General features: G+C 35.8%; 43 protein-coding genes and 1 pseudogene (2 of these 44 cut by a window edge). 32 read left to right on the top strand and 12 right to left on the bottom strand.

The genetic code is table 11. The features are described 5' to 3' along the window. The 3 genes from IEV41_RS06765 to IEV41_RS06755 all read right to left on the bottom strand — a co-directional run. Positions 1–331, bottom strand: the 5' portion of a protein-coding gene (locus tag IEV41_RS06765; RefSeq protein ID WP_188387642.1) for a hypothetical protein. The gene continues 191 nt to the left of window position 1, outside the view; only the first 331 of its 522 coding nucleotides appear in the window; the start codon lies at positions 329–331; its stop codon lies beyond the left edge, outside the window. 456 nt (positions 332–787) lie between these two features. Continuing rightward, on the bottom strand, positions 788–1,417 hold the full coding sequence (locus tag IEV41_RS06760; RefSeq protein ID WP_188387641.1) for a LysE family translocator: 630 nt from the start codon (positions 1,415–1,417) through the stop codon (positions 788–790). 285 nt (positions 1,418–1,702) lie between these two features. Then, positions 1,703–1,864, bottom strand: a complete 162-nt coding sequence (locus tag IEV41_RS06755) for a hypothetical protein (protein WP_188387640.1) — start codon at positions 1,862–1,864, stop codon at positions 1,703–1,705. Between the two features lie 456 nt (positions 1,865–2,320). Here IEV41_RS06755 and IEV41_RS06750 point away from each other — a divergent pair, with 456 nt between their 5' ends. Further along, positions 2,321–2,497, top strand: a complete 177-nt coding sequence (locus tag IEV41_RS06750; protein ID WP_229722164.1) for a hypothetical protein — start codon at positions 2,321–2,323, stop codon at positions 2,495–2,497. 136 nt (positions 2,498–2,633) lie between these two features. On the opposite strand, the gene IEV41_RS06745 is transcribed toward IEV41_RS06750, so the two are convergent. Together IEV41_RS06745 and IEV41_RS06740 are read right to left on the bottom strand one after the other, a co-directional pair. Then, on the bottom strand, positions 2,634–3,086 hold the full coding sequence (locus IEV41_RS06745) for a VOC family protein (RefSeq protein WP_188387639.1): 453 nt from the start codon (positions 3,084–3,086) through the stop codon (positions 2,634–2,636). A 212-nt stretch (positions 3,087–3,298) separates the two neighbouring features. After that, positions 3,299–4,648, bottom strand: coding sequence for an FAD-binding oxidoreductase (locus IEV41_RS06740; protein WP_188387638.1), 1,350 nt, complete (start codon positions 4,646–4,648; stop codon positions 3,299–3,301). Between the two features lie 570 nt (positions 4,649–5,218). Between IEV41_RS06740 and IEV41_RS06735 the strand changes: the two genes are divergently transcribed. From IEV41_RS06735 to IEV41_RS06725, 3 genes are all read left to right on the top strand, one after another. Continuing rightward, positions 5,219–5,536 (top strand): ArsR/SmtB family transcription factor, encoded by a 318-nt coding sequence (locus IEV41_RS06735; protein WP_188387637.1) that lies wholly within the window; start codon positions 5,219–5,221, stop codon positions 5,534–5,536. 188 nt (positions 5,537–5,724) lie between these two features. Continuing rightward, entirely contained in the window at positions 5,725–6,624 is a 900-nt protein-coding gene (locus tag IEV41_RS06730) for a 3-hydroxyacyl-CoA dehydrogenase (protein WP_188387636.1), read from the top strand. 14 nt (positions 6,625–6,638) lie between these two features. Then, positions 6,639–7,154: a hypothetical protein gene (locus tag IEV41_RS06725; RefSeq protein ID WP_188387635.1), complete on the top strand. Its 516-nt coding sequence runs from the start codon at positions 6,639–6,641 to the stop codon at positions 7,152–7,154. 106 nt (positions 7,155–7,260) lie between these two features. Here the strand turns inward: IEV41_RS06725 and IEV41_RS06720 are convergent, their stop codons facing one another. Beyond that, complete coding sequence (locus tag IEV41_RS06720) at positions 7,261–8,247, bottom strand: alpha/beta fold hydrolase (RefSeq protein ID WP_188387634.1); 987 nt, start codon at positions 8,245–8,247, stop codon at positions 7,261–7,263. Between the two features lie 619 nt (positions 8,248–8,866). Between IEV41_RS06720 and IEV41_RS06715 the strand changes: the two genes are divergently transcribed. The 5 genes from IEV41_RS06715 (at position 8,867) to IEV41_RS06695 (ending at position 15,445) form a co-directional block, all read left to right on the top strand. Beyond that, a complete protein-coding gene (locus IEV41_RS06715; RefSeq protein WP_188387633.1) occupies positions 8,867–11,002 on the top strand; it encodes a peptidoglycan D,D-transpeptidase FtsI family protein in 2,136 nt (711 codons plus the stop codon). A 214-nt stretch (positions 11,003–11,216) separates the two neighbouring features. Next, a complete protein-coding gene (locus IEV41_RS06710) occupies positions 11,217–11,552 on the top strand; it encodes an ArsR/SmtB family transcription factor (RefSeq protein WP_188387632.1) in 336 nt (111 codons plus the stop codon). Between the two features lie 17 nt (positions 11,553–11,569). Beyond that, a complete protein-coding gene (locus IEV41_RS06705; RefSeq protein WP_188387631.1) occupies positions 11,570–12,511 on the top strand; it encodes a cation diffusion facilitator family transporter in 942 nt (313 codons plus the stop codon). Positions 12,512–12,903: 392 nt separating this feature from the next. Further along, a complete protein-coding gene (locus IEV41_RS06700; RefSeq protein ID WP_229722163.1) occupies positions 12,904–14,055 on the top strand; it encodes a M4 family metallopeptidase in 1,152 nt (383 codons plus the stop codon). Positions 14,056–14,998: 943 nt separating this feature from the next. Further along, positions 14,999–15,445, top strand: coding sequence for an NUDIX hydrolase (locus IEV41_RS06695; protein WP_188387630.1), 447 nt, complete (start codon positions 14,999–15,001; stop codon positions 15,443–15,445). Between the two features lie 216 nt (positions 15,446–15,661). Here the strand turns inward: IEV41_RS06695 and IEV41_RS06690 are convergent, their stop codons facing one another. Next, on the bottom strand, positions 15,662–16,915 hold the full coding sequence (locus tag IEV41_RS06690; protein WP_188387629.1) for an aminopeptidase: 1,254 nt from the start codon (positions 16,913–16,915) through the stop codon (positions 15,662–15,664). Between the two features lie 386 nt (positions 16,916–17,301). Here IEV41_RS06690 and IEV41_RS06685 point away from each other — a divergent pair, with 386 nt between their 5' ends. The 3 genes from IEV41_RS06685 (at position 17,302) to IEV41_RS06675 (ending at position 18,486) form a co-directional block, all read left to right on the top strand. Next, positions 17,302–17,667, top strand: coding sequence for an acetate and sugar kinases/Hsc70/actin family protein (locus tag IEV41_RS06685; protein WP_229722162.1), 366 nt, complete (start codon positions 17,302–17,304; stop codon positions 17,665–17,667). Positions 17,668–17,748: 81 nt separating this feature from the next. Continuing rightward, on the top strand, positions 17,749–18,105 hold the full coding sequence (locus IEV41_RS06680; RefSeq protein WP_188387628.1) for a hypothetical protein: 357 nt from the start codon (positions 17,749–17,751) through the stop codon (positions 18,103–18,105). Positions 18,106–18,219: 114 nt separating this feature from the next. After that, positions 18,220–18,486, top strand: a complete 267-nt coding sequence (locus IEV41_RS06675; protein WP_188387627.1) for a hypothetical protein — start codon at positions 18,220–18,222, stop codon at positions 18,484–18,486. Positions 18,487–18,542: 56 nt separating this feature from the next. On the opposite strand, the gene IEV41_RS06670 is transcribed toward IEV41_RS06675, so the two are convergent. Then, the gene (locus IEV41_RS06670) at positions 18,543–18,827 is read right to left on the bottom strand and encodes a hypothetical protein (protein WP_188387626.1); all 285 of its coding nucleotides are present in this window, start codon (positions 18,825–18,827) and stop codon (positions 18,543–18,545) included. 525 nt (positions 18,828–19,352) lie between these two features. Between IEV41_RS06670 and IEV41_RS06665 the strand changes: the two genes are divergently transcribed. The 5 genes from IEV41_RS06665 (at position 19,353) to IEV41_RS06645 (ending at position 24,922) form a co-directional block, all read left to right on the top strand. Then, positions 19,353–20,015 carry a GAP family protein gene (locus IEV41_RS06665; protein WP_188387625.1) on the top strand — a complete coding sequence of 221 codons (663 nt, stop codon included), beginning with the start codon at positions 19,353–19,355 and terminating at the stop codon, positions 20,013–20,015. A gap of 314 nt (positions 20,016–20,329) precedes the next feature. Next, positions 20,330–21,763, top strand: coding sequence for an IS4 family transposase (locus tag IEV41_RS06660; RefSeq protein ID WP_188387624.1), 1,434 nt, complete (start codon positions 20,330–20,332; stop codon positions 21,761–21,763). A 421-nt stretch (positions 21,764–22,184) separates the two neighbouring features. After that, positions 22,185–22,853, top strand: coding sequence for a DNA alkylation repair protein (locus IEV41_RS06655; RefSeq protein WP_188387623.1), 669 nt, complete (start codon positions 22,185–22,187; stop codon positions 22,851–22,853). A 243-nt stretch (positions 22,854–23,096) separates the two neighbouring features. Next, the gene (locus IEV41_RS20345) at positions 23,097–23,306 is read left to right on the top strand and encodes an RHS repeat-associated core domain-containing protein (RefSeq protein ID WP_188387622.1); all 210 of its coding nucleotides are present in this window, start codon (positions 23,097–23,099) and stop codon (positions 23,304–23,306) included. A 269-nt stretch (positions 23,307–23,575) separates the two neighbouring features. Then, on the top strand, positions 23,576–24,922 hold the full coding sequence (locus tag IEV41_RS06645) for an outer membrane protein assembly factor BamB (protein ID WP_188387621.1): 1,347 nt from the start codon (positions 23,576–23,578) through the stop codon (positions 24,920–24,922). Positions 24,923–25,406: 484 nt separating this feature from the next. Here the strand turns inward: IEV41_RS06645 and IEV41_RS06640 are convergent, their stop codons facing one another. Next, complete coding sequence (locus IEV41_RS06640; RefSeq protein WP_188387620.1) at positions 25,407–25,673, bottom strand: hypothetical protein; 267 nt, start codon at positions 25,671–25,673, stop codon at positions 25,407–25,409. 201 nt (positions 25,674–25,874) lie between these two features. Between IEV41_RS06640 and IEV41_RS06635 the strand changes: the two genes are divergently transcribed. The 10 genes and pseudogenes from IEV41_RS06635 to IEV41_RS06590 all read left to right on the top strand — a co-directional run bounded on the left by IEV41_RS06635 (position 25,875) and on the right by IEV41_RS06590 (position 35,396). Further along, the gene (locus IEV41_RS06635) at positions 25,875–26,081 is read left to right on the top strand and encodes a hypothetical protein (RefSeq protein WP_188387619.1); all 207 of its coding nucleotides are present in this window, start codon (positions 25,875–25,877) and stop codon (positions 26,079–26,081) included. Positions 26,082–26,416: 335 nt separating this feature from the next. Then, positions 26,417–26,563, top strand: a complete 147-nt coding sequence (locus IEV41_RS06630; RefSeq protein WP_188387618.1) for a hypothetical protein — start codon at positions 26,417–26,419, stop codon at positions 26,561–26,563. Between the two features lie 228 nt (positions 26,564–26,791). Continuing rightward, positions 26,792–26,968 (top strand): hypothetical protein, encoded by a 177-nt coding sequence (locus tag IEV41_RS19985; RefSeq protein WP_229722161.1) that lies wholly within the window; start codon positions 26,792–26,794, stop codon positions 26,966–26,968. A gap of 124 nt (positions 26,969–27,092) precedes the next feature. Next, a complete protein-coding gene (locus IEV41_RS06620; protein ID WP_188387617.1) occupies positions 27,093–27,317 on the top strand; it encodes a hemolysin XhlA family protein in 225 nt (74 codons plus the stop codon). Positions 27,318–27,612: 295 nt separating this feature from the next. After that, positions 27,613–28,701 (top strand): phosphotransferase enzyme family protein, encoded by a 1,089-nt coding sequence (locus tag IEV41_RS06615; RefSeq protein ID WP_188387616.1) that lies wholly within the window; start codon positions 27,613–27,615, stop codon positions 28,699–28,701. A 955-nt stretch (positions 28,702–29,656) separates the two neighbouring features. Further along, complete coding sequence (locus IEV41_RS06610; protein WP_188387615.1) at positions 29,657–30,526, top strand: metal-dependent hydrolase; 870 nt, start codon at positions 29,657–29,659, stop codon at positions 30,524–30,526. Positions 30,527–31,010: 484 nt separating this feature from the next. Then, positions 31,011–31,715: an alpha/beta hydrolase gene (locus IEV41_RS06605; protein ID WP_188387614.1), complete on the top strand. Its 705-nt coding sequence runs from the start codon at positions 31,011–31,013 to the stop codon at positions 31,713–31,715. A 652-nt stretch (positions 31,716–32,367) separates the two neighbouring features. Continuing rightward, positions 32,368–32,651 (top strand): annotated as a pseudogene (locus tag IEV41_RS06600) (L-serine ammonia-lyase, iron-sulfur-dependent, subunit alpha); the annotation flags it as partial. 313 nt (positions 32,652–32,964) lie between these two features. Continuing rightward, the gene (locus IEV41_RS06595) at positions 32,965–34,284 is read left to right on the top strand and encodes an aromatic amino acid transport family protein (protein ID WP_188387613.1); all 1,320 of its coding nucleotides are present in this window, start codon (positions 32,965–32,967) and stop codon (positions 34,282–34,284) included. 764 nt (positions 34,285–35,048) lie between these two features. Further along, positions 35,049–35,396, top strand: a complete 348-nt coding sequence (locus IEV41_RS06590) for a hypothetical protein (RefSeq protein ID WP_188387612.1) — start codon at positions 35,049–35,051, stop codon at positions 35,394–35,396. A gap of 74 nt (positions 35,397–35,470) precedes the next feature. On the opposite strand, the gene IEV41_RS06585 is transcribed toward IEV41_RS06590, so the two are convergent. From IEV41_RS06585 to IEV41_RS06575, 3 genes are all read right to left on the bottom strand, one after another. Continuing rightward, entirely contained in the window at positions 35,471–53,983 is an 18,513-nt protein-coding gene (locus tag IEV41_RS06585) for a DUF11 domain-containing protein (RefSeq protein WP_188387611.1), read from the bottom strand. A 205-nt stretch (positions 53,984–54,188) separates the two neighbouring features. Further along, complete coding sequence (locus IEV41_RS06580) at positions 54,189–54,710, bottom strand: ImmA/IrrE family metallo-endopeptidase (protein ID WP_188387610.1); 522 nt, start codon at positions 54,708–54,710, stop codon at positions 54,189–54,191. Between the two features lie 228 nt (positions 54,711–54,938). Continuing rightward, complete coding sequence (locus IEV41_RS06575) at positions 54,939–55,316, bottom strand: helix-turn-helix domain-containing protein (RefSeq protein WP_188387609.1); 378 nt, start codon at positions 55,314–55,316, stop codon at positions 54,939–54,941. Positions 55,317–55,472: 156 nt separating this feature from the next. On the opposite strand from IEV41_RS06575, the gene IEV41_RS06570 reads away from it, so the two are divergent. The 5 genes in view from IEV41_RS06570 to dnaB are tightly spaced (at most 59 nt apart) and all read left to right on the top strand, a layout consistent with a single transcriptional unit that may run on beyond the window. Beyond that, positions 55,473–55,760, top strand: coding sequence for a helix-turn-helix domain-containing protein (locus IEV41_RS06570; protein ID WP_188387608.1), 288 nt, complete (start codon positions 55,473–55,475; stop codon positions 55,758–55,760). A 53-nt stretch (positions 55,761–55,813) separates the two neighbouring features. Then, positions 55,814–55,993: a hypothetical protein gene (locus tag IEV41_RS06565; protein ID WP_188387607.1), complete on the top strand. Its 180-nt coding sequence runs from the start codon at positions 55,814–55,816 to the stop codon at positions 55,991–55,993. A 59-nt stretch (positions 55,994–56,052) separates the two neighbouring features. After that, complete coding sequence (locus IEV41_RS06560; RefSeq protein ID WP_188387606.1) at positions 56,053–56,838, top strand: hypothetical protein; 786 nt, start codon at positions 56,053–56,055, stop codon at positions 56,836–56,838. Next, positions 56,831–57,157 carry a replicative helicase loader/inhibitor gene (locus tag IEV41_RS06555; RefSeq protein ID WP_188387605.1) on the top strand — a complete coding sequence of 109 codons (327 nt, stop codon included), beginning with the start codon at positions 56,831–56,833 and terminating at the stop codon, positions 57,155–57,157. The genes IEV41_RS06560 and IEV41_RS06555 overlap by 8 nt, the downstream gene beginning before the upstream one ends. A gap of 7 nt (positions 57,158–57,164) precedes the next feature. After that, on the top strand, positions 57,165–57,671 hold the 5' portion of the coding sequence (gene dnaB / locus IEV41_RS06550) for a replicative DNA helicase (RefSeq protein WP_188387604.1). It continues 804 nt past the right edge of the window; 507 of the gene's 1,311 nt are visible here — the first part of the coding sequence; it begins with the start codon at positions 57,165–57,167; its stop codon lies beyond the right edge, outside the window.

The raw sequence follows: 57,671 nt of genomic DNA, 5'->3' as shown, positions 1-57,671 counted from the left end.
TTGCTATGTTTTTTAATTCAAGTACGAAATGTAAGGGTTTATCATTTGCGACAACAAATTCTAAACTGGATAACCCTTCTTTTACACTTATTATTTGCGGTAATTGGAAGCTTCCAGAAAATTCATAAGGAGATAAAGCATCCCACGGATATTCTTCCCATGAATATTTATTATTTGTTGCAGATTTACTATCAATGGGGCTATGAATCTTAGATAAATTAAATGTGTTTGGTAATTGGTTTACATCATTGTTTGCAGCATTAACTTGAGTAGTTGATATCCCTAAGGCACTGGTTAATAACACACTAGATAAAAGAATCTTTTTAAACATTAAACTCCATCACCTTTCAAAAAGCTAGATTTAGAATACTTTCTCAATGTATGGAAAACTGGTCTGTACATTTCCTGTTCCGCACACATTGTAATTATTTGTAACTGATGTGCAGAAATAGATGGTTAATCTTTATGAAATCTTTATTTGAGTGGAGGAATAAACGTGAAAAAAGAGCGCTTGGAAAGGCGCTCTGCGATCAAAACGTATATTAAAAAGTGATGTATCCATAGTGTATGTAGGCTTCTTAAATTGGTGTATCTGCCAGAAGAGTATTATTTTGATGAGAATTAAAAATTAAAACAGGAATAATATTCCATACAAGAGTTACAGAATACTAACAGAAGTTTTATAACAAAAAAGATATTTGGGTGATTCATCATGAACCTAACCTTGTAACTAACTGGGAAGAAACTAGGCTAGTCAAAAGTAAAGCCCTCCCTAAGGACGGCTTTACTATCGGCGTTCATAAGCAAGACGCACAGCAAGACCTGCCAAGATGCTCGCCATGAGCCAACGTTGCACTCGCAGCCACGTCGGACGTGTGCCAAACCACTTGGCAATGCTACTCGCTGTAAATACAATTAGGAGGTTGACTATAAAGCTAATAGTTATTTGTGTAAGTCCCAAAACTGCACCTTGCATAAGCATCGATCCCTTCTCAGGATCTTCAAATTGAGGTAGAAGCGACACATACAAAATAGCAATCTTAGGATTCAATAGATTAGTCATGAGTCCCATTAGAAATAACTTTCGTGGTGGTTCAATAGAAACTGTATGAGGTTCGAGAATAGATGTGGCACCAGGTTTAATCGAATTCCAGGCGAGCCAGAGTAAATAAACGACACCTGCCCACTTGATTGCTTCGTAGAGAACAGGAACAGTCATGAAAAGAACTGTAAGTCCCAACATGGTTGCAATTATATAGATAATGAAGCCAAGCATGATACCTAACAGAGAAATGAACCCTGCCATACGTCCCTGTGTAATAGAACGGGAAATGAGATAAATCATGTTAGGACCGGGTGAACAAACTATACTAAGTGAAACAAGCGCAAAAGCTAGCAAAGTATCAAAACTGACCATAAATCTTCCTCCCTTTATCTTACATGAATTTTCTTATTGTTCATTTTATCATGATTAACGAGAGAAGAGGTTAATGTATGCTTACCCATATGAGGTTAACATAACGGACTATTTTCGGTGAGAATCGATGAACTAATAAAGAAGGTCGAGGGCATGAAAGGTGTCGATAGACCGCAAATGAAGTTTATAAAAAGAGAAAGATGAATTTAAACAAAATAATTCTTTGATGGAGGCACGAGGGATATGGAAATCAGCTCTTTTTTTGTTGATTAAAAAAGAATAATATTAACCGACCTTCTTCCGCTTTCTTTTATTAGGTTTCTTTTTTCTTCTTTTTGGCTTATACAATTTCTTGATGTGTTCCCAGATTCTCTTTCCTAAGTCTCCAATGGCTGCACTTCCGATAGCTCCAGCTAATGTTATTAAAATGTAAGATACTTCGTTCATGGATATCCTCCTTTTGTTTTTCTATGTAGTATTATCTGCATCTAGGGAGGTTAATATTCCAATAGACAAGCTTAATAGCTTTTAAATAAAAATTTATGTATAAAGTATGCTTGTTAGGAAAATGATAATAATAGGGATTTATATTGTAGATTTAAATTTTGATTCATATCGTGGTTCTTTTGTATATATTAATAGCTATTTATAGAAAATAATAAAATAGGAATAGGGACTATATAATAAATAATTAGTGATTTATTGTATTCTTCTAGAATAATATGATGTGTCTTTTTGTATAAGCAATCGAGCAAGATAGTTAAATAACAATCATTAATGTTCTATGATATGATAAACCAGGAATGTACGTTTGGTTATTGTTGGAATTTAAGGGGGAGAAATAATTGAGTAAAACAAAATATCGGCAAGTTTGGAACTTAGATAGCCTATTCCTAGGTGGAAGTGAATCATCTCAATTACATCAACATATCAGAAAGTAAGTGGATTAAGATAAATGAGTTAGTGGAATTTGATAATGAAGAATTAAGGGAGCCAAAGGTATTAAAGCAAATAGCAGATAATTTATTAGCAGAGAATATACATTCAATCGATCTTTATAATAAACAATTAGGTGAATAATTCTTATTTTATATCGTATAGCCACTCAAAGCGGTGGGAATGTGTATTATCAATGATTTCCATGATGAGTACCCTAGTCACCGCTATAAAGAAAAGCCCCATCAGTAATTAGATGGGGCTTTTTATAAAATGTCACTTATTTATTACCCAGTTGTTCCGCCAAACCAATTAGGAGTCCTTCGGTTCCACGAATGTAGCAGAGTCGATACGAGTCCTCGTACTGAACCACTTCGCCAACGAGCTGAGCGCCATACTTAGTAAGTCTGGATACCATCTCGTCAAGGTCTTCAACGGTGAACATGACGCGTAGATAACCGAGGGCATTTACAGGAGCAGTCCGGTGATCTGATATAGTAGGTGGGGTGAGAAATTGCGAAAGTTCAAGTCGGCTGTGGCCATCTGGAGTGACCATCATAGCAATCTCTACGCATTGAGAACCCAATCCGGTTACGCGACCAGCCCATTCACCTTCGACAGTAGCTCTCCCTTCGAGTTTCAAGCCAATCTCCTCGAAGAAAGAGATTGCGTCATCAAGAGATTCTACAACGATACCGACATTATCCATTCTTAGTAATTTATTTTTTTTCATAGTTTTATCTCCTTATGTGTAAAAAAATATTATCTGATCACCTTCATAGCTTGGACGTGCTGCACTATAAAAAGAGAGGATATTCGCCTCTATATCGAACGAACAATCCTCGATTCATGATACTCTAATTAATGTATGAAATTCGAACTTTTTTGGTAGGACCCTTTATTATTCTTCATTAAGTTGCAAAATTCAAGGCCAGAAAGGTAATCCTATTTCTCATGAACAGGGGGAATGCTTTGTGGGAAATTGAAAATATCTTTTGGATCGTATTTAGCTTTTATATGAGTTAATCGCTTGAAGTTTTCACCATAATATAAATTTGACCAATCTTTCATTGAAAGATCTGGTGTGTTAACGTAGACACCTTTTGTAAAAGGAATTAATGCATGACGGAAATTTTCTACCCAGCGAATCCCTTGTGCAGCTCCCACAGATTTATCCCATGTAGAAAATAACACCATATTTGCTAGAGCTTTTCTATAAAAATAAGCAGTATCTTGCTCAGATACTTCAGAAACAGTCCCGCCTAAGCCTTGAAAAAATATTGAAACCGTACAGTTGGGTGGGGCTTGACTCACAAAGCGTTGAATTGTAGCAATACCTTCTTCAGGTAATAAAGAATCAATAAAAGGTGCCACGCTTTTAAATGGAAAAGGAGTTGCAGGCTGGTGATTGGATATTAACGTTATAGCTTCTAAGAAAGACAATTCTTTTATGTCTATCTTTATAGGTGATCCAGTTTTAAGCAGTGGTTGTATCAATTCCTTTAGGCCTGCAACTGATCCATGAAAAATTCCATGCATCAACAATGGTGATGTCTTTTCTGAAGATAATAATAATGTAGGAGTAAAACGTTTATCAGAAGTAGGAAGAGTATACTTTTGCCATTCTTGTATAACGGCTTTTAAATCTTGATGATTCCAACTAATTTCCACAAAACCAACAGTTTCAATTTTATGAGTACGAAAGCGGAAAGATGTACAAATACCAAGACTGCCACCACCACCACCACGTAAAGCCCAAAATAAATCAGGATGCTCCTCATTATTAATCTGCAAGACAAAACCGTTAGCATCTACCATTTCTATTTCGACTACATGATCAAGTAGTAGCCCTAATGGTCGACAAAGGATACCTTGCCCACCACCTAGAGCTATTCCTGCGATAGCAGGCTTAGGACAGACTCCATTAGGAACAGCTAATCCTTCTTTTCCTAGAGCTTCAGCTAACTGGAGATTTTTACAACCAGCTCCTACTTTAACAGTTTTTGATGTTGGATCTATTTCTATTTGATTTATCTCACTGACATCAATTACAATACCACCATCTAAAACGGATAAACCTTCATAATTGTGACCTCCTGAGCGTACTCGGATAGGTACGTTATTATGCAATGACCATTTTACTGCATTCACAACATCTTGAGTATTTTGTGCAAAGACAATAACAAAAGGGAATCTACTAAAGAATGTATTAAACGATTGACGTTCTGAATCATATTGCGCGTCACCTGGTGACACAATGCGGCCTGTTAATGTTGGATTTTCATTATCATACATATAGAAACCTCTCTTCGTACAAGAATTTTTAGAAATTAAGCCTTCTTTCACTTAACACAACTCAATTGAAGAAAATTTAAAGCATAGCATCCCTCCAAATAAAGTATAGCTATGAAAATATGCTTGTAAAAAGATTTTCATAGCTATACTTTAACACGATTTTTATATATTTTGAAATATTTTACATTTAATTTAGTTATAAAGGGAATCGAATTACACCATAAGTATTTTCAACTGACGATTCCCTTATCTGCGTTTTGTCGGCTTGGTAGCGATGAAAACTTTCACCTATAAGGGGGATCACTCACATTTTAAATCACCAAGTGAAAAGACAGTCGCAATCATGCTGGGCAATCGCAAATAACATCAACAACTCGTATGCTGACGAAAGAATTGCAGGTATAGTGAGGGGAACTTTGTCTGGCACATATGAACGATTGACCAGTATGGATCAACACAGATAGATAAGCGTTCTGCGATATTAAAATCTAATTAAATAGAATTTTCAGTTTTTGTTATTTGCATGTGCATAGTTTTGCACGTATTATATTTATAAGGGGTGAAGTAAATATGGATAGAGATAAAGAGCTTAATTATTCAAACGAGATTAATGCTATTGATTTTGAGTTTTATAAAACACTATTCGATCCTGTTAGAATTGAAATCATTAGATATTTAGCAGTTTATGGAGAAAGAAATATAACGACAATTGCTGAAAATCTCCCACAGGATAGATCAGTTATTTCAAAGCATTTGGATTTAATGTATAGGTTTGAAATTGTTTCAAAAACAAGAGTAGGCAGAAATATTTACTACGAAGTAAATAGCCAAATGATTTTTAATAAGTTTAAATTAACGACTGATCAATTAGAAAAACTCTTACAGTAGTTGTAAATTTTTTTGACCAAAATGTGCAAAAGTGTGCACTGGTGCACGCTTTTGAATACCATAATAAAAATTAAAGGAGAAGAAGTATAAAAAACGATTGTATCTGATTTGAGAAAAAGTACTAAAAAACCATTTTTAACAGAGTAATTTAATTAAATTCTTTAATAAATATTAAGGGGGATTTTATTATGAACTATAAGAATATTATGGTTGCTGGCTCTGGGGTTTTGGGAAGTCAAATTGCTTTCCAAGTTGCTTTCAAAGGATTTCAGGTTTCGTTATATGACATAAATGCTGAAGCATTAGACAATGGCAAAAAAAGAATTATGAATTTGATGAATCGTTATCAAGAAGACTTAAGTGTAACTGAGGATGAAGTTGATGCTGCTTTTCAGCGTATTTCTTACAATTGTGATTTATCAAAAGCTGTCTCAGAAGTTGATTTGGTAATCGAAGCAGTGCCTGAAGTGGTACATATTAAAAACAACTTTTATAAGGAGTTAGGTAAAGTAGCTCCAGAGGAGACCGTTTTCTTAACAAACTCTTCCCTGCTATTACCTAGTCAATTTGCAGAAGTGACAGGAAGACCAGAAAAGTTTTTAGCTTTGCACTTTGCTAATGAAATTTGGGTTAACAATACCGTAGAAATTATGAAACATCCTAGAACAGATATGAAAGTGTTTGAAGATGTTGTTACATTTGCAAAAGCTATTGGGATGGTCGTGTTTCCTTTATACAAAGAACAACCGGGCTATATATTGAATTCTTTGTTGGATCCTTTTTTAGAAGCTGCTATGAAGCTATGGATAAACGAAGTGGCAGATCCTGAAACAATCGATAAAATGTGGATGAAAGCAACAGGCTCTCCCTTAGGTCCTTTTGCAATTTTAGACATTATAGGTATGACTACAGAATACAATGTTGCACTTTCAAAAGCGTCTGACAGGGGTGATCAACAATTTGAAAAATTAGCAAATATAATAAAAAGAGAGTTCATTGATAAAGGAAAACTTGGAAAAGGGGGCGGGGAAGGATTCTACAAATATCCCAATCCAAATTTTATGAACCCTAATTTTTTAGAGGGTTGATGGGGGATTAGTAGATGAATTTTAATGAGCGATTAATAATAGCGGTGATATCGGTAGCATTAGCGATAGTAGGAACATTATTTACGCAGTATTTATTAAGACGATTTGATAGAAAAAAAGAAATGAAAAAAAATATTAAAGCTTTTAAGGGTACATTAGGAAATTTAATAAGGAAGATAGAATTTCTTATTAAAGTAATTAATACAATCCAGCCTATTAATGGAGAAAAAGAACGGGTTATTAGGAATTTCAAAAAGCAATTTGTGGCATTTGAAATATACTTAGATTCAATTAATAGATTAAATGAATATGAAGAAAATTTTGTGAGTACAAAATATGAGGGTCAGATACAAAAAGCAAATGACATTTTAATGCAAATATATCTTTATATGCACCAAATAGGGGAAAGTGTAGAAGATGAAAATGCAGATAGATGTAACCTTGTTGATAAACACAATTTATACTTGTTCGATGAAGTAACAGCACTTTGTGAAGAGTTGACTAGAATTAAGAATGAATTACCGTATTAGGCTTAGTCCACAGGGGTGCTGTTCTAGTCGGTTTAAAAGCGCCGTTTTTCCTTAGAGTAGAAAAACGGCGCTTTTTATGTCGGAATTTGCTTAGCGTATATTTTCGTTAAAATGTGGGCGGTACCTCTTCTATAAACCCTCTCACATTTTCAGAGATTTCTTTGGATTTCGTATGGTGTAAATAATGTCCAGCATCCAATTTTATAATTTTCCCATGTATAGAGTTTTTTACTTGCTCTTCATGAAGTGGTATCCACTCTTCCATAGCTTCATTATCAGCCTGTAAAAAGAAAATAAGGGGTAGGTTCTTTGGGAATGTTAGATTTTCAGCATTTTTAAAATTTGCATGAATATTTTCCATTTCATTTAGGATAGTGGAATTATACATGTTTTTGAGGGCGATAATTTTTAGTTGCTCTTTTGTTTGATCATCATAAGATGATAATTCGGCATATGGACTACCCTCTAGTTTCATGAGCAATCTGCCTAAACCAGTTTCTTTGAGTAGTTTAAAGGTTCCTATTGGAAATTCCTTATCCATGCCGCTTTGTGTTGGAACGCTGGTATCAATTCCTACAAATGCACTAACTTCGTGTTCATATTTATTCACATATTCTAGGCCATAAATGCCTGCAATGGAGTGACCCATTAAAATATAGCGGTTGATTTTCAGTTCCTGTAAAACCTGGTGAATTTCATTTACAATATTTTCTGTGTTGCGTTCCTTTTCAGTTCCATCACTTAATCCATATCCAAAAGGCTCAATTACGACTACTTTATAGAATGGTGATAGCTCTTCTACAAGCGGCGTAAAATCAAGTGCTGGTGATACTGTTCCAAAACCAGGTAACAGTACGACTGTTTCTTCGCCATCTCCTTGAATGGTAACATTCATATTTTTCCCATCTACAGGGATTAGCTGTCCATATTGTTCTAGTTCTTCTTGTTCCAATTTGGTATAGACAACATTAACTATAAAAACGGTTGCTATGAAAAGTCCAATTGCTATAATTATTCCAATTATTACTTTAAGTAGGATGATTAGTGGTTTACGTTTTCTAGTGCTTACCTTCATGTCTTCTTTAATTTCCATTCGCATCTTCTCCTGTCTTCATTAATTCATACACTTACATTGTATAGATTTATTTCATTTTCATAACAAGTTACTTACTTAATGTTTTTCAGAACTTTTCATGAGCAATCAAAAACAGTTAGTATTGCTACAAAGGACACGATTTGAAGAAGGCTAGAGCTATAACGGTAATGGGATTAGTAAAAATATTAACAATACAAAATAAAATTTCACATACCATATTGATTTTATAAAAAAACAATGTAATTAAAGAATTACTAAGGGGAGTTGTAATCTCATCCACAAATGATAGTGCCATTTCGCTGTCAGTTATCCTCCAAACCAATTTCGTACAAGTAGGAGAACGGTAATAGAAAATGAAGATACTAGCAAGCAAATTAAAAAGTGGGTTAAAGACATATTCTTCAACACCAACTCTCTTAAACTTTTTAAAATAGATACACAGCAATATAGTAGCTTGATGATAAAAAAATAAAAGTTGACTCAATTAAACTACGTATGTAATACTATACTACAAACGTAGTCCGATTACACACGTAGTATAGTATTACGTTTGTAGTTTTACTGCGGATGTAATCATATGAAATAAATTAAAATCGAGATAAATAGAAGGTGTGCGATGCAGAAGATAAAGAGTAAAAATCATATAACCTCACGGCTCAATATATTATTTTTAATTGTATTTCTTTTGTTCTCCGTTCTAATTGTTCAACTTGTAAGTGTGCAAATCGTGAAGAATGAAGAATTTGAGAAAGAGGTAGCCAGACAAGAAAATTCAACAGTAAGCTTATCAGTACCACGTGGAAAAATATATGACCGTAATGGAAAAATTGTTGTCGATAATACGCAGCAACGAGCGATAACGTATACACGTTACAAAAATGTTGGGAACGAAGATATGTTAAAAACAGCGGAAAAATTAGCTGAGTATATAGATGTTAAGACAGATAAGATCCCTCTTCGTGATAAAAAAGATTTTTGGATTATGACACGTGATAAAGAAGGAGATAAATTAGTTTCAAAAGAGGAGATAAAAACGTTTCAAGCGCAAAAGAAAGAAGAAAGTGAAATATATGATATTAAGTTAAGCCGTGTCACAGAAGATAATTTACAAGAGATTCAAGGAGAAGAACTACAAGTAGTAGAGATATTCCGTAGAATGAAAAGTGGCTATAAAATGACGCCACAAATGATTAAAAATGAAGATGTAACAGATCGAGAGTTCGCAATTGTTAGCGAAAAATTAGAAGAATTATCGGGCGTCGATGTAATATCAGATTGGACAAGAAGTTATCCAAATGGTGATACACTTCGTTCTGTGCTAGGTAACGTCTCTAAAGAAGGAGAAGGGTTACCTGATGATCAGTTAGATTACTATTTAGCACTTGGCTACAACCGAAATGATCGTGTTGGCAAGAGTTATATCGAGCGACAATATGAAGATGTGCTCCATGGAAAGAAAGCAAAAGTGAAAACCATACTTGACCAAACTGGTAAAAAGGTTATTGATACAGAGGTTATTTACAAAGGTAAACAAGGAGATAATTTGAATTTAGCGTTCGATGCGGATTTACAAAAAGCAGTAGAAGAAATTATTACAGAGGAGATGGAGAAGTACAAAGGAATGGCAGGTTATGATTTAATGGATCGATCGTTTGTGGTCATGATGGACCCATACACTGGTGAAATCTTATCAATGGCTGGTAAGAAGCTTGTCAAAAAGGAAGACAGATCAACGGAAATACAAGATTATGCATTAGGAGCGATGAATAGTGCATATGAAATGGGATCTGTTGTAAAAGGAGCAACAATCCTTGCGGGTCTACAAACAGGCGCAATTTCAGAAACTGAGACGTTCAATGATGAACCAATATGGTTAAAAGGGAATCCAAAAGAGAAAAAATCATGGACAGGTGGTATTGGAACAGTCAATGCAGAACAGGCACTAGCTGTATCCTCTAACTCCTATATGTTTAAAGCAGTAATTAAAATGCTAGGATTAAATTATTCAAAGGATATGTCTTTACCATTTGAGAATATTAATAATGGTAAGAATATATTTGACACTTTACGCTACTATTTCAATCAATTTGGTCTTGGTGTAACGACCGGAATTGATTTACCGAATGAAACTATAGGGATAAAAGGAAAAGATGATTTACCTGGTCTATCGCTGGATTTCGGAATTGGCCAGTATGATACATATACTGCTCTCCAACTTGCACAGTATATATCCACTATTGCAAATGGCGGATATCGTATGAAACCACAAATTGTTAAGTCCATTACAGAGGCTAATAATAATCCTGAAAGCAATAGTGAACGAATTTTGGAGTCAATTGAACCAGTCGTATTAAATCGTATTGATATGCTACCTGAGCATATTCAGAAAATCCAAAGAGGATTTGAGATGGTAGCAGATTCACCGAGAGGAACGGCTTATAGGGTATTTGGTAAATATAAACCTGAAGAGAAGCCAGCACTAAAAACAGGTACAGCCCAAGCTTTTGTTAATGGTATTGAAACTTATAACTACACGTTAGTAGGATATGCGCCATCTGATAAGCCTGAAATAGCGTTCTCGGTTGTTGTACCTAGCGTTCGGCAAACAAACCAGAGCTCTGGGATGAGTCTAGATGTCGGCAAACGTATCCTTGATAAATACTTTGAATTAAAAAAAGCACGTGGATTAAATGGGAAACTTTCCAATGAAGAAAATGGAAATGAATCTGAAGAGAGTTCATCTAATGAGTGACAAAATAATTAGCAGAAAGTCGTACCACTAGAGAAGAAGCCTATTAACTATTGGTGTTTGTTTTTTATTGCAGAATTAGTGACCAATAAGAGAGATACAGCCGAGATGCATGTATATCGCGACTGTACCTCTTATTGACATTCATCGGATTGTACAATATCATATATATGAACATATGCTCATATATAAAATCAATCATAATGAGGTGGAATAAATGTGTGAAGAGAAGAATCGTGAAGGGAATTTTAATGAAGGAGATCACCATTTGGACGAAGAGACGTTATTTGTCGTTTCGCAAACATTCAAAGCGTTAAGTGATCCAACTAGAATTCGTATTTTGAATTTACTATGTGCAGGAGAACATTCCGTCAACGATATTGCAGAGATATTAGATTTAAGCCAATCAAGCGTCTCTCATCAATTGCGTTTCTTGAAAAATTTAAGATTGGTTAAATTCAGAAGAGCCGGGACAACTTTATATTACTCGAAAGATGATGACCACGTCATGAATTTGCTGAAACAAGCAATTGAACATGCTTCACATCATTAATTTAGGAGGAACTTACAATGGGACATGACCATGCACACGACCATACACATGGTGCAAATAAGAAGACATTAATTATAAGCTTTATTATTATCGCTAGTTATATGGTTATTGAAGCAATTGGAGGATTCATGACCAACAGTTTAGCGTTATTATCTGACGCAGGACATATGTTAAGTGACGCTGTATCACTTGGGATTGCATTAGTAGCGTTTACACTTGGAGAAAAGGCTGCTAACTACGGTAAAACATATGGATACAAACGTTTCGAAATATTGGCAGCTGTTCTTAACGGGGTGACACTCGTATTAATTTCACTTTATATTTTCTATGAAGCAATTCAGCGTTTCCAAAATCCACCCGAAGTTGCTTCAACTGGAATGTTAATCATCGCTTCAATTGGATTATTAGTTAATATTTTTGTTGCATGGATTATGTTACGCGGTGGAGATGTAGAAGAGAACTTAAATATGCGCGGGGCATACTTGCATGTAATTAGCGACATGCTTGGATCAATTGGCGCTATTATAGCTGCACTGCTTATCATATTCTTCGGATGGGGATGGGCAGATCCATTAGCAAGTGTCATTGTCGCAGTACTTGTATTACGTAGTGGCTACTATGTTACAAAATCTGGATTACATGTTCTAATGGAAGGTACACCACAAAATATAGATATGGATAATGTGATTCAAACTATCCAAAACACAAAAGGTATTCAGAGCATTCACGACTTGCACGTTTGGTCGATTACAAGTGGATTAAATGCACTTTCCTGCCATGCAGTTGTAAGTGGCCAAATGTCTATTGCTGAAAGTGAGCAGTTGCTGCGTCAAATCGAACATGACCTTGAACACCAAAATATTCACCATATGACAATTCAGTTGGAAACATCGACACATAAGCATGACAATTCGATTCTGTGTGAGATGAAAGCTGAATCATCTGGACATCATCACTGATGAGAATTACAAATAAATAAAGAGACTCTATTTCAATTTCCAGCAAAAGATATAGCTTTTTTATTGCTTTATATTTAGTTTGATAAACTATTAGAAAAAGCCGATTTCCTGTACGTTAAGGAAATCGGCTTTTTCTTTGTGGAAATTTGCTTAGCGTACGAAATTCGCATTTTGTTGGTGTGACCCTATTATAGGTTAACCCTAATTATCTATCAGTTAGCTAAAAGGCCAGACATGACAAAAAAAGAAATTTAGTAAAATTTTAACATTTCTTTCTTTTTTCTTTAAAAAGATTATATACAATCTGATTATACACTCATTACATATCTTTGGAGGGAGGATTTGCCTGCTGATTAAAATTAGGTATTAGTGAGAAAAAAAGAAGGGATGTGTTGATTTTGTTAAACCGAAAGATATTAACACTGACAGTTACTACAGGAATTATATTATCAGCGTTGGGAGGAACCCCGAAAGCATTAGCAGCTAGTACAACTAGTAAGTGGGAAGAAGTGACTGGCAAATATACAAAAGCAAAAGGAATAGGTCATTTTGGAGATACTAGAATTCTTCATACAACAAAGGCGAATAACCAGTATTATTTACAAGATACAACACGTGGTGTGAAAATAGTAACCTATGACGGACAAAATCGTGATGATATTCGTCCAATCTTATGGCGTGATACAGATAAAAAGTTTTATGATGCCAAAGATGCAATTGCAGTAGATGCACATTATTATGCAGGTGTTGTTTATGACTATTTTAAAGAAAAGCATGGGCGTAATTCCTATGACAATAAGGGAGGAATAATTCGTTCATATGTGCGGATGGGAGATTTTGCTGATGCTCTTTGGGCTGGGAGCGGTATTCTGTACGGGAATGGGAATAGTGATGATGGTATTCAGACAAGAGGTTTTTCAAGTGCGTTAGATTTGGTTGGACATGAATTTACGCACGCTATAATTTCGACTAGTTCTAAGTTAATATACAAAAATGAATCAGGTGCTTTAAATGAAGCAATTGCAGATTTATTTGGTACGCTAATAGAACATGATTCTTACAACAAAAAGCTAACGAAGAAAAAAGCGAATTGGAATTTTGCAGAAGATGTATATGTAGATGGAAAAACGTTTTTACGTTCGATGAATAATCCAGCTTCTGCTCCTTTATCAATAAATAGTGGGTATAGGGAACCTTTGATAGATAGTGAGGGGAAAATACATACTCACTATCCAGATCATTATTCAAAATTGTACAAAGGGACGGAAGATCACGGTGGTGTTCATTTTAACAGTAGTATTATTAATAAAGCATCTTACTTACTTTCCGAAGGAGGAACTCATTACGGTGTGAATGTACAAGGAATCGGAAAAGAAAAAGTAGGGAAAATTTATTATCTTGCAGCTACAGAGATATTCACAGAGAATACTAATTTCAAAGATGCACGCTTAGGATTAGAGAAAGCAGCCAAAAAATTATATGGGGATAATTCTAAAGAAGTAAAGCAAGTGCAAGCTGCTTATAATGCAGTAGGAATCAAATAGTAAATTCAATGTTAAGCTCTCAAACTAGTATTGCGATTGTAAGCATGTTTGTATCGAACAAGGCCGTAAGCTGTTTGTTTGATGTAATAGTCTTCTACTTAATTGCAATGTGGACACTGTTCTATCGATGATTTTATATACACGTTTACGTAACTATTTTTATAAAGATTTACCACATAAAGTGAAATGACAAGCTGGTTTTCCATATATTGAGAAAGTGTTCTAAATCTAACTTTTTGAAAGGTGATGTAATAATAAAAAAGAAATTATTTGCAGCTTTAGCAGTGTTTACATTATCGATGGGCAGCATAAGCGCAAATGTAGAGAAAGGCAATTGCCCTGGTCCTATCTGTACGTATGTAAAAGGCAAATGGGAATGCGAATACAATTTGGAGCGGCTATATTAGTAATATATATTATAAAGAAAGTATCCATTTACTTGGGTGCTTTTTTTATTGGAGATGAAAGAGGGGGGGGATGGGTAAATCGAAAGAGGAACTTAGGTATATGCCATCTTACCCTAACTTAAGAAATCAAGACAATCTAAAAAATGGAAAAGTTAGCTTCTTATTTAAAAAAAGATAAGGATTCCGCATTTTGTCGGCAGGACCCCATTGCCATCAACCTAAGAAAACAAGCCACCCCCAAAATGATAAATAGGCTTTTTCATTACAAGAAATCCTAAAAATTTCGTTCTGGGGGTGTAATAAATATTTAGCTTGATGGCGATGGGGTCCCACCACATGTCCATCAACTTAAGGATATTAACTATCCCCCAGGTGTAAAAATATGAAATGAAAATAAAGTAGTTTAAAACCAAATAAAATCTTTTGGAAGATGATATGAATTTGGATTTTCATACCATCTTCTTTAATTTCTCTGTATAATAAAAGAAAGAATTTTTAGACATCTAAGTAATAAAAAGAGGGCAGGGGAAAATAACATGAGCTATATTATGAATTTACGAAAAAAAGTTGGAGCTGAGCCTCTAATTATGGTTGGAGCCTGTGTATTAATTTTTAATAATGAAAATCAACTTTTGATGCAGTTAAGAAAAGATAATAAATGTTGGGGGCTTGCGGGTGGCTCTATGGAATTAGGGGAAAGCCTTGAAGATGTTGCAAGTAGAGAGATGTTTGAAGAAACAGGATTAAAAGCGAATCAATTAGATTTATTAAGCACCTTTTCAGGCAAGGATTTTTATTACCAATATCCACATGGAGATGAAGTATATAATGTTGTAACAGCTTTTATCTGTCGAGATTATTGTGGCTCATTAAAATTTGAAGAGTCAGAAGCTACAGATATTCAATTTTTTGATTTAACAAAACTTCCTAATAATATAAGTCCTCCAGATCAACTGGTAATTGAAAGGTTTTTAAAATTGTAAAGGGGGCGATTATTTATTCGCCTTCCACAAATTAAACAACTTTAAATAGCCTTAACACACTAGAATGTAGCAAGGCTCTTTAAAGTTGTTTAAAACTGGATTAATCTAACAGACTTTTGTTGCTTAAAAGGATATTGCTTCTCTGAGGAATTTGATTTAAATAGAACTAAGTATAAGCCATCAGAAATCCGTTTCCTCTGTTTAGGTGTAGCCAAATTAGAATTGGAAATCCCCACCCTTCATTAGAAGGACTTCAGTTCCACCTTCTTTAATACCCACTACTTTCATATCTTTGGTACCAAAGGTCACATTGACTAACAGGAGTGAAGTATTAAGGCCTGCTTCCTTCAACTCTTCCTCCGATAGGTTGCTTCCATTTTGAAGGTTGGAAGGAGAGGCGTTTCCGATTCCAATATGGCAGGCTGTATTTTCATCAAACAAGGTGTTGTAAAAGAGAGTATCTGCCTGAGAAAGAGGAGAATTGTTAGAGACCAAGGCGATTTCACCTAGATAATGTGAACCTTCGTCTGTTTCGATGAGACTTTGTAACGCTTCTTTCCCAGTAGCGGCAGAATAGTCAGTAATCCGTCCTTCTTTAAAAGTTAGAAAAAAATCATCAATGATACTTCCCCCAAAGATAAGAGGTTTAGTAGCTACCAATTTGCCGTTCACCTTATTTTTATGGGGAGCAGAAAATATTTCTTCCGTAGGAATGTTCGGAAAGAAAGGTATTCCTGCTTTATCTATGACGCCCCCACCGATATAGAGATGATTTTTAGGTAGGCCAACTAATAAATCTGTTCCACGGCTACTAGTAAAATGCAAGGCCTCAAATTGGCTCTCATTTAGGATTTTTTTCCGAGATTCGAAAGCTTTATTGTGATTTTCCCAATCTTTTATAGGATTTTTCCCATCCGCTCGAGATCCTTGTAAAATTAATTTCCATAATGATTGTACAGCTTCTTCTTTACTTAGGTTGGGAAATACTTTACTTGCCCATACAACGTATGGGACTGCTAGAAGACACCAGCGTACCTCATGGGATCTGATTTTTGCATAATAATCCCTTAATTTAGTACGATAGACCTTTTGAAAACGACTTATCCGTTCTGTGGAAACCTTCTTAAAGACATCTAAGTTTTCAGAAATAATATGGATGTAAGCAGCACCTGCATCGTCCCACTCCCTGAAACGGGCAACCTGCCAATCAGGAAAATGATCGATGGCACTATCTGCTGCATTTAAGTAAAATTCTTTGGTAGACTGTTCATCTGTCCAATCTATAAATACATTTGAAGCTCCCATCTCATAGGCCGCCGTTTGAATTAGACGTGCAAACGTAGCATTTTGTATATCACTATGAATAATCAATAATTGATTTTTTTGCAGATTTACACCAGCTCGTACAGCAAGTTCTGCATACTTTTTTAACTGTTCTTCACTAATAAATTCATATATCCCTTTAATCATTTGATATCTCCCCTGTGATATTCTTATATAAGAATATCACAGAACCCCAACCTACTTAAACTAACTCGTTAGCTGCATAAGAAAAAGCCGTATAGATGACAGCTCTGTTCTTCTGCGATTTTAGGTACATTTATTCACAAACTTGGTTGCCTTTGCTTATATAAATCGTTTCAATTATTACAAGTATGTTGCCCGTTTACAGAACAGCAAACTAACGTAGTTTCACACTATAAAATCTCATTGCTTTTGGAATACCTTGTATTTGGAAAACACCTTTCATTATTCAATGTCTAAATCGATACTCAATATAAAGATTACCTATATGGTGACCCCTATATGCCGTATCTACAAAGAAAGTAACACCTAATAAGGACCTTACGTTAGTAGTGGACTGCGGTCACGGAACACTAGACGTAACGGAACTTAAAGGGAAGACTAGTGTGAAGCGTGCTGGTAACAATGAAGGTGTGAAAGAAGCATACATAGAAATTTACAACATGTTATCAGAAGAATACGGTTCTCTTAAGACACTTACAATCTCTAATGTACCGAATTTATTGCAAAATGAATTAACATTAGGTGGAGCTAACATCTCTATTATAAAAAAGAAGGAAGTGCAAGCGATCTTGAAGAAGCATTTCAATAGCATCTTCACTTTCTTACAAGACAACAAGTTCGACTTACGTGCTTACGATAAAGTGATTTTTACGGGCGGAGTAGTACACTTACAAAGACTTCTTCGAAGCGCGTGAAGACAAGAACTTTGAAGTATTAGAAGATGGCCAAACGGCTAATGTACGTGGATATAATGAGTTTGGAAAGGCAATAGCAAGATGAGTAAGAACAAAATCCAATTGTACTATGATTCTAGCAAAGATATAGAAGTCGCGAACTTGATTGCAAACTTCGAAAAAGAAGGCGCAGGAACTCGTGGTTATACAACGGATAAAGTAAAAGAGTGTTTAAAAGTATACCAGCTCCTAGCAGAGAAATGCGGGACGCAAGCTCCAATGCAATTCTTAATGTATTATGCAAGTGGACTTGGTGCCTCTTCGTTATCTGGAACGGAAGAAACTTCCGCATCCATTGAATCTGATGTCTTGGACAACGCAGAAGAAAGTGAAGTGCCTGAAGAAGTTTCGGAAGATGTTGCTGATCTTATCGGTGACGGTATGGATTTCGGATTATAGTAAATAAAAAAGCGTAGCGAATAGAATCGTTACGCTTTTTTATTTGTCCATTGCAGGACTTCTACATCATTACATTGAAATGTTAGTCGATACATAAAAAGGATGGTGGATGTAATGATTAAGCAACCTGAAATGATGATGATTGCAATATTAATGGAGTTGAAGAAAGAATTAAATAAAACGGACAATGACTATGTTCTTGGTAAGTATGATGGAATTGTACATGTACTTGAAGAAATGGGTTATGATCCACAAGAAGTACATGAAGTGGTAGTTGATAACATCGAAAATGAAAAGGTAGACCCGCAACTAGTAGATAAATTGAGATGCATGAACAAGGAAGAGTACAGAGAAAAGTATCTAAGTAAGAGAGAGCGATAATCGATTGCTCTCGTTTTTGCATATAAAAAAGGACACTAAAATAGCGTCCTAATGAATTATTGCACCGCGTATATCCAACCTGAATAATAACCATAACAAAACCAGTCTCCTGTTAATTGACTTTGAGAACATGCTTGATCAACCTTATTCAAAGTGCCAATATATCCATCGCCATCATTGTAATCAGATAAAGATGGCAGATGATTCGGATCAGCGTTGTAAAATGGCCTCTCATGTCTTTCAACCCACTTTTTAGCCGTCACTTCAGCGCTTACATTAGTAGGAATACCTATAAATAAAATACTTGCCAGGATACCACCTGTTAAAATTTTCCTTAACATTATAACCCCCCCTTTATTAAATTATGAACATATTGATTATATTACAATTAATGTAATAATTTGTAAATATTTATTTGGAATATTATGTATTATTTTGTTGATATGGCTTTTTGTTGTGAATCCTAACATTACATAATCGTTATTCCGATTCCTACTACACTCGTTTTATATACATTGAATATTACTTATAGAAAATAATGAATTAGATATGTACACTTAATGATAAAGAATGGATGATTTTCTACGGTACAGTGTACAAGTTTCATAGTTTCGGCAAAAGTAGTAAGAAATATGTACACGGGGTCACATCACCAAAAGTAAAAAATTGTACGTTTAGACACATTTGTTCAGAAAACCAATATTTTTTATAAATACAATTATAGAAAGTTATATATGTTATTTTTAAGGAAGAAAGTGTTCAAAAACCCATAATAAAAACTATGTTTAGTTATTACAATTACCCCTAAGAATGGGTTAACATATATTGGAGTTGGAACAAAATTATATTAAGGAGGAATATTTCTTTTGGGAACGGATATATTAATTTATTTAGGTGGTTTAGCTCTATTAGATACATTAAGCCCCACAATAATTGGTGTTACACTCTATCTTATTTTATCGGATAATAAAAATTTAATCACAAGATTATCAACATATCTAATTACAGTTATGATATTGTATTTTTCACTAGGTATTATAGGAATTTTAGGTTTAGATTATATTATTGAAGCGTTCTCAAGCGCTTTTCAAAATAAATCAGTTCTTTTTAATATGGGACTAATTTTATTTGTAGTTAGCTTCTTTATCCCTACAAATAAAAAAAATAATATTCTAAAACCTAAAACTCAAGGTATATTTTCAATAATAGTTATTGGCATTGTTACTTTTTTAATTGAAGCAGGTACAGCTTTACCGTATTTTGTTGCTATTGGCATATTATCAACAATTAATCTACCGTTTTATAATAAACTTTTAATTATAGCTGCATATAATTTTATTATGATATTACCAGGTTTATTGATCTTATTAGGATATAAAATATGTGGAAGTCGTATAAATTCAAAATTAATCAAGATTCAAAATAAAATATCAGCTAGTACAAATTCAGTTCTATCTTGGGTAGTATGTATAGCTGGGGTGATATTGATGTTGTACTCTAAAGATGGATCAACTATAACAATCAAATAAGGCTCTTCTTCTGCCTAAAAGCACACTAAGATTTCTAGGGGAAATTAGTAAGCGAGTTACATTTTATGTAACTAATCTAACAAATTAGAGCAGCAACCCTGTGACCAGGCCTTGTACAAGGAAATCGACTTTTTCTTTATGTAACTTTTCTTAGTTTACGAAATTTGTGTTTGGTCGGTGGGTACCCTAAACGTACAATTCTTTACTTTTGGTGATGTGACCCCATCCCCATCAAGCTAAGATTTTTCACTATTCATCAAGTAAATAAAACGTTATCCTTTCTATAGAATTATAAGAAAGGATGGCGTTTTTTTATGAATCTTTCGATTCTTGACGAACTTCGACCGATTGCTGAAGAATTACAACGGCATATGTCTCCTGACGTTCTAGAACATCTAGCTAAAGATAAAGGATTTGTTCAGCGAAAGAGTAAATATCAAGCAAAGGAGTTAGTTGCTTTATGTGTATGGCTGAGCCAGCAGGTTGCAAGTACATCGCTCACAAAATTATGTAGCTATCTTGAAGTAGCTACAGGTGTTCTTATTAGCCCCGAAGGGCTAAATCAACGATTTAATACTTCCGCAGTACAGTTTCTTGAACAAGTTCTAGCCAATCTTCTAACTCAAAGAATTTATTCCACAAAAGAAATAATTCATCAATATTCCACGACCTTTAAGCACATTCGAATTCTAGATTCTACAACATTTCAACTTCCAGATACGTTTTCTTCACATTACCAAGGTTCAGGTGGAAGTAGTCATACGGCAGGAGTCAAAATTCAATTAGAGTATGATCTATTGAGTGGGAAGTTCCTGCACGTTTATGTAGGAGAAGGAAGAGAAAATGATAAAACCTTCGGTTCAACAACCCTACAAACCATTCGATCAAAAGACTTATATATAAGAGATTTAGGCTATTTCGATTTACATGACTTACAGGGTATCCATGATAAAGGGGCTTACTATATCTCACGTTTGAAATTAAATTCCCGAATCTATCGTAAGAATGAGAAGCCAGAGTATTTTCAAAATGGGACTGTGAAGAAAGGAACACTCTATATTCAGTTAGATATGGAAGAACTTATGAATCAACTGTCTCCTGGTCAAACAATGGAAATTTCAGAAGCATACATTGGACAGTATCAAAAATTACCATCTCGTGTTATTATTCATCGATTAACAAAAGAACAAACAGAGAAAAGACTAAAAGAACAAGCTAAAAAAGAAAAGAAGAAAGGTATTATCTACAAAGAACGAAGTAAACGATTAAGTGGGATCAACGTGTATATTACAAATCTTTCTGTAGATAATGTTCCAACAGAACATATCCATGACCTGTATTCATTACGCTGGCAAATAGAAATTTTGTTCAAAACATGGAAATCTTTCTTTCAAATTGATAAGTGCAAAGAAGTCAAAAAAGAACGCTTAGAATGCCATTTATACGGGCAGCTCATTAGCATTTTACTCTGTTCATCAACGATGTTCAAAATGCGTCAGTTACTCTTGAACAAGAGAAAGAAAGAGTTAAGTGAATACAAATCCATCTATATGATAAAAAATTATTATCTACTATTTTATGAAGGAATACAGAAGGGAACCGATGAATTATTAAAAGTTTTGCTGCGTTTGTTTTACCTTTTAGAGAAAAATGGAAGGAAATCTCACCGGTACGAAAAGAAAACCGTCTTTGATATCTTAGGTGTTGTGTACGATTATACGAGGTCAAAAAATCACAAGGTTGCATAATGTTTTTTTGCACCTAATTAATAGGTTTATTTGTTATGCACACCTTTAATAGAGTCATAGAAATTTCAAAGAAACACACTCACATATACACTCTTGGCACTCTTAGCTTGATGGCGATGCGGCAGGACCCCAAGTATAATATAATGCCCTTTTTTACATTGCGGTCGATGAAAACAACCTTAACGTATCACAAACCCCTAGGTACCATCTTTAATATAATAAAACACGCGTGTGTTATTATTATATTAAAGATGGTTGCTCTTCTATATTATAGGTGGAGAAAGTTTTAATACGATATATAATACAATATTAACTTTGGAGGCATACCATTGCAATAAGGCTTATAACAAAATTAAGTTCTTGATATATCCCGTCAAGGCCATATTATGAAACAGTACTTTAATAAAGGAGTTGTATAATAATGAATGAAAAGAAAGGTACAGAAATAGAACGCTTTTCAAAAGCAGAAAACATTCTACTTCAGATCAATAGTAAAACTAAGCTAGGCGACTTACGAAAAATCGCGAAGGACATTAAAAAAGATCACGAACTAGCTATGGAACTTTGGTCAACCGAAGAGTTTTTGCCCAGACTATTAGCAATCTTAATTATGGACAAAAAACTTCTTTCACAAGATGCGCTAAATAAGCTTGATAAGGATATGCAGACTCACACTTTTGATGAGCGAAATAACTTAATGGATTGGTTAATGGCTAATCAGCTCACCAAAGACAAGCAGAAAATTGCATTGATGGAGTCATGGGAAAATAGTCCTTCTGCTCTTCAAAGGCGAACTTTCTGGTATTATCAAGCGCGATTGAGATGGACTGGACAAACACCGCCTGATAACACCGCATACTTGCTATCTGCATTAGAAGCTAATATTAGACAGGAAGAACCGGAAGTTCAATGGGCTATGAATTTCACCGCAGGCTGGATAGGCGTTCATGATGAAAAGAATCGTGCACGTTGTATTAAACTTGGTGAGAAAACGGGTCTTTACAAAGATGAAATAGTAGCAAAAGGATGTACTCCCAGCTATTTGCCGGAGTTCATTACAATTGAAGTTAACAAACGACATAATAATTAGTTATCTTTGGGAAATTTATTAGTGTTTAATGCAAAAAAATAAAGGAATTCAAAGCTTCAATATAAAAATTGTAATAGGATTGGACCGGAAAATAAAGAAAACACCGCGTTATGGCAGCTAGTTAGTGAAAGATGCAAGGAAGATGTAAAGGATTAACCTACTATCTCTTTTTGGTCTGTAGGGAGCCTCTCAGTAGGTGGACATACGTAATTATCTACATTAGTTGAAAAGCAGCTTACTAATATGAATACCCCAAAGATAAAAAGAGCACTTGCAGGTGAGCAGTTGAATCAAGTGACAGGACACTATCTTTTAGGAAATCGTATTCATAAGTTGACGCTAATGCGATTTTCTACGCCTGATAGCTTAAGCTCTTTCGGTAGCGAAGGTATCAATTCGTATGTTTATACCAATGCTGACCCAGTAAACTATAATAAGTCTACAGGTCACTAAATACAGGGATTATTATATAATAGGACGACTAGGGTCGCATGTAAACGGCTATTCTTTCGATAATAGCCTAAGAATTATAACCTCTATACTCTATATAATTAGTTGACTATTAGTATTATAACGAAAAAAACATTATCTATTGCGTAATAAATGGACGGACTTTCTTTGGAAGGTCCGTCTTTTTTATTTATTCACTTGCTTTTTATTGAAATTTCTTCCAAAAAGACGATATATATAACGGAGTTTAAAAACATATTAGGAGAAAGAAAATGAAGAAATCACTTTTAGCACTTACGGCTTCGGCGATGATTTTCAGTGTAGCAACGCCTAGTACAACGGCTCAAGCTAATAGTAATTATCAGGGAAATCAATTTGAGCAGGGGAAGTATGATACGGAGGCTGAGTTTGCATATGGGAACAACTGGTCTAATAATTTCCCGTATGCTGGTTCAGATAAGAACGAAATAAAATGGCAGTTTAAATCACGCAATAGTAAATTTGAAAGCCGTCCTGCTATCGGTAAAGACGGTACTCTATATGTAACAAATTTTGGAGAAAAGAAATTTTACGCTTTAAATAAAGATGGTTCAATTAAATGGGGAAAATCTGGTCACGAGTTTATAAACACACCGGTTATCGGAGAAGACGGTACTATTTATGTAACAACTAACTGGAATTTACAAGCGTATAATCCAGACGGATCATTACAGTGGAAAATAGATACACATGTATATAGAAGCCCTAGTATAGATAAGGACGGTACTATCTATATACATAATCGTGTGAATGGAACAATTGAGGCATATCACAAGGACGGTTCGTTAAAATGGAAATCTGAAAAAGTAGCTAGTGGAACAGGGGAAATATTTATTTCTCAAAACGGATTAATCCACACATATCTAGCTCGTGCAGGCAGTGTATCATTTTACGCTCACGATAAAAATGGAAAACAGCAATGGACAATAGATTTAGAAAAAAATGTTGCCGGAGCAAAAGGATTCACTTTAGGACCGAATGGGGATATTTATTATAATCATGGGAGCTTTATTTATGTTATCGGACCAGATGGTAAAGTCAAAAATGAGTGGAAAACAGAAGAAAATATTCTAAGCGCCCCTACTGTTTCTTCTAAAGATGGAACTATTTATTTAGGTGGTTATGACTACATATACGCACATAATCCTGATGGTTCAATTAAATGGAAAAAAAAGGAGAAAGCTTTGTTTGGAACTTCAGTAATAGATAAAAATGGGATTGTTTATTTCGCACCAGAACGAAAAGGGATTCTGGCATTAAACTCAGATGGATCTCTAAAATGGGAAAATCCTATTGACGGACATATAAATACAGCAGCGGACAGTAATATTACAATTGGGAAAGATGGAACAATCTACACCGTAGGTCAGGGGACAGATCAGAAAGGTATCTATTATGCTATTACCGCAATCGGCGACACACAATCAGAAACGCCTTGCCCACAACCCGAAGATTACCTACAAACAATAAAAGATTTAATTAAAACGAATAATTTAACAGAAGAACAAAAGAAAGAAGCACGTGAACGTTTAACAAAAGAACGTGATGAATTAAATGAAGTATTAAAGAGTTTAGAGTAATAAGGTTAACATGAAAGGGCGCATTAACTAGGTTTACCAGTGAATCATGTGCCTTTTTGTATATATCAAAAAACAGATACATTGTAGTAGTATATGAGATCATTTGTAGTACCACAAAAGGATAGAACAAGCAGAATTTCTCTGTTTGTATCTATCTTTTTCTTTTTACCTGTTTGCTAGGATAGAAGGACAGTGCAATCTATATGGGATTTTTACAAACGTTAGGGATAGATATTGTCAGTGCAGTTATTATTACAATTTCCAAACCAAGCTAAAGTAAATCCGATAACGCGACTAATTAATAAAGTAACATTGGGGAAATTACTATATAAAAATGTAAATGTTATATCAATAGTTTTGGTCGTTACTGCAATTAATAAAAATAAATAGGGCAATGTAGTGAGATTTTTCATAATTCTGCTACTTTTCATCAGTATAATTCTATTTACAACCATCAATAAGTGAAACTGAACAAAAAAATAGTTTATGGAGAAGCCATGTACATGATGGTTGCCATTAAAATAGGAAGATAACTGAAGTTCAATAGAGCAAGCAAAATAATTTGAAGCGGTTTTCGAGCACCAAATGCTAAAAAGCCACCTAGAATGGGTAAATACATTCCTATCGATAGAAACACATTCATAAAAAGAACGCCATAATCTCCGAATAGTGCTAGTAGTTTATAACTACTTGTAAGAGTGAGAAGTGCAGTAGGTATACAAGCTAAAGATAGTTTAGCCCAAATGTTCATAATATCATCTCTTTTCTAGTTACAAATATAATAGGATGTTAAATTTATCCTTTGTCAGTTTAACAGAGATACGAGATTGAAAGAAAGTATTTGCTTTTATAGGTTTTAAACAAAAATTCCAATTTAGTATATAATCGCTTCTTTTTATGTAGGATATCTTCTTTTTTTGTCGAATCCAAGACATGAAAGGAGGTGCAGCATATGAAACAATTTATCTACAAAGTTTTCACTTATGACAACGATCCTTATTCGAATAATGATGATGGGTTAGAAGATGAGTTAGTAGGATTTGGTGAACTGGGATGGGAACTTGTATCAGCTTTACCAGTTGTTAAGGGAGCAGGAACCGCGGGTGAAGTTTCTGTTCATACAAATAGTATTAAATTTATATTTAAAAAAGAAAAATAATATTTGAAAGTACTCCTTAAGGAGTGCTTTTTATTATGCTTAAAAGGAGTTGAAATACATGTTTAATTTCTTTTTATGGACATCATTGTTGTTTGATAATGCATTTAAATTAATGTTGATTTTACTAGGGGCTACATTGATTTATGCCACTTTGAAAAAGAAATAGTTTTTCACTTGTAGTTAGATTACTCTTCATAATGCGATGGCCGAAGCGCGGAGAGAATAAATAAAAGAGCAATGGGTGCGTGATTTCTCTTTTTGTTTGTCGAAAAATATTTAAAGGATATCTCTATCTTTTGTGAAAAAATAACATTCATATGAAAGGAGGGATTGATATGAAAAAGACGTTTATTGCAATTTTAACGGTTGCTGCATTAGCTTTATCGATGGGTAGCGTAGGTGCAACTGTAGAGAAAGACCTTCGTCCTGGCTATGTACAAATAGTAGATGGATATTGGGATTCTTCGTCTATGGACTGTTAGTACACTGTGTATTGTGAGGGAGGCATCCATTTATTTGGATGCTTTTTATTATGCCTAGAATACGAAATTTCACATATCGTAATTAATAGAAAGGAGCTGATAGATATGTTTATTGAGATGCGTAAAACAGCGCAAGGAATAGGGTATTGGGGTGCTGAAGAGAAGCGTGTATTGTTTGTGGAAACAGGTGATTAACCGGACTTTGAAGTTACACATGTAGATATTGATTTGGCCAATGGGATAGATAGTACAACAGTAGCTTATATACAAATTGCTACATCTACTGATATTAACTTAGATGCACTGAATGTTGAACAGTTGTTTTCATTTGTTAAACAAAACAATATGGATGTACCAAGTAAGTTAAAGATAGAAACACTAAAACAAGGTGGTAGTGTGCAATAATGCCAAAACAAAATATAACTTTTGTTTTGGCATTAAAAAGAACTGGACAAGTATTCACCTTGAAATTACTTTTTTCATAAAATATATAGATTGTTTGTGAAAGTTTAAAAAGGGAGGTGGATTTATGGAAGACTTGCATAGGAAAGTAGATGATTTAAGAATAGAACAAAAAGAAATAATGCGGGATATTCGTAACTTAGAAACTCGGACAACGATTAATGAGAAAGACATCTCTACAATTAATAAGCAATTAGAGAAAATAAGCACGAACACTACTTGGATCTTACGGATTATACTAGGTGTTATTGTAACTGGATTGCTAGGTCTGTTAATAAACATGGGAGTTTAATAGAAATGGAAGAGGCGCGCTAGCGTCTCTTTTTATTATGTGGAGGAATTGAATTGGAGTGCGAGAACGAAAGGGTTGCAAAAATAGGGAATATAGAGATAGTTGAAGCACTATGAATGTATATGTATCTCCTTGATTAAAAGAGCGATGTAGAGACTTTGTGAAAGAGTATTAAAATTTTTATTGTTCTTTTGTGATTTTTGTAAATTTACGCTCTAACTAAATGTTAAATTATACCATACTTAGTTGTATAATTAATTGTAAGCAAAAATAAGAGGCAGGGGGAAATCAATTTATGAATGCAAGTAGCATGGCTTATAATGATGCTGTTAAAATTAGTGATGCATGTTTATTACCATTAGTATCAGAATTGTACGGGTTGGAAGGATATGATATGAGGCTGATTCAGCCTCATATCGGAGGACGTAATGTTATTTATTCTTGTGAGAAAGAGGGCGCTGATGCAAAAATACTCAGAATCTCCTTCTTACCTGATAGAAGTCGGGAAGATTTTCTAGGTGAAATTGAGTATATCAGGTATTTATTCGAAAATGGAGGAAGTGTCTCAGATGTAATCAACTCCAAGAAGGGAAATTTACTGGAAGAAATTACTCATCATCATGATACCTTCTTTATCTGCCTATTTAAAAAGGCCAAAGGAAAAATGCTAGTGGAAAATAATTATCGGTACCGAGAAGGCATTCCAATTACCGAATATTATTATAATTGCGGGAAAGTCCTCGGGAAAATGCACCAACTATCAAAAGAATATACTCCTATCCATCGCCGCCATAGTTTCTTGGAAAAATACAATGCCACATACATCGATAAACTAATACCAGACTCGTTATCTCTACTTAAAGAAAAATTGGTACAACTTCTTAAAACCTTAGAAGGATTGGGCAGAGACCGTGAATCTTTCGGTATGATTCATTTTGATTACAACGATGGGAACTATTCGATAGACTTTGATACTGGGCAAATAACCGTATATGATTTCGATAATTCATGTTTCGGTTGGTATATGTATGACCTGGCAGATCTTTGGACACACGGAGTAGGCTGGATACAATTTGAACCAGACGCAGGTAAACGTAAAAAGTTTATGAAAGATTATTTTGAAACAGTCCTTGAGGGATACAAATCCGAGACTAGTATCGAAGATTCAATGTTAGATAAGTTGCCCTTATTTATTCAAGCAACTCTTATGGAGAATATAGTAGGTGAGTTCGAGGATATGCGGAACAATGGTGAAGAGCTTGAGTGTGACGAGGAAATGTCGTATCTCATAAAATGCCTAGAAGAAGATATCCTGTATAAGGGATTTTTCCATGAAATCTACTCGTGCGAAGAACCCTTTGAGTATGAGGAACGAAATATATAGTCTTTAGTAGCCTTTCATAATTTGATAAGGGGAGTTTATAATAGTAAAACTATTTAAATAAGATTGCTTATTATTCAAGTTAGCTTGCAAATGAAGAGCAGTTAGTAAATACTCACTGCTCTTCATAGAAGATTATTTCATTTAGTGGTGGAAAGAGATTATTCAAAAATCATTGAAAAATAGGTATAAACATATAAAATAATAACTTGAATTAAACAATGCGAGAAATAGTTGTTGATTAAGGGTATTAGCAGCAGATGCAAAAATTAAGCCTGCTATGGGTGTAAGAAATCCAAAAACTCCAATTATCAAAAACATAGTAAATGCTCCATCTATTTGTAACGTAAAACCACTTACCGAAATGAATAAAGTTAAAAATGCAAAAAGTGAACAAGCTAGAGATCGTTTGGCATAATTGTTCATACTATCATCTCTTTTCTATTTTTAAATACAATGTGATGTTAAATTTATCTTTTGTTAGTTTAACAGAGATAAGAGATGGAGAGAAAGTATTTACTTTTACCGAATTTTGAGTGAAAACTTCAATGTAATATAGTCTGACTAGAAAAACTGGAGGCCATCAAGACATTAGAGTATTTTATTACTTTATGTTTTGGTGTTCTTTTTATTGTATAAAGGGAATGAGGAAGATGAATGGTTTCAAGGGCCAACTCCATACTAGGGTCCTGCTGACAAATTGAATGTATCTTAACCTCAATGTGAGAACTATGAAAATACTAGCAGCTCTCATATTATTAGGGTATGTTTGAAAAATACTTTTCTCTCAAAAAATATGTGAAATCATGCTAAAATAAAGAAAATTGACCTGTAGAGGAAGAATCCAATGGATTGAGAAGATATGAAATAATAGATAAGCAATGAGAACATGTTGTACTAACATGCAGTATCAGCTTTTGTGTTACGTATGTTTTAGGAGATTGATTGGAGGAGAGTTATGGATACTATTACCCATACATTGTTTGGGCTCACTACTTATGGTGCTGTGAAGAAAGAGAACATGTCGCAAACGACGAAAAAGGCGCTATTCGTTGCTGCAGTTGCTGGAAGTCAAATTCCTGATATTGATTTCGTTGTACAAATAAGCGAACAAGGAAGAACCATGTATCAAATGTGGCATAGAGGCCTTAGTCATTCTATTTTTCTAGCACCTATTTGGGCTGCCCTTATTTATGCCATTTGCTATTTTATCTGGAAAGAGAAAGATAAAATAATTTTTAATGTGGCCTTACTAAATGTATTGATACACATTGGTTCTGACTCATTAAATGCCTGGGGAACGGGTTTGCTTGAACCAGTTTCATCAGTTCGGATAACATTGGGTGTTATTCCTATTGTAGATGTGCTTATTTGGATCATCATGCTTGTTGGATTTTTGTTTATCAAAATAAAGAAAATGTCTCCAAGATATAAAGTATGGCGAATGGTTTGGTGTGTCATTTTACTACACGTAGCTATTCAAGGTGCACAAGGATATCTTGTTTATCAAGAAGCATCTGCAAATTATGAGAAGGTAACATTATCAGCTGGTTTTATCCCTGGTCATTTTACTGCACTTGGAAAAAACGATAGTGTTGTTCATATGTATCAGCAACGTCTGTTCGGAGAGAAAGAACTGGTAGAAACGTTCCATTCTCATGAAGAAGCTGATTTACAACCATTATTCACAGAAAACCCACGCGCGGAGGTATTGCGACAGTGGGCACCATTTTTAGTCGTTGTGGATAATGAGGAAAAATTAGGTGTTTATGATCCGAGGTTTTATCGCAATGGAGAATCTTTTTTATTTGAGTATATAGAAAAATAAGTGTGAAGCAATTAAAATAGTACCCACAGAATAATCATCTTATAAAAAATCACGCATGCGGATATAAAAGTATGTGTGATTTTTTATTGTCTTTTTTATGAAATACAAAAGTAGAGTGTAATTGAAATCCCGTCATATCATCATTAAATTAAAAGTAAATTGTCGCTCAAAACGAAAAACGGGCGGGTTTATCTAATACATGTAAAGAGAAGTTTCATTAAATATAAGTGTAATAATATGAAAGTCTTTGTTTCTTTACATGATAGGAACTTTTTCAGTGCTGTCATGTAGCCATTTGTTTTTCTGCTTTCATCTCTCCATTATCTTGAGTTAGTCTCTTAACTTCATTACACTAAATAAGCTAGGCTATATTTAGGAACTTTACAGGTCTGTTATTCCAGATAAAGTAAAGTCTACCCATATTTCATTAAGTGCTGTATTCATAATAAGTTTAAAATACAAACATCTTAGGGAGGTGATATAGGTGAAGAAATGGATAAAAATCGCTATGTACTCTGTACTAGGTATATTGATTATAGGAAGTATTACTTTTTTTGTATGGTCTCAGTTTACGTATAAACCAACCGAAGAAGCTTTATCATTAGTAGATCAAAAAGATAAAGAGAACTTGGTATTTGGACAGAAAGAAGCTGAAATAGGGATTATTTTTTATCAAGGAGCAAAGGTAGAAGTAGAGTCTTACAGTTATTTGGGAAAAGGTCTTGAAAACAATGGATATTTTGTTGTGATGCCTAAATTACCATTTAATTTAGCAATCCTTGGAACGAATGTAGCAGGTGATATAATTGAAACATATCCTAAAATTCAAAAATGGTATGTTGTTGGGCATTCACTGGGTGGATCGATGATTTCTAGATATGCCTTTCACCATGAAAAAAAGGTAGAAGGTATTATTTTCTTAGCTTCTTATCCAGCAGATGATTTTTCTACCAAATCGATTCCAATGTTATCAATTTATGGTGAAGTAGATGGTGTAGCAACTGTAGATGAAATAAAAAACAGAGGGAATTTCATGTCAAAAAATACGACCATGCACATGATAAAAGGAGGGAATCATGCTAATTTTGGCATGTATGGTAAGCAAAAGGGAGATAATGATAGTTTAATTACATCAAAAGCTCAACAAGATGAAACAGTAAAAGTAATTGCTGAATGGTTGCAAAAATAGAAATCTGAAGGAAGTAGTAAAGAATTGACAGAGAAATGACAAAAGGAGATATATCTTCTAGATGAGAAGATAACAAATTTAGAATCACTCAAAAATTTCTATACGGATTTTCAAAGAGGTATTAAAGCAGTAGATAATCGTTGTTTACCCTTTAATATTGTAAGTAGGGAATAGCGTATTTGTAATTTAATTAGGTGAAAGATACGTGGAAGCTCTATCCAATTGGATGGGGCTTTCAATAAGTTCTAAGCTATTAATAGAGTGTAACACAAGGAAGAGCAATCCATTGCGAACCGGTGCCTAATTTATTATTTGTCTAGTATTTTGTTTATTGAATATTTTTAAGAATAAAAAAATATCAAAATCATCAATATACGAGTTATAATGAGACGTCCAAAGATAATCTATTACCTATGGAAACATATCAAACCTGATTCTGGTGCGAAAATTTTAAAGACCTTGCAAGCAATCTTCTGAAATTTGACTTACTGAGTTATGATTGCTCTAAGAAAGGTATGATCAGAAGGATATTTTATTTCAATATGAAAATGAAAGCGTTGTCGGATGGGTCTTGTTTTGTCAACAGTATGTTGGTATCGAGATACAACTTAAATTTTCGTGATGTAATAGAAATGATCGAGGAATGCCGTAGAAATCTTCTGAAAATTCCTCAATTACATTACAACATTTACTCGATTTAATTTGTGATTCGGTTGCTGGTTTGGTAGAAATTCAGTATGTAAAGAGAAACACCATTGGAACGGCAAATGCTTTAGTAGCAGCGGACATTGCATTAGCCAGTGTAAAAAAATCATCAATGTTGATGAAGGTATGGAAGCGATGTATAGAGAGATGCCTCGCGAAGTAAGAAAGATAGGTGTAGGCGGAATTTCGGCTACCACACCTACAAGATTACCATTAAAAGTGAAATTTTAGAAGGGGAATAACTAAAAAATAAACAATTATTGTCAATTTTGTGAAATGATTAACAATTCTATTCTCTATTGTTCTCTTAAAGGTGTCTGTATATGGAAAGTTATTATCGCTAAAAGATATTACTATACCATTAAGGTGTTTTGTGAGCGTTAATAAATCCTTCAGGTTAATGCTTAGTGAATTTTTGGATTTTAATCCATTTAGAGGAAGAGCACACAAAAGTTGGCGTACCTTGTAGGCCGGTTTCAAAAATGGTCTGAATTCATAAGCGTGAAAAGAGACGGAAGAATAGGATATGAGGGGGAGTCATCATATGAATGGAAATACTGCAGAAAAAATAGAATTACAATCTGAAAATACAGCAGTAAAAAATGAAGAATATTTAGATCCTAAAAAATGGAATAAACAGGATACTACATGGGCAATGAGCCTTTTTGGAACAGCAATTGGAGCAGGAGTACTCTTCTTACCTATTAATGCAGGTTCAGGGGGGTTATTATCATTACTGCTAATTACCTTACTTGCATACCCTGTTATGTATTACTCGCATAGGGCGCTTGCTAAAATGATATACGCTTCTAATTCTGCAGATGAGGGAATTACAGGTACAATAAGAGAGTATTTCGGAAATAAGGCAAGTATTATTTTTAACATCGTATATTTCAGCTCTATTTATACGATTGTGTTGATGTATTCAATTTCACTTACAAATACTACAAGTAGTTTTATGGTGCATCAATTGGGCATGGAAGAGCCTTCAAGGGCAATTTTATCACTTGTATTAGTATTAGGTCTTATAGCTATACTAAATTTTGGTCAAGATATCACTGTAAAGATAATGAGTATGCTAGTATATCCTTTTATAGCTTCTCTACTCTTTATCGCAGTAGCTTTGATTCCACAGTGGAATACATCGATGCTTAGTTTTTCAACTGCTTCTACTGGTTCAACAGGAACAGGATATTTTGCAACATTATTAATGGTACTACCAATCATTGTATTTTCGTTTAATCATTCTCCTCTTATTTCATCATTTGTTGTGAAACAGAGAGCTACCTACGGAATAAAGGCTGTGGATGCTAAAACTGCTCAAATACAAAAAGTTTGTTATATCATGACATTCGCTGTTGTTATGTTCTTTGTTTGGAGTAGTGCTTTGAGCTTAACTCCAGAGGATCTTATGATGGCAAAAGAACAGAACTTGTCAATCCTATCATACCTTGCTAATGAGCTTGATCAACCTTTAATTACGATTGCAGCTCCTATCATTGCTTTTGTAGCTATAACAAAGTCGTTCCTTGGCCATTATATAGGAGCACATGAGGTAATGCGTGACTTGGTTATGAAGTTTGGTAAAACACGTGGTAAAAATCTAGGAGAAAAGACAGTTAATATGATGATCCTTATCTTTGTTGTATTAACATGCTGGTATGCAGCTTATGCGAATCCAAGTGTTCTTGGACTTATTGAATCGCTGAGCGGTCCGTTAGTTGCTGCTATCCTATGTCTATTACCAATGTATGCGATTTATAAAGTACCAGTACTAGCTAAGTACAAAGGACAAATGAGCAATATCTTTGTCATTCTTGTAGGTGTACTTACTGTCTTAGCAAGTATTAATTCATTATTCTAATTTGGATCTGTGTGGCAATGGAATAACCGATGTATACAATAATTATTATATGACCTTGAATTTAGGCATTATTGTATATTATTGGAGATTCAAGTGCTAGAAAAGTAGTTGTTTTTCAATAATCTAGAAATATTCCCTTGCCTCTACTGGTATTTGATTAATGAAAGATGTCTGTTAACCGTTGCTTACTACGTTATTTAGCTTTATTGTTACAAGTAGGTCCATCATGTAAAATAAAAAACCCAATTCTCAATGTTAGTGCTGAGAATTGGGTTTTTATTTTATTAGAACTCCTCACTTAAGAGTTTGACACATTTAAACAAAGTGAAAGGAAGGATAGTTTGAAAAAATGGAAAATTTTTATATTTGTCGTTATTTTGTCAAATATTTACATAATCATGTAGCGGAATTTGTTTTAAACTAGACATTGTAAGATATAAAAAAATTGATAGGAGGAATGCTATGTGCGTTAAGGTGTTAGCTATCAGTAGTAGCAACAAGGTTATTGTTTGCGAGTGTAATAGGGGACTAAAAGTAGTATATAAGTTTTAGAAACGGCTAACCAAATTAGATTTGCCTAAATGCTCATCTAGAGACTATGTTTAATATGTAACCGTGTAAGCGATTATCTACATTAATGCCTAATGTTACTTGGATGGAATGTTCAAAAAAAACATCCATAGCAAGAGTGTTTTTCCTAGGAGGTTCAGATATTCCATATGTAATAAGTAATTAAATTCTATCTACAAAAGGAGTGTTTAAAGATGAAAAAAGCTGGTTTTTTAGCAGCCGTTATTGTGTTAGGTAGCTTAACTGGAGTCGCACAAGCATCACCTGTAGTAGAAAATATTAATCAATCTACAACAAATAATGTTCAGTCGATTGAAGTATTACCAATCATTCTACCTTTATTTGTAGGGAGTTCAACTTTCATTGAAGGAAATCACCTCACACCGTTAACAGGAGATGGTACGGTGTATGATATTACTCCAACTAAGAATGGATTTTATATTAAGGGCCTTGCATTTGGGACAGGCTATATTAAGGTAGATGGTGTCAAAATGATGATTGACGTTTCCTATCATCATTCAGGTCCAAACTCTCTTAAATGATTAGGATAAGAATAGTTTATTAAATACAAAAAGCTTGTAGTTGGAGTAAAACCAAACTACAAGCTTTTTTGTTTTTAATTATTACCTCTATACCAATCGTAGAAAAAGTTTCCTCGTATAAAGCGTTCGCCATCAAAGAAACAAGTGAGATTTGGAAGAACTCCTGGGACAAAAAGGACTGTGTTTTCGTTACTTATAATCGTTACGATGATTGGTGGATCTGTAGGCGAAGTTTGAAGTTGAAGTGTAGCTGTTGCTGTATTATCGAATTCATTGTTAGTAGGTGCGCTAATTACTTGAACTGTAAATGAAATGGTTACTGTTTCATTTGGTTCAAGGTTCGTCGTAACAAGGAAGCCGATATTCGGATCTACTAGTGGCGATGGTATACCATTAATGAGGACAGTTCCATTAATAAAGCGCAAGCCTGTTGGAACAATATCCTGTAAAGAGACGCTCGTAAGTGGGACGGTAGACGTATTTGTAATTCGAATTGTATAGTCAAAATATTGAGTTAAGGTTGCTGATGAAACAGAGGCATCTTTTATTACTGTTGTTGTTATTGATTGCACTGAGATGCTTACAACATTGGAATCAAACGTCAAACGAATAATTGGATCCTGTGGTGTTAATTGGAAAGCTGCTGTAACGATTGCTGAATTAATAATCGTGTTGCTTGATGGGATAGAAGTAACGAGTGTCTCAAATGTTATTGTTGCATTTTCTTCTGGAAGTAAGCTTCCAATTTCGATACCGGTGTCTGGGCGTACATTTGGAAATGGTATGCCGTCAATTGTTACACTGCCTTCTACAAATGTCGTTCCGTCTGGAATGGTATCTACAACAGAGGTACTTATTGTAGGGATGGAAGATTGATTCGTGACTTCTAATGCGAACGTAATCGTATCTCCTACAGTAGTGGTGAGTCGGTTTGCATTTTTGGAAATTGTAACGATTGGATTAATAACTGTTGTTGATACGATATTTGTTTGTTGTGTGATTAGAATAGGCGGTTCAGTTGGATTTACTACATAACTAAAAGTCGTCGTTGCAAAGTTGTTTAGTGTATTTGGTGTTGGAATAGAAGTTACTCTAACTTGGAATGACACAGTAACGCTACCACTTACACCGATAGTGCCAACTGGTATACCAGTTGCTGGATCTACATTTTGTAGAGGTTGCCCGTTTACGATAACACTATCTTCTATAAAGGTAGTGCCTTCAGGGATGAGGTCTACAACGTTGACGTCGTTTGCTGGAACATTACCAGTCTGATTGAGTGTAATTGTATATGTTAACGTATCTCCAATAGCTGCGAATGTACGATCAACCGCTTTATTACTATCCAAATCTGCATGATTGACTTCTGTTATTGCTGCTGATGAAGTAATAGTTTCTGTGATAGGTGGTCGATTTGGTAACGTGTATTGATATTCAACCGTACTTGTATTAGAAATAGGATTTATTTGCGGAATAGAAGTAATGCGAACTTGGAATAGAACGGTTGCAGTCGTAGTAGATGGAATGCTGTCAATTTGTATTCCGGTTTGTGGATCATCATTTGGACGTGCTATGCCATTGACGATGACACTATTGGCTATAAAGCTCGTATTTGCTGGGATGATATCTGTAACTGTGATATTTTCTATTTGAATATTCCCGTTATTTAAGATGGAAATGGTGTAAGGGATAATAGTTTGTAGGTCAGCGTATTGAATAGGTGTTGTTTTTGTAGCTACTACATTAGCAGAAAGAATATCAGTAAAGGTAAAGTTACTCGTTGATGTCTGTTCCTCTCCGTTAAACGTATAACGAGAAGAAGATTGATTTTGAATACGTCCGCTAGGTGGAATGGCAACGATAGTTACTGAAAAAGTGATAGGGGTTGTAACATTAGGTGCAATATTTCCTACAAGTACACCGGCACTTGGATTCACACCAGGTTGAGGTACATTATTTATTGACAAGCTATCTTCAATGAACGTAGTACCTTCTGGAATAAGGTCTGTAAAGATAACAGAAATTGCATCCGAATCCCCGATATTCGTTAATGTTGTTGTGAACGTTAGAGTATCTCCAATTGTGACAGCTTCCATATTGGCTGTCTTGAGTGAAACGATATCAGCGTCATTAATTTGTACAAGTGTTGTATTGGAGATTGTCGATTTTTGAATAGGTGCAGAGTTAGGATCGAAAATAAAGTCATAATCAATCGTTGCAGTATTAGGTGTAGGATTAACAGTTGGTAAGTTCGTCACAGATACTTGGAACGTAATGGTAGTCGTTTGTCCAGGCGCGATAGTAAGAACAGAAAAGCCGATGTTAGGGTCTGCTGATGGCAGTGTGATACTGTTAATTGCTACAGTTCCTGGAATAAATATGGTTCCGTCTAGGATAGTATCTGTAAAGAAAATGGAGTTCGCACTAGCAGAGCCAGTATTTTGAATGGAAACGGTGTAATTAATTGTATCCCCTATATTAGCTAACACTTTATCTGCCATCTTCATAGCGACAAGAATAGCATCAATAAATTCGATACTTGTCGTATTTGAAGAGGTGGTTTCAGAGATTGGTGGTGTATTTGGTATCGGCTGATATTCGTAGTGAATGAGTGCAACGTTAGGGATAGGATTTTGTGTTGGTATTGCCATTACGGATACTTGGAATGTAACGATGACTGTTTGGTTAGGAATAAGCGTATTAAGTGTGATGCCAGTAGTTGGTGTTTCGTTAGGTCTTGGAATACTGTCTACGAGAATACTATTCGGAACAAAGGCCGTTCCGTTTGCAAGTGCATCGATAAGAATTGTATTTGTAATGTCGAATACACCAGCATTTGTTACTGCAACTGTATAGGTGATAATTTGCCCGATACGTGTAATAGATCTATCAGCGGATTTGATTGCCTGGATGTTAGCTGTTCGGACATTGATACTTACTGTATTTGAGAATGAAGTACGCTGAATAATAGGTGTATCAGGGCTAATTTGATATCCGTAAGCAGTAGTAGAGGTATTTATGACAGTGTTGTTGCTTGGTATGCTTGTAAGTTGTGCTTGGAATGCGATAGAGACTGTTTCATTTGGTAGTATCGTCCCGATTATTACTCCGTTTTCTGGATTCACGCCAGGTTGAATGAGATTGTTTATTGATAAGCTATTTTCAATGAACGTAGTACCTTCTGGGATAGCATCTGTAAAGATAGCTGAAATTGCCGCAATATTTCCGGTATTCGTTAATGTGGTGGTGAAAGTCAACACTTCTCCGATAACGGCGATATCTGTATTGGCTGTCTTAAGTGAAACAATATTAGCAGCGTTAATTTGTACAAATGTCGTATTGGAGGTTGTCGATCTTTGAACCGGTGCAGAATTTGGGTCAATAATAAAGCTATAATCGATCTGTGCCGTGTTAGGTACAGGATTGATAGGTGGTACATTCGTTACAGATACTTGGAAAGTGATGACGGTCGTTTGCCCCGCTCCAATGTTCGGAACAGAAAAACCAGTGTTAGGATCAGCTGTTGATAGAGTGCTACCGTTAATGGCTACAGTCCCTGGGATAAATGCTGTTCCGTCTTGAATAGCATCTATAAAGAAAATCGAGTTTGTAATAGTTGAACCAGTATTTTGAAGGGATACTGTATAACCAATGATATCTCCTATAGTAGCTACCACTGTATTTGCCGTTTTTGTAGCTAGTATAGTAGCTGAAAGAACATCTGTAAAAGTAAAGTTACTAGTTGATATCTCATCTTCTCCGTTAATTATATAACGAGAAGATGATTGATTTTGGATACGTCCGCTAGGTGGAATTGAAACGACAGTAACTGAAAATTCGATAGAAACCGTAATGTTAGGTGCAATTGTCCCTATGAGTACACCAGTACTTGGATTTGCGCCAGGTTGAGGTACATTATTTATTGATAAACTATCTGGAATGAATGTGGCTCCGTTTGGAATAGTATCTGTAAAGATAACGGAAGTCGCTTCTGTATTACCGGTATTGGTTAATGTTGTCGTATAAGTTAATACATCTCCAATCGATACAGTATCCACATCGGCTGTCTTAAGCGAAACGATACTAGTAGTATTAATTTGGACAAGTGTTGTGTTGGAAGTTGTGGATTTTTGAACGGGTGCAGAGTCCGGAATAACAATGAAGTTATAGTCGATCCGTGCAGTATTAGGTACAGGATTTATAGTAGGTAAGCTCGCCACAGATACTTGGAAAGTGATAATACTTGTTTGCCCCGTTGCAATGTTAGGAATAGAAAAACCGATGTTAGGATCTGCAGTTGGTATAGTGCTACCATTAATGGTCACCGTTCCTGGAGTGAACACAGTACCGTTTTGAATAGCATCTGTAAGGAAAATAGAGTTTGTAATAGTCGAGCCAGTATTTTGAATCGATACAGTATAATCGATCGTTTCTCCTATAGTAGCTAAAATCTTATTTGCAGTTTTTGTAGCTACTAAATCAGCTGAAAGTACCTCAATAAAGATAAGGTTACTAGTTGAAATTCGTTCTTCTCCATCACTTATATAACGGGAAGAAGATTGGTTTTGAATACTTCCATTGGGTGGAATTGCAATGACAGTAACGGAAAATGCGATAGAAATCGTAACGTTAGGTGCAATTGTTCCTATGAGTACACCAGTACTCGGATTTGCACCAGGTTGAGGTACATTATTTATTGATAAGCTATCTAGAATGAATGTAGTACCTTCTGGAATAAGATCTGTAAAGATAACAGAAGTCGCATCAATATTACCAGTATTCATTAATGTTGTTGTATAAGTGAGAACATCTCCAATCGTTGCCGTATCCATATTGACTGTTTTAATTGAAATGATATTAGCATTATTAATTTGTACAAGTGTCGTATTTGAAGATATTGATTGTTGAATTGGTGCCAAATTAGGATCGAAAACAAAATCATAATTGATAGTTGCGGTATTAGGTACCGGATTGACAGATGGTAAGTTCGTCGCAGTTACTTGGAAAGTGATAGTAATCGTTTGTCCAGGCGCAATGTTAGGAACAGAGAAACCGATGTTAGGATCAGCATTTGATTGTATGGTACCGTTAATTGCCACTGTTCCTGGAATAAATGCAGTTCCGTCTTGGATAGTATCTGTAAAGAAAATGGAGTTTGTGCTAGTCGATCCATTATTTTGAATGGAGACTGTGTAATCAATACTATCATTTATAGTAGCAACGACTGTATTTGACGTTTTTGTAGCCACAAGAATAGCGTCAACAAATTGAGTGTTTGTAGCATTTGAAGAGGTCGTTTCAGAGACTGGTGGTCTATTTGGTAACGTGTATTGATATTCCACCGTACTTGTGTTAGAAATCAGATTTGTTGGTGGGATGGAAGTAACTTGAACTTGGAACAGAACGGTTGCTGTCGAATTAGGTGGAATAGTATCAATTTGTATCCCTGTTTGTGGATCATCATTCGGGCGTTCGCTACCATTGACAATAACGCTATTTGCTACGAAACTCGTACCTGCTGGGAGGATATCCGTAACTGTGATGTTATCTGCTTGTAGATTACCGTTATTTGAGATGGAAATGGTGTAAGGAATAATTGTTTGTAGTCGAGCGTACTGAATAGGTGTTGTTTTAGTAGCTACTATAGTAACGAAAAGAACATCAGTAAACGTAAAGTTACTCGTTGATGTTTGTTCTTCTCCATTAATTGTATAGCTAGAAGATGATTGGTTTTGAATTTGTTCGTCAACTGGAAGTGCAACAACAGTAACTGAAAATGTGACAGGAATGGTAATGTTAGGTGCAATGGTGCCTACAAGTACACCATTACTTGGATTCAGACCAGGTTGAGGTACATTGTTTATGAATAAGCTATCTGCAATGAATGTAGTACCTTCTGGAATAAAATCTGTAAAGGTAACAGAAGTTGCGTTAGAATTTCCGATATTAGTCAAAGTTGTTGTGAATGTTAACGTATCTCCAATTGTGACAGCCTCCATATTCGCTGTCTTAAGAGAAACGATATCAGCATCATTAATTTGTACAAGTGTTGTATTGGAAGTTGTAGATTTTTGAATTGGTGCAAAATCTGGATTGAAAATAAAGTCATAATCGATTGTGGCAGTGTTAGGTACTGGATTGATAGCTGGTAAGTTTGTTACAGATACTTGGAATATAATGATAGTCGTTTGTCCAGCGTCAATGGTAGGGATAGAAAAGCCAATGTTAGGATCTGCAGCTGGTTGTATATTCCCGTTGATGGACACAGTTCCTGGAATGAATACGGTACCGTCTTGGATAGTATCTGTAAAGAAAATGGAGTTTGTGCTAGCAGAGCCAGTATTTTGAATGGAGATTGTGTAATTAATCATCTCATCTATACTAGCTAGCACTCTATCTGCCGTCTTCGTAGCGACAAGAACCGCGTCAACAAATTGGATGGTTGTCGTATTAGAAGAAATGGTATCAGAGACTGGTGGTGTATTTGGTATCGGTTGGTATTCATAGTGAACGAGTGCAACGTTAGGGATAGGATTTTGGGTTGGTATCGCTGTTACTGTTACTTGGAACGTGACGATGACTGTTTGATTAGGGGTAATCGTAGTAAGTGTGATACCGGTAGTTGGCGTTTCATTAGATCTTGGAATTCCATCTACGAGAATACTGTCAGGAACAAATGATGTTCCATCTGCAAGTGCGTCGATAAGAAGTGTATTCGTAATATCGATTGTACCAGCATTTGTTACTGCAATTGTATAGGTGATAATTTGATCGATACGTGTAATGGACATATCAGCAGATTTGATTGCTTGTGTGTTAACTGTTCGTACATTACTATTCACTGTATTCGATAAAGAAGTACGCTGGATAATAGGTGAATCAGGATTGAGTTGATAGGTGTAAGAAGTAGTCGAGATATTTGTCACAGTGTTATTGGCTGGTATGCTTGTAAGTTGTACTTGGAATGAGATAGAGATTGTTTCATTTGATAATATTGTGCCAAGTGTTACTCCATTTTCCGGGTTAACGCCTGGTAGAGGTACATTGTTTATTGATAAGCTATCTGCAATGAACGTAGTACCTTCTGGGATAGTGTCTACGAAAACAACGTTGTTGGCTGAGACAGTTCCTATATTTTGTAGTGTAGTTGTATAGGTAATAATTTGCCCTAGTGATACAAAGGCTGCATCCGCTTGTTTCGTAGAAATAAGATTTGCATTTTGGATAGGTGTTGTAACGATATTAGAATTCGTCGTACGATTAACTGGTGGAGCAGAAGGACTACCTATATATTGATAGGTTGTGGAAGATTGGTTCACAATTGCCGTTTCGGTAGCTGGATTGTTTGTCAACACTTCAAATAGGATCGTTCTAGAACTACTTGCGGGTAGGTTTCCAAGTTGTATACCGTTTTCAGGATTTACACCAGGTTGTGGAACACCGTTAATTGTTAAGCTATCTAAAACGAATGTAGTTCCCTCTGGAATAGCGTCTGTGAAAATAATATTTATAGCTTCGACATTCCCGATATTTGTTACTTCAGAGATATAAAGAATCGTTTCTCCAACATCTACAAGTAGTAGATTGGAAGTTTTTGTAATGGTTACTTGTGCTCGCACAAAATTTGTTATCGTGATGTTACTTGTAGAAGTCTCTGTAATTGGTGGTTGCCCAGGGTCCGGTTGAATGGTATATGTTGTATCGGATTGGTTTAGGATAGACTCTTGTGCGAATGAATCATTAATAATAATTTGGAATGAAATAAGATGGATTGCGTTAGCTGCAAGATCGGGTAAGGAGACCCCGATAGCTGGATTTGCCCCAAGTATCGTTGTTCCGTTAAGTGTAAAGCTATTTTCTATAAATGTAGTACTTTGAGGAATAGCATCTATAAATATGAGATTAGTTGCTGGGATATTTCCGTTATTATTTAATGTTACCGTGTAGGTTAAGATGTCACCAGTAGTTGCTTGTTGTGTATTGACTGTTTTGAGAGAAAGGATATTTGCATCTGAAATTTGTGTGAAAGCTGGATTAGAAGTAATCGTTCGAGCGATAATTGGCGCGTTTGGATCAGCGACAAAGGTGTAGTCAATACGAGCTGTATTAGCAATTGGATTTGTATTTGGAATGAAGTCAACAAGTGTTTGGAATGTGACGGTAGTGCTTGCTGAAGCAGGAATAGAACTTAGAGATATACCTACATTTGGGTCTTCTCCTGGAGCAGAAGCGCCATTAATCGTAACACTATTAGGGATAAATGAAGTACCTTCAGGAACTAAATCTGTTAAAGTGACTGTATTTGCAGTTTGATTTCCACTGTTTTGAATAACGATTGTATATGTGATTGTACCACCGGTAGATTGTATAACAGAGTCTGTTGTTTTCATTGCAGATAGTGATGCATCAATGACAGACGTGTTAACGGAATTAGAAGTAGATGTTCCAGGAACAGGTGATTGATTTGGGTCTACGAGGTACGTGTAACTTGTAATTGCTTGATTAATGATGACTCCTTGCGGCGGAATAGAAGTAGTGAGAAATTGGAATGTAATAGTAGCTGAATCACCTGGTTGGATAATGCCCACTGGAATACCGAGAGTTGGGCTTGCGTCTGGAAGTGGAACACCGTTTAGCGTTACACTATTCGGAACGAACATAGTACCTTCAGGAACACCATTTATAACTAATACAGAATTTGCAGGGATATTTCCGATATTTGTTAATGTAGCTGTGTACGTAATAACATCTCCGATGGATACGATGAAACGGTTTGCTGTTAAAACAGTTGTCACAGTTGCGTTATTAATTTGTGTGGCAGCAATAGTGGAATTTATTGCACCTGTAACTGGCGGAGCATTTGGATCCACAATAAATGCATATTGAATAGATGCAACATTTGTTAGTGGATTAACAGGTGGAATGGCTGTAACGAGCACTTGGAACGTAACGGTTAATGTACCGTCTACGCCAATTGTTCCTATATTCACACCGTTATTAGGATTTGCTCCTGGTATTACAGTTCCGTTTAAGGTGAAACTATTTGCAACAAAGGTTGCTCCGGCTGGGACAAGATCTACGAAATTTAGATTAGTAGCCGCTGTATTCCCGCTGTTTTGAATAAGAACTGTATACGTAATTATGTCTCCAATATTTGCAAAAGTTGTATTCGTTGTTTTTGTAGCTGAAAGGATTGCTGTACTAATAGCAGTAACGAAGATGTTTGTTTCTGCGTTACCAGGTTGAGCAAGTAACATATCTCCTACATTGTATTGGAAGTTAGCAAATCCTACGTTTTGGAGTTCTGGTGTGAGAGTTGTTGGTGGAGCTATGATTTGAACTTGGAAAATAATCGTTACAGTTTGATTTAGATTTATTGTATTGATACCAACACCGTCAATAATAGAAGCGGTTGGGAATGACATACCATCAACAATGACAGATCCGGCAACAAATTGTGTCCAGGTTTGTAAAGGATCTGTGAAGATAACGTTGTTAGCAGGGATATTTCCTACGTTTGAAATGGTTGCTGTATACGTAATGATATCTCCAATTGTTGCAAATGATTTATCGCCAATTTTAATAGTGGTTAAAATAGCGCTTTGGACGGTTGTTGCGACGCTGTTGGACATAATGTTTTTGGAGACAGGTGGGTTAATTGGATTAACAACATATTGAAAGCTAACTGTAGCTTGATTTGTAATTGGATTAATAGGTGGAATTTCATTTGCCGTAATCTGGAACGCTACAATGACTGTTTGATTTGGAGCAATAGTACCAATTGGTACACCTGTAGTGATGTTTGCATTTGGAATATTTATTCCATCCACTGTGAAACTGTTAGGGTCAAATGTCGTTCCACTAGGGATAACATCTGTGAAAATAACATTCGTTGCGCTCACATTTCCGCTATTTGTAATGGCAACGGAGTAGGTAATACTTTGCCCAATATCTACAGTCGATACATTTACCGTTTTTTGTGCGGCAAGTATGGCACTATTAATTTGAGTTGTTGTCGTATTAGATTGATTAGAAGCTGTAATAGGCGTTTGATTTGGATCAACACTATATTGGTAGCTGGTATGAGCAGAGTTCGAAATAGGGTTAGTGACTGGAAGTGTTGTAACAGTAGCTTGGAATGAGACAATTGCCACATCGCCAGCGTTAATGGAACCGATATTTACCCCAGCAGATAGATCAACGTTTGGAATGGTTTGCCCATTAACGGTGAAGCTATTCGGGACGAACGTTAAATTGCTATCAAGGATATCCGTAACCGTTACATTCGTTGCCATTGTATTTCCGGTATTAGGAAGAGTAAGTGTATATGTTATCGTGTTGCCAACATCTGCAAATGAAAGATTTGTTGTTTTTGTACTGAGTACCGTGGCGTTATTAATTTGGAGAAATGTCGTGTTTGAAGATGCGATAGTTGAGACTGGTGGATTGTTTGGATCAACAGTAAATGCATATGTGGTAGATGCCGTATTTGGTGCTGGATTAATAGGTGGAATATTAGTAACGATAACTTGGAAGACGATACTATATATCTCATTAGGTGGAAGAGGAGCAAGTGCAATACCGATAGTAGGATTAGCGTTAGGTTGTAGAACACCATCAACGGTTAATGTGTTAGGAACAAATGCTAGACCAGCTGGCAAGATATCTGTGAAAATAATATTTGTTGCATCGATATTGCCTATATTTGCAATCGACGTAGTATAGAAAGTTGTTTGCCCAATATCTGCATAGGATACACTTTCATTTTTAGTTAGAGAGAGTATTGCTTCATTAATTTGAGTGGAGACTGGATTGCTAATGGACGTTTCTGAAGTAGGTGGTGAAACTAAATCATACGTCGTCGATGAGAAATTGACAATCGGATTTACAGTTGGTAATGCAGTAACTGCTACCTGGAACAGAACAAATACGGTAGTTCCAGCTGTGATAGATCCAATATTTACACCGTTATTAGGATTTGCACCATCTTGAGGAACACCGTCAATAGAAAGGGAGTTTGGAATAAAGGTTGTTCCGCTTGGTGATATATCTGTGAAAATAACGTTTTGTGCAGTTGAGTTTCCTGTATTTATCAAAAATACCCCGTACGTTATTATATCTCCTACACGGCTAAAAGCTTTATCCACTTGTTTGACGGAGAGAATAGTAGCTGTGTTAATTGTCGTGAATACAGTATTTGACGTAGCCATTCTTGTAACAATTGGAGCATTTGGATCGGCAATAAATGAGTAAGATGCGGTAGCGAAATTGGCGATAGGATTTTGAACAGGTGTAGAAGTAGCGATAACTTGAAACGCTATAGATACTGAATTTCCAGCGGTGATTGCCCCTATCGTTATTCCTGTATTTGGATTAACGCCGAATTGAGTAATGCCATCTATTGTAACACTATCTGTAACAAACGTAGTTCCGTTCGGTATGAGGTCTGTAAAGGTAATATTTGTTGCACTTGTATTACCACTATTCGTCAAAACTGCTGTATAGGTAATCGTATCCCCTAGAGTTATTAAAGTTTGATCAACTGATTTTACTATTGTTATCAGAGCGTCTACAACAGGATTTGTAACAATATTTGTTGTAGTAGAAGTAGTAGTAGGTGTTCCATTTGGATCAACAGCATACGAGTATAAGATCGTGTCATTACCCGTAATTGAGTTTGAAGGAGGAACAGAAATAACACTCACTTGGAAGGTGACAGTTACCGTTTCACCTGGAGCAATATTCGGTATGCTTACTCCAAGCGCTGGATTTGCGCCAAATTGTGTGATGCCATTTATTGTAACAGAATTTGGAACAAGCGTAGTACTAGCAGGAATAACACTTGTAAATGTTATATTTGTAGCCGCTGTATTTCCAGTGTTCGTAATCGTAGTTGTATACGTAATTGTATCCCCAACGGAAACAATCGTTTTATCATCGCTTTTTGTAGCCGTTAATATAGCGCTATTAATGGTTGTCGTAACAGTGTTTGATACAGTCGTTTGTGAGACAGAAGGCTGACTAGGGTCGACCACATGTTCAAATTGTACGGAGCTAACATTAGAGGCTGGGTTTATACTTGGTATATTTGTTACCAATGCATGAATTATAATGGTAGCTGTTCCATTTGGATTGATAGTTCCAATTTGTATACCGCTTCCTGGGTTACCAATTTGCTGTGTTCCTAAGTCGTTTATTAGCGTTCCAGATATAAATGTCGTTCCTTCAGGGAGGATATCAGTGAAAATAATGTTTTGTGATGCGACATTTCCTGGGTTACTTAATGAAATAGTGTAAGTGAGTGTATCTCCAATTGTTGCAAAGGCTTTATCTACAGATTTAATTGCTACAATTTCGCCGGCATTCACTTGTGTAGAAGTAGCATTTGATGTCGTATTTCTTGAAGCGAGTGGTAAGCTAGGTCCTTTGACAAACTGATAATCGACGGAAGCGTTGTTAACGACAGGTGAATTCGGTCCGCCTGGTCCAATTGTGAAAACTGGATTTGGAATACTTACTACTTGAACTTGGAATGTTATGTTAATGGAATCCCCTGCGATTATATCCCCGATTTGTATACCATTTTCCGGATTTTCCCCAGGCAATAAAACCCCACCTACGCGTACACTATCCGCTATAAAGACTGTATTATTTGGTGTGGGATCTGTAAAAGTGATATTTGTAGCCGTTGTGTTACCGATATTTTCTAATAAAACGGTATACGTTAAAACGGAATTTCCAGGTGCTACATCAGAGAAGAGACGATCTACCGTTTTTGTTGCTTGAATGATAGCTTCGTTTATTTGAACTAAGATTGGATTACTAGTAGCTGTTTCTATAACAGGAGGCAAGTTAGGATCAACAATAATAGAATATGTCGTACTAGATTGATTTAACGTTGGATTTGGTGTTGGTATCTCTCCCACGAGGACTTGAAAGCTAATTACGGTCGTGCCTCCAACTGGAATGGAATCTAACGGAATCCCGCTATTTGGATTAAATCCAAGCTGTGGAATCGTATTAATTTGTACACTATCTGGAACGAAGGAAAGTTCAGGTGGTAATATATCTACAAAAATCGGTGCGTCTGCCGTTGTATTTCCACCATTCGTTAAGGTAGTTGTATACGTAATTGTATCTCCAATCGCTGCAAATGCACTACTTGCAATTTTCGATGCGATAACGGAAGCGGAATTCACTTGTGTAAACGTTGTATTAGATTGAATCGTTCTAGAGACAGGAGGTTCGTTTATATCCACAATGAACGTATATTGCAAGGAGGAGTGATTCGGAATAGGATTAGGACTTGGAATAGCTGTAATGTTTACTTGGAAACTAAGTGTAACGGATGCACCTGAAGCAAGATTCCCAATATTAACCCCGTTTTGTGGATTTGCATTCGGAACAGTTACACCATTGATGGCAAAGCTATTTGGAACAAATATTGTCCCGTTTGGAATGATGTCTGTAAATGTAACGTTGTTCGCAGTTGTATTTCCTGTATTCGTAACGGACGAAGTGAATGTAAGCGTATCTCCAATCGTAGCAAACGTTGTACTAACGCTTTTACTTACAACTAACGTAGCGTCAATAATGGGTGTCACGGTCGTATTTGTTATGGTACTACCCATAGTTGGATTTGTGTTTGGATTTACTGCATATTCGTAGTTTACAAGCGCATTATTCGTTAACGTGCCACTAGGAGGAATCGTAAGAATTTGTACTTGGAATGTAATAAATACAGTATCTCCTGGCGAAACATCGTTTAAGTGGACTCCTAGTAAAGGATCTAATCCTGGTTGCGGAACACCATCAATAGTCACAGAGTCTTGGATGAAAGCTGCACCTGGTCCAAGTCCATCTGTTAAAAGAGTGGCGGTGGCAGGGATATTTCCAGTGTTCGTAACAGCAATTGTATAAGTGACAATGTCTCCAATTGCAGCTGTCGAGGTGTTAGCTGATTTAGTCGCAACAATCGTCGCGTTATTAATTTGGACAGTTACGATGTTGCTAGCTGCATTTGCGGATACTGGAGGTAGATTCGGATTGACGATATATTGATATGCTGTATTACTTTGGTTAGGAATTGGATTTGGGTTAGGAATAGAAGTTACTTGTACTTGAAATGAGATAGTTGTAGTCGTATTAGGGCTTATTGGATCGATTGAAACTCCGATTTGTGGATTTGCATTAGGAATCGTCGTCCCATTTACCGTTACGCTATTCGGAACAAAAGCTGTTCCACTCGGAATAATGTCTGTAAATATCACATTCGTTGCAAGCGTATTGCCACTGTTGGTCAAGGTAGTCGTATACGTAATAATATCGTTCACATTGGCAAATTGTTTATCAGCCGATTTAGTAGCGGAAACGTTCGCGTTATTAACAGTGGTCTGTACAGTGTTTGAAGTAGCCATGCTTAATACAGCCGGTTTTAATGGATCGTACGTGTATTGGAATGTCGTGCTTGATTGATTCGTGAGTGGATTGACAGTTGGAATAGCTGGGACACTAACTTGGAATGCGACAATACGTGATGAATTTGCAGCAATTGTACCTACTAAAATACCATTTGCAGGATTGGCATTAGCTACCGGACTACCATCAATTGTTACGCTATTTGGAATGAACAGTGCACCAGTAGGGATGATATCGGTAAATATAACATTGGAAGCAACTATATTTCCGTTGTTTGTTAAGGTAGTTGTATACGTAATAATATCGCCAACATCAGCAAAATCTGTACTTGCTTGTTTAGTCGCGACAATCGTAGCAGTATTAATTTGTGTAGAAACGGTATTGCTAGTGGTATTTATCACGATTGCAGGTAAATTTGGATCAGCGATAAAACTATATTGAAGTGCAGCACTATTTTGGATAGGGTTTGGTGTAGGAAGACTAGTAGCACTTATTTGGAAAATGAGTGTTGTCGTGCCGCCAGCTGGAATCGTACCAACGTTCAGACCGATACTTGGATCTGCACCTAGTTGTTGTGCACCACCTATAAACACACTGTTTGGTACGAGCGTAGTACCAGCAGGGATAATATCCGTAACAATTACATTGTTTGCTGCAACATTCCCTGGATTAGCTAAGGCAATCGTATACGTAATTGGTTGACCAACATCAGCAATCGTTACATCTACACTTTTAGCTATGACGACAACTGCTAAGTTAATTTGTGTACTTACCGTATTACTGACAGATGTTTCGAAAATTGGTGGATCACCTGGATTGAGAACGAAGCTATATTGTGTGCTTGATGAGTTAATCGTTGGATTTTGCGTTGGTACTGTATTAACAATTACTTGATAGGAGACTGTAATGGAGCCACTAGCAGGAATAGGCGGTAATGGAACACCAATATTCGGATCGGCATTATTTTGGAGTACACCATTAATAAGAAACGTATTTGGAATGAAAGTCGTGCCATCTGGATTTGTGTCGACGAAGGTAGGGCTATCGGCAGAAACACTTCCTGTATTCGTTAACGTAATGGTATACGTTAATGTATCTCCAATAGTAGCAAACTCACGATCAACTGTTTTTATTGAAATGACATTCGCATCATTTACTTGTGTAAATGTAGGATTAGACGTTGTATTTTGATTTACGGGTGGATTGTTTGGATCAACGGTAAAGTTATACGAAATGAAAGCACTATTAGAAATAGGATTTGGAATTGGGATGGCAGTTATTGATACTTGGAAGGAGACTGTACTTATCGTTCCAGCATTAATACTACTAATAGGGATGTTAGCTGGTGTTAAGCCTGGTTGAGAAACGCCGTTCACAATAACACTATTTGGCACAAAGGAAGTGCCATTTGCTAGTGAATCTGTTAATACGACATTATTGGCGGCAACATTCCCGTCATTTGCAAGAGAAACGGTATATGTTAGTACATCTCCTACTTCCGCAAATGTTTGATCAACAGACTTCGTCGCAACAAGATTTGCTAGCCTAATTGTTGATGTCACAGAATTAGAGTTTGCGGTTTTTGAAGTTGGCGGTAATGCCGGGTTTACTGTATACGTGTACGTTGCAAAAGCGTTATTAATAATAGGATTTTGAGTTGGTAGGTTGTTGACGACTACTTGGAAGGAAAGGGTAAATGTAGCCCCGCCAGGAATAGTACCAATTGGCACTGCAACGAGAGAAGTTACATTTTGCATGACTCCATTTAACAGTACAGTACCAGGAATCAATATCGTTCCGTTTGGAATCGGGTCTGTTAATTCAACGTTAGTAGCAGCTGTATTCCCACTGTTGGCAATTTGGATCGTATAGCTAATTACTTCTCCTATTGTAGCAAACTGTTTATCTGTCGATTTTGTTAAGGTTATATTTGCGTTGTTAATTTGAGTAGCAACGAGGTTAGAAGAAATGTTCTTTGTAATTGGTCCTTGGCTAGGGTTAACGGTATATTGATACGAAGCACTAGCTCCGTTCGATACACTATTTGATGGAGGGATGCTAGTTACGACTACTTGGAATGTGACATTTTTTGTTGTACCCGGTGAGATAGAGCCTATGTTAACGCCACTTGCTGGATTTGCACCCACTTGTGTTGTTCCATCAATTGTTAAGCTGTTTAGGACAAATGTTGTTCCAGTTGGAATGACATCCGTCAAAATAACATTATTCGCATTTGTATTACCTGTACTCATAAAAGAAACGGTATAAGTTAGTGTATCTCCGATATCTGCAAAGCTTTTATCTACTGATTTTGCCATCGTTACAGTAGCATTATTCACTTGGGTAGAAACGGTGTTTGTTGTATCAGTTCCATTTACTGCAGGTTGATTTGGAATAGGAACGTACTGATATGTCGTCGTACCGCTATTTAATATCGGATTCGTTTGTGGAATAGCGGGAACAGTAACTTGAAAGGAAACAGTAGCCGAAGAGTTTCCTGCAATCGTTCCAACTGTTATACCGGTAGCTGGATTTGCTCCTCCCTGAGTAACCCCATTAACTGTTACGCTTCCAGGAACGAAAGTAGTCCCACTTGGAATAGGATCCGTATAGACAACGTTCGTTGCAGAGATATTTCCTACATTCGCTAGAGAAATGCTGTATGTTAGCGTGTCTCCGATATCTGCAAATAGTCTGTTGACAGACTTTGTTCCATTAATATCTGCGAGATTAATTTGTGTTCCGGCAGAATTACTCGTTGCAAGACCGTTAAACGTTGTTCCACCAGCTATTGGTGTATATTGGAATGTGACATTAGCGGTGTTAGAAATAGGATTGGCGCTCGGGAGAGAAACAACAGTTGCTTGAAATGTTACTAGACGAGAGGCGCCATTATTAATGGTCCCAAGTGATATACCAGCAGCCGGATTCGCGTTCGGTTGGGTGACATTATCAATTGTTACGGTACCTGGTATAAAAGAAGTACCGTTAGGGAGAATATCGGTCAACACAACGTTATTAGCGGGAAGCAGACCGTTATTAGGAACAGTGACGGTGTAAGTGAGTATGTCTCCGATTGTAGCGACGCTTCTATTTACACTTTTACTCGCTTGTACGTTCGGAGCATTAATATCGATTTGTAAGCCGACAGCGTTTAACATATACGCGTCGCCGTTTGTTGTTAGACGGATAGCGGCAGATGTTTGAGAATTTGTTAAATACGGTGAAATGTTGACCGAAGTAATGTCTAAACCTTGTCTACCTGCTGAAATATTTGTATTTGTAGACGCGCTTTGATTACGTGTCCCAAATGTTCCTGTCGTATCTAAATTTCCTGCCGAATTATTGACTTGGGATGCAAAAAAGTTATTTACAAAGTTATTTGGTCCGGATAAAGCAGTTAATGAACTAAAATTCGGTCCAAAGAGCGCCTGATCTCCAGTAAGATCAGCGTCACCTTCTGTTGCACTTAAAAATAATCGTCCACTTACAGGCCCACCTGAAGGTGTTAAAAATCCTGATACGGATACATCTGAACTACCAGTTTCCACAGAGACACGATTTCCAACAACATAAATTGTTAAGTTTCTAGCTGGTAATGAACCATTTTGATAAGCGACAATAAGTGTCCAACCAGCAGAGTTAATGGAACCATTTGATGCGTCTACCGGATCGACGAGTCCAGGAACAGAACCAGTTGTATAAGAACCAGAACCACCAGCTTGGACAAGTGCAGTTACATCTGCGGAACGGGTATAGAAGCCAAGCGTAACGTTTCCAGAAACGAATGTTTGATTGGATGCTGTAACAGCTGAAGGTGTAACAGAGTATGTTGAAATAGGAGTTGTAAAGGAGACAGCATTTCCTAATACACTTGTAATGTTTTGATCACGAGACAAATAGTTTCCGCCCCATATGAGTTCTGCATAAAGGACTGTACTACCTGCAGGGATTGTTAAAATAGCGGTAGAATTATTTTGCGTATAGCTTAAGGTTGTACCAGCAGGGAAGGTAGGTACTTGTAAGGCTGTATTCGTCGTTACAAATGCACCAATAGCACCGATTGTACCAGCACGATTTTGGTTACTAAGTTTACTCAAACCTAATGTGTTTCCAGTAATAGCAAGCGCACCGTTCGTGGTGGTAGAAAATCGATTCGTAATAGGCATGTTTTCACCTCATTTTGAGTAGAATTTTGGTCAACATAGCATATGTACTACCTAGATGAAATGAAGCATGTCCAACTGGATTTACGGAGAATAAGGCGACTACCTTAATAGTCAGAAGGGGTTGATTTAGATACATAGCTAACATAAAAGTGGAACCTTTTGTTTGTACAAAAAGGTTCCACTTTTTCGTAGTGTTTAGCTGTATTTACACAGCGTACTGAGTACGTATCATGTCATGAAGGCGGCTTGATAGAACTTGTTGTTCATAATGAGTCAATCGTCTTTCCGCAAGGGCTGGCGTGACATTAAATGTATTAGAAAGCATATTAATAGCTTCCGACTTTGTAGCAGGAAGTAGCATGTCTCGTAACATAAAGGTAGGGATGCAAAAGTGCATAGCAAAATTTTGTGCTTTCGCTTCTTGATACTCTAGAAACATCTTTGGCATTTGTAGTTGGTTACCTGCGTGATAGAGTAAATGAGCAATTTCATGACCAAAGTCTTCGAACTGTTCTTGTGGTGTTTTTCGCTCATCAAGGATAATACTAGCTAGTCCATTTCGCTCAATGGCACAACTACCGATCGGAGCAAAGTAAACCCAAACATTTAATTTTTGTGCCACGTCCATTATATCTACTTGTTCTGGAATAGAGATAGCTAACGAGTGGTATAAGTTTTTTGTATAGTCTTCAAGTTGAGTAGTATAGTAATGTTGTAATTTCTCCATGTCATTTCACTCCATTATCACATTTTAGAACATTTGTTCCTATTTTACACTAAAAAGAAAAGCCCGTGAAGAGGGCTTTTGGAATATATTTCATCTGTAGGTTAGATAAGGTATGAAGAAATTGACTAATACACAGCTGTATTTTCTATTTCAAATGAAGGATGTATTTTATTGGTACAGTGTATTTATAGCGATAGAGAAAATAGAAGCACATTTTATATTGTGCTTCTATTTTTGTTTATCTTCTGGTTTTCGGTTTTTTTCTTTCATTTTAATAAATTCCCAAAACTGTCTCAGTTCTTCTTGCCGTTCTGGAGCAGAATCTTTAATATCTTTAAACCATAATCCTAGCTCTGGATCATTTAGGACTTTATCTATTTCATCACTATGTTGATGAGTATACGTGTCAATAATTCCTAGCAGATAATCGGTAGATACTTCATAGAAATCAGCAATGTTTTTAATAAAGTCTGGATCAGGTTTTCGTTCGCTAGATTCATAACGGGATAATTGTACGTTCGAGATACCTAATGCGTGTGCAACTTTCGTTTGGGAATGTCCTTTGATCTCGCGTATGTGACGCATTCGCTTCGCTAATATGCTCATGATTTGCTCCCTCTCTCTTTATACTACATATATTTTACCATAACGGTAAGTTTTTAAACATTAGTTTTCCTAAATGGATAAAAAAAGTTGACTTTGCCAAAATGGCAATATAGAATGAACTCATAAGTTTCCAAAATGGCAAAAAGGAGATGCTCTATGCGACAAGTAAGTAAAAAAGTGGATCTAAACAAAATTAAAAGAATAAGAAAAAAAATGAAGTTATCATTGGAGGAGATGTCCGAGAGGTTGGGGTACAAGACGTTAAATGGATACTATTATTTAGAATGTGGCCGGACAAAGTTTTCTGCTGAGGCGTTGGCGATAGTTGCTGATATTTTTAATGTATCAGTAATGGAGCTTTTTTATGAAGAAGGTATTGTCAAAACGGTAAAAGACGAAAAAGAGATTCATAGTAGGGATACAAATACTAAGGGAAGTGTGTAATGAATATTTCCAAACGAAAGAGGTTACTACATAGTTTAGGAAGGTCTACATATGTGGCTAGACAAAAATTAGCTTATTTAGATAGAGTGTTGGAATTTTCTAATCAAGATGAGGCGATAAGGGAAAAATATCAAAGGCAACGGATGATTCAGCAAATGCATCTTAGAAGTCTTTATCAGGTGAGTGAGTTGATCAGGATACAAGAGCCCATCGCTGCAACGATGAGCAAATAATACATTGAAACAAATATATTTTAACAGGTTACTAGTTTTCAAGCAATGGAGAAAAAAGAATGAATAAACTTTTGTTAAATGAAAAACCGTTAATTGTTTTACCGTCCTTAGCGTGTAAGTATGGACTAAATGAAGCTATTCTATTACAGCAACTACACTATTGGCTCCAAGAAAGTAAGAATATCCGTGATGGATACACGTGGGTGTACAATACGTATACCGATTGGGGGAAACAGTTTCCATTCTGGAGTGAACGTACAATTAGAAGAAGTATATTGAAGTTAGAAGAAAGAAGAGTTGTTGTGTCAAACAATTTTAATAGAAAAAAGAGTGATAGGACAAAATGGTATCGAATCGATTATAAAGAACTACATTCATTATTGAATCAACATGGACAAGATGGACAACCCATAAAGAATGATTGTCTTATACCTATGGTCAATTTGACTACATCTATACCAGAGAATACTGCAGATAGTGCATTAGAAATAAATAAGGATAGAAAAGATATTGTAGGAATGCCGTTTCCTCCAATTGAGGATGTAAGTAGCGTTGCTAAGAGGTTTATTGAATTAAGGAGAAATGGATGTCACTTAACTGATTCTGATTATAAGGGTATTAATAAGGTATTAGAAACGAGTATGGCTGTAAATAGTGCGGTTAAGTGGTTAGAGGAATGTTTCGATAAATATCACTCGAGAAGTCCGAAAGAGGGTATTCGTTCGTTTAACTACTGTGTACCGTACATACTAGATCGATATAGAGAGAGCATGAGGAATCGAAAAAATAGAGTTATAGAAAGAAATAAGAGTTATATTGCGGAGGATTTTAATTTAGATGACTAAAAGAGAAGTATTTCATTTATTATCCAAAATAGCATCAGCTTATCCAATTAAAAACACGGAAATTACGCAAGAGAAAATAGATATCTATTATGAGGTATTTACCAATTGCGACTTTCAACATGTAATAGATAAATTAAAAAGATATATTAGTGCCGGGAACAAGTATCCACCAATGTTAGGAGATTTAATACCAGAAACATATAAAGAAGTATCTTCAGAAATCTATTCTTTAGAAATTCATAAGTGGTCAAATAATGCTGCTAGTATAGATGATATTGAACGTATTATAGAGGACACAAAACGAAAGTTGAAGAGGTGAAAAGGTGATGGAAGATCCAATTTACTTTGCCGAAGAATCGGTACTAGGATGTATTTTATGTGATGGAGATTTAATGAAAGATACATTACTAATGCCACAACATTTCTATCTTACGGAACATCAAATGATTTTCGCTAAAATGCGTGATATAGAGGGGAATAATAAAAAAATTGATCTTGTGTCACTAATGATAGAGTTAGGGGATAATTTAGCGAATATAGGTGGGTCTGAATATTTAAATAAATTAACTTTTCAAGTTCCTTCTACAGCAAATTTTCAGTTTTACGTCGAGACAGTATTGGATGGATGGAAACACCGGGAAGCAATTAAGCTAACGTCTAAACTCCAACGTCATTTACAACAACAGCATGATTTAAGTATGATTCATCAAATGACATCTGAATTGCTAGACTTGAGTGAAATAGGCATAGCAGCAGATTTCCATTTGAACGAGAAATTAGTAGATCTTTATGAAGAGATGCAGAGGGAAAAAGGAGAGTTAACTGGGATTAAT

The sequence above is a fragment of the Priestia taiwanensis genome, from assembly GCF_014638355.1.
Lineage (GTDB): Bacteria > Bacillota > Bacilli > Bacillales > Bacillaceae_G > Priestia_D > Priestia_D taiwanensis.
The sequence above is the reverse complement of the archived record's forward strand: the minus strand, read 5'-3'. Positions and strand labels throughout refer to the sequence as shown.

Coding starts and splice junctions, on each gene's coding strand:
- IEV41_RS06760 (WP_188387641.1), bottom strand. CDS start 1,417: ATGGTCAGTTTTGATACTTTGCTAGCTTTTGCGCTTGTTTCACTTAGT.
- IEV41_RS06755 (WP_188387640.1), bottom strand. CDS start 1,864: ATGAACGAAGTATCTTACATTTTAATAACATTAGCTGGAGCTATCGGA.
- IEV41_RS06745 (WP_188387639.1), bottom strand. CDS start 3,086: ATGAAAAAAAATAAATTACTAAGAATGGATAATGTCGGTATCGTTGTA.
- IEV41_RS06740 (WP_188387638.1), bottom strand. CDS start 4,648: ATGTATGATAATGAAAATCCAACATTAACAGGCCGCATTGTGTCACCA.
- IEV41_RS06735 (WP_188387637.1), top strand. CDS start 5,219: ATGGATAGAGATAAAGAGCTTAATTATTCAAACGAGATTAATGCTATT.
- IEV41_RS06730 (WP_188387636.1), top strand. CDS start 5,725: ATGAACTATAAGAATATTATGGTTGCTGGCTCTGGGGTTTTGGGAAGT.
- IEV41_RS06725 (WP_188387635.1), top strand. CDS start 6,639: ATGAATTTTAATGAGCGATTAATAATAGCGGTGATATCGGTAGCATTA.
- IEV41_RS06720 (WP_188387634.1), bottom strand. CDS start 8,247: ATGGAAATTAAAGAAGACATGAAGGTAAGCACTAGAAAACGTAAACCA.
- IEV41_RS06715 (WP_188387633.1), top strand. CDS start 8,867: ATGCAGAAGATAAAGAGTAAAAATCATATAACCTCACGGCTCAATATA.
- IEV41_RS06710 (WP_188387632.1), top strand. CDS start 11,217: ATGTGTGAAGAGAAGAATCGTGAAGGGAATTTTAATGAAGGAGATCAC.
- IEV41_RS06705 (WP_188387631.1), top strand. CDS start 11,570: ATGGGACATGACCATGCACACGACCATACACATGGTGCAAATAAGAAG.
- IEV41_RS06695 (WP_188387630.1), top strand. CDS start 14,999: ATGAGCTATATTATGAATTTACGAAAAAAAGTTGGAGCTGAGCCTCTA.
- IEV41_RS06690 (WP_188387629.1), bottom strand. CDS start 16,915: ATGATTAAAGGGATATATGAATTTATTAGTGAAGAACAGTTAAAAAAG.
- IEV41_RS06680 (WP_188387628.1), top strand. CDS start 17,749: ATGAGTAAGAACAAAATCCAATTGTACTATGATTCTAGCAAAGATATA.
- IEV41_RS06675 (WP_188387627.1), top strand. CDS start 18,220: ATGATTAAGCAACCTGAAATGATGATGATTGCAATATTAATGGAGTTG.
- IEV41_RS06670 (WP_188387626.1), bottom strand. CDS start 18,827: ATGTTAAGGAAAATTTTAACAGGTGGTATCCTGGCAAGTATTTTATTT.
- IEV41_RS06660 (WP_188387624.1), top strand. CDS start 20,330: ATGAATCTTTCGATTCTTGACGAACTTCGACCGATTGCTGAAGAATTA.
- IEV41_RS06655 (WP_188387623.1), top strand. CDS start 22,185: ATGAATGAAAAGAAAGGTACAGAAATAGAACGCTTTTCAAAAGCAGAA.
- IEV41_RS20345 (WP_188387622.1), top strand. CDS start 23,097: ATGAATACCCCAAAGATAAAAAGAGCACTTGCAGGTGAGCAGTTGAAT.
- IEV41_RS06645 (WP_188387621.1), top strand. CDS start 23,576: ATGAAGAAATCACTTTTAGCACTTACGGCTTCGGCGATGATTTTCAGT.
- IEV41_RS06640 (WP_188387620.1), bottom strand. CDS start 25,673: ATGAACATTTGGGCTAAACTATCTTTAGCTTGTATACCTACTGCACTT.
- IEV41_RS06635 (WP_188387619.1), top strand. CDS start 25,875: ATGAAACAATTTATCTACAAAGTTTTCACTTATGACAACGATCCTTAT.
- IEV41_RS06630 (WP_188387618.1), top strand. CDS start 26,417: ATGAAAAAGACGTTTATTGCAATTTTAACGGTTGCTGCATTAGCTTTA.
- IEV41_RS06620 (WP_188387617.1), top strand. CDS start 27,093: ATGGAAGACTTGCATAGGAAAGTAGATGATTTAAGAATAGAACAAAAA.
- IEV41_RS06615 (WP_188387616.1), top strand. CDS start 27,613: ATGAATGCAAGTAGCATGGCTTATAATGATGCTGTTAAAATTAGTGAT.
- IEV41_RS06610 (WP_188387615.1), top strand. CDS start 29,657: ATGGATACTATTACCCATACATTGTTTGGGCTCACTACTTATGGTGCT.
- IEV41_RS06595 (WP_188387613.1), top strand. CDS start 32,965: ATGAATGGAAATACTGCAGAAAAAATAGAATTACAATCTGAAAATACA.
- IEV41_RS06590 (WP_188387612.1), top strand. CDS start 35,049: ATGAAAAAAGCTGGTTTTTTAGCAGCCGTTATTGTGTTAGGTAGCTTA.
- IEV41_RS06585 (WP_188387611.1), bottom strand. CDS start 53,983: ATGCCTATTACGAATCGATTTTCTACCACCACGAACGGTGCGCTTGCT.
- IEV41_RS06580 (WP_188387610.1), bottom strand. CDS start 54,710: ATGGAGAAATTACAACATTACTATACTACTCAACTTGAAGACTATACA.
- IEV41_RS06575 (WP_188387609.1), bottom strand. CDS start 55,316: ATGAGCATATTAGCGAAGCGAATGCGTCACATACGCGAGATCAAAGGA.
- IEV41_RS06570 (WP_188387608.1), top strand. CDS start 55,473: ATGCGACAAGTAAGTAAAAAAGTGGATCTAAACAAAATTAAAAGAATA.
- IEV41_RS06560 (WP_188387606.1), top strand. CDS start 56,053: ATGAATAAACTTTTGTTAAATGAAAAACCGTTAATTGTTTTACCGTCC.
- IEV41_RS06555 (WP_188387605.1), top strand. CDS start 56,831: ATGACTAAAAGAGAAGTATTTCATTTATTATCCAAAATAGCATCAGCT.